This is a genomic window from Tateyamaria sp. syn59 (genome assembly GCF_007995245.1).
Lineage (GTDB): Bacteria > Pseudomonadota > Alphaproteobacteria > Rhodobacterales > Rhodobacteraceae > Tateyamaria.
On the sequence record NZ_VCBA01000011.1, the window covers coordinates 1 to 57,671 of the forward strand.

General features: G+C 57.3%; 54 protein-coding genes (1 of these 54 running past the window's edge). 34 read left to right on the forward strand and 20 right to left on the reverse strand.

Going from position 1 to position 57,671, the window contains the following annotated elements; genetic code table 11:
* The first annotated feature begins 2 nt into the window (after positions 1-2).
* The 4 genes from FD715_RS17740 (at position 3) to FD715_RS17760 (ending at position 5,539) form a co-directional block, all read left to right on the forward strand.
* The gene (locus FD715_RS17740) at positions 3-881 is read left to right on the forward strand and encodes a LysR family transcriptional regulator (RefSeq protein ID WP_147112983.1); all 879 of its coding nucleotides are present in this window, start codon (positions 3-5) and stop codon (positions 879-881) included.
* A 718-nt stretch (positions 882-1,599) separates the two neighbouring features.
* Positions 1,600-3,825, forward strand: coding sequence for a peptidase domain-containing ABC transporter (locus FD715_RS17750; protein WP_189799537.1), 2,226 nt, complete (start codon positions 1,600-1,602; stop codon positions 3,823-3,825).
* 8 nt (positions 3,826-3,833) lie between these two features.
* Positions 3,834-4,889 (forward strand): hypothetical protein, encoded by a 1,056-nt coding sequence (locus tag FD715_RS17755; protein WP_147112988.1) that lies wholly within the window; start codon positions 3,834-3,836, stop codon positions 4,887-4,889.
* A complete protein-coding gene (locus tag FD715_RS17760; RefSeq protein ID WP_147112990.1) occupies positions 4,886-5,539 on the forward strand; it encodes a hypothetical protein in 654 nt (217 codons plus the stop codon). The genes FD715_RS17755 and FD715_RS17760 overlap by 4 nt, the downstream gene beginning before the upstream one ends.
* On the opposite strand, the gene FD715_RS22570 is transcribed toward FD715_RS17760, so the two are convergent.
* From FD715_RS22570 to FD715_RS17800, 9 genes are all read right to left on the reverse strand, one after another.
* Positions 5,536-5,694 (reverse strand): hypothetical protein, encoded by a 159-nt coding sequence (locus FD715_RS22570; RefSeq protein ID WP_189799538.1) that lies wholly within the window; start codon positions 5,692-5,694, stop codon positions 5,536-5,538. The two genes, FD715_RS17760 and FD715_RS22570, sit on opposite strands and share 4 nt — an antisense overlap.
* The gene (locus FD715_RS17765) at positions 5,691-5,948 is read right to left on the reverse strand and encodes a hypothetical protein (protein WP_147112993.1); all 258 of its coding nucleotides are present in this window, start codon (positions 5,946-5,948) and stop codon (positions 5,691-5,693) included. The genes FD715_RS22570 and FD715_RS17765 overlap by 4 nt, the downstream gene beginning before the upstream one ends.
* 13 nt (positions 5,949-5,961) lie before the next feature.
* The gene (locus tag FD715_RS17770) at positions 5,962-7,182 is read right to left on the reverse strand and encodes a hypothetical protein (protein WP_147112995.1); all 1,221 of its coding nucleotides are present in this window, start codon (positions 7,180-7,182) and stop codon (positions 5,962-5,964) included.
* A gap of 13 nt (positions 7,183-7,195) precedes the next feature.
* Positions 7,196-8,275: a hypothetical protein gene (locus FD715_RS17775; RefSeq protein WP_147112997.1), complete on the reverse strand. Its 1,080-nt coding sequence runs from the start codon at positions 8,273-8,275 to the stop codon at positions 7,196-7,198.
* On the reverse strand, positions 8,272-9,360 hold the full coding sequence (locus FD715_RS17780; RefSeq protein WP_189799539.1) for an ATP-grasp domain-containing protein: 1,089 nt from the start codon (positions 9,358-9,360) through the stop codon (positions 8,272-8,274). The genes FD715_RS17775 and FD715_RS17780 overlap by 4 nt, the downstream gene beginning before the upstream one ends.
* 169 nt (positions 9,361-9,529) lie before the next feature.
* Positions 9,530-10,789, reverse strand: coding sequence for a GNAT family N-acetyltransferase (locus FD715_RS17785; protein ID WP_147113003.1), 1,260 nt, complete (start codon positions 10,787-10,789; stop codon positions 9,530-9,532).
* A gap of 3 nt (positions 10,790-10,792) precedes the next feature.
* On the reverse strand, positions 10,793-11,680 hold the full coding sequence (locus tag FD715_RS17790; protein WP_147113006.1) for a glycosyltransferase family 9 protein: 888 nt from the start codon (positions 11,678-11,680) through the stop codon (positions 10,793-10,795).
* Positions 11,673-12,839: an arginine 2,3-aminomutase gene (gene blsG / locus FD715_RS17795; RefSeq protein ID WP_223274962.1), complete on the reverse strand. Its 1,167-nt coding sequence runs from the start codon at positions 12,837-12,839 to the stop codon at positions 11,673-11,675. Before blsG ends, FD715_RS17790 begins: the two co-directional genes overlap by 8 nt.
* Before the next feature lie 195 nt (positions 12,840-13,034).
* Positions 13,035-13,436, reverse strand: coding sequence for a DUF6165 family protein (locus FD715_RS17800; RefSeq protein ID WP_147113010.1), 402 nt, complete (start codon positions 13,434-13,436; stop codon positions 13,035-13,037).
* Between the two features lie 30 nt (positions 13,437-13,466).
* Between FD715_RS17800 and FD715_RS17805 the strand changes: the two genes are divergently transcribed.
* The 5 genes from FD715_RS17805 to FD715_RS17825 are packed head-to-tail and all read left to right on the forward strand — an operon-like array spanning position 13,467 to position 19,325.
* Positions 13,467-14,855 (forward strand): hypothetical protein, encoded by a 1,389-nt coding sequence (locus tag FD715_RS17805; protein ID WP_147113015.1) that lies wholly within the window; start codon positions 13,467-13,469, stop codon positions 14,853-14,855.
* Positions 14,816-16,267, forward strand: coding sequence for a hypothetical protein (locus FD715_RS17810; protein WP_147113018.1), 1,452 nt, complete (start codon positions 14,816-14,818; stop codon positions 16,265-16,267). The genes FD715_RS17805 and FD715_RS17810 overlap by 40 nt, the downstream gene beginning before the upstream one ends.
* Complete coding sequence (locus tag FD715_RS17815; RefSeq protein WP_147113021.1) at positions 16,264-17,358, forward strand: nucleotidyltransferase domain-containing protein; 1,095 nt, start codon at positions 16,264-16,266, stop codon at positions 17,356-17,358. Before FD715_RS17810 ends, FD715_RS17815 begins: the two co-directional genes overlap by 4 nt.
* A gap of 10 nt (positions 17,359-17,368) precedes the next feature.
* Positions 17,369-18,451, forward strand: a complete 1,083-nt coding sequence (locus FD715_RS17820) for a hypothetical protein (RefSeq protein WP_147113023.1) — start codon at positions 17,369-17,371, stop codon at positions 18,449-18,451.
* Positions 18,438-19,325 (forward strand): GNAT family N-acetyltransferase, encoded by an 888-nt coding sequence (locus tag FD715_RS17825; RefSeq protein ID WP_189799541.1) that lies wholly within the window; start codon positions 18,438-18,440, stop codon positions 19,323-19,325. The genes FD715_RS17820 and FD715_RS17825 overlap by 14 nt, the downstream gene beginning before the upstream one ends.
* Here FD715_RS17825 and FD715_RS17830 read toward each other — a convergent pair.
* The 4 genes from FD715_RS17830 to FD715_RS17845 form a co-directional block, all read right to left on the reverse strand.
* Entirely contained in the window at positions 19,322-20,218 is an 897-nt protein-coding gene (locus FD715_RS17830; protein WP_147113029.1) for a phosphotransferase, read from the reverse strand. The two genes, FD715_RS17825 and FD715_RS17830, sit on opposite strands and share 4 nt — an antisense overlap.
* A gap of 6 nt (positions 20,219-20,224) precedes the next feature.
* Positions 20,225-20,782 (reverse strand): aspartyl/asparaginyl beta-hydroxylase domain-containing protein, encoded by a 558-nt coding sequence (locus tag FD715_RS17835; RefSeq protein ID WP_147113032.1) that lies wholly within the window; start codon positions 20,780-20,782, stop codon positions 20,225-20,227.
* 25 nt (positions 20,783-20,807) lie between these two features.
* Entirely contained in the window at positions 20,808-23,342 is a 2,535-nt protein-coding gene (gene leuS, locus FD715_RS17840) for a leucine--tRNA ligase (protein ID WP_147113037.1), read from the reverse strand.
* 302 nt (positions 23,343-23,644) lie between these two features.
* Positions 23,645-25,501 (reverse strand): sigma 54-interacting transcriptional regulator, encoded by a 1,857-nt coding sequence (locus tag FD715_RS17845; protein ID WP_147113041.1) that lies wholly within the window; start codon positions 25,499-25,501, stop codon positions 23,645-23,647.
* Between the two features lie 283 nt (positions 25,502-25,784).
* On the opposite strand from FD715_RS17845, the gene FD715_RS17850 reads away from it, so the two are divergent.
* The 5 genes from FD715_RS17850 (at position 25,785) to cynS (ending at position 30,188) form a co-directional block, all read left to right on the forward strand.
* Positions 25,785-27,212, forward strand: a complete 1,428-nt coding sequence (locus FD715_RS17850) for an ABC transporter substrate-binding protein (protein ID WP_147113044.1) — start codon at positions 25,785-25,787, stop codon at positions 27,210-27,212.
* Between the two features lie 63 nt (positions 27,213-27,275).
* A complete protein-coding gene (locus FD715_RS17855; RefSeq protein ID WP_223274964.1) occupies positions 27,276-28,277 on the forward strand; it encodes an ABC transporter permease in 1,002 nt (333 codons plus the stop codon).
* Positions 28,278-28,288: 11 nt separating this feature from the next.
* Positions 28,289-29,203 (forward strand): ABC transporter ATP-binding protein, encoded by a 915-nt coding sequence (locus tag FD715_RS17860; RefSeq protein ID WP_147113048.1) that lies wholly within the window; start codon positions 28,289-28,291, stop codon positions 29,201-29,203.
* Complete coding sequence (locus tag FD715_RS17865; protein ID WP_147113051.1) at positions 29,203-29,685, forward strand: nuclear transport factor 2 family protein; 483 nt, start codon at positions 29,203-29,205, stop codon at positions 29,683-29,685. The genes FD715_RS17860 and FD715_RS17865 overlap by 1 nt, the downstream gene beginning before the upstream one ends.
* Before the next feature lie 32 nt (positions 29,686-29,717).
* Positions 29,718-30,188, forward strand: a complete 471-nt coding sequence (gene cynS / locus FD715_RS17870) for a cyanase (protein WP_223274965.1) — start codon at positions 29,718-29,720, stop codon at positions 30,186-30,188.
* A 94-nt stretch (positions 30,189-30,282) separates the two neighbouring features.
* Here the strand turns inward: cynS and FD715_RS17875 are convergent, their stop codons facing one another.
* On the reverse strand, positions 30,283-30,663 hold the full coding sequence (locus FD715_RS17875) for a hypothetical protein (protein WP_147113055.1): 381 nt from the start codon (positions 30,661-30,663) through the stop codon (positions 30,283-30,285).
* Positions 30,664-30,864: 201 nt separating this feature from the next.
* Between FD715_RS17875 and FD715_RS17880 the strand changes: the two genes are divergently transcribed.
* Entirely contained in the window at positions 30,865-31,170 is a 306-nt protein-coding gene (locus tag FD715_RS17880) for a zf-TFIIB domain-containing protein (RefSeq protein WP_223274966.1), read from the forward strand.
* A gap of 106 nt (positions 31,171-31,276) precedes the next feature.
* On the opposite strand, the gene yidD is transcribed toward FD715_RS17880, so the two are convergent.
* From yidD to FD715_RS17895, 3 genes are all read right to left on the reverse strand, one after another.
* Positions 31,277-31,495, reverse strand: coding sequence for a membrane protein insertion efficiency factor YidD (gene yidD / locus FD715_RS17885; protein WP_147113062.1), 219 nt, complete (start codon positions 31,493-31,495; stop codon positions 31,277-31,279).
* A gap of 178 nt (positions 31,496-31,673) precedes the next feature.
* Positions 31,674-32,504 (reverse strand): GNAT family N-acetyltransferase, encoded by an 831-nt coding sequence (locus FD715_RS17890; protein WP_147113065.1) that lies wholly within the window; start codon positions 32,502-32,504, stop codon positions 31,674-31,676.
* Positions 32,501-33,247: a GntR family transcriptional regulator gene (locus FD715_RS17895; RefSeq protein ID WP_223274968.1), complete on the reverse strand. Its 747-nt coding sequence runs from the start codon at positions 33,245-33,247 to the stop codon at positions 32,501-32,503. The genes FD715_RS17890 and FD715_RS17895 overlap by 4 nt, the downstream gene beginning before the upstream one ends.
* 166 nt (positions 33,248-33,413) lie before the next feature.
* On the opposite strand from FD715_RS17895, the gene FD715_RS17900 reads away from it, so the two are divergent.
* The 5 genes from FD715_RS17900 to FD715_RS17920 all read left to right on the forward strand — a co-directional run bounded on the left by FD715_RS17900 (position 33,414) and on the right by FD715_RS17920 (position 38,099).
* Positions 33,414-34,397 carry an ABC transporter ATP-binding protein gene (locus FD715_RS17900; protein WP_147113068.1) on the forward strand — a complete coding sequence of 328 codons (984 nt, stop codon included), beginning with the start codon at positions 33,414-33,416 and terminating at the stop codon, positions 34,395-34,397.
* Positions 34,398-34,433: 36 nt separating this feature from the next.
* The gene (locus FD715_RS17905; protein WP_223274972.1) at positions 34,434-35,699 is read left to right on the forward strand and encodes a PotD/PotF family extracellular solute-binding protein; all 1,266 of its coding nucleotides are present in this window, start codon (positions 34,434-34,436) and stop codon (positions 35,697-35,699) included.
* Between the two features lie 65 nt (positions 35,700-35,764).
* On the forward strand, positions 35,765-36,616 hold the full coding sequence (locus tag FD715_RS17910) for an ABC transporter permease (RefSeq protein WP_223274969.1): 852 nt from the start codon (positions 35,765-35,767) through the stop codon (positions 36,614-36,616).
* A gap of 2 nt (positions 36,617-36,618) precedes the next feature.
* Positions 36,619-37,458 carry an ABC transporter permease gene (locus FD715_RS17915; RefSeq protein WP_147113077.1) on the forward strand — a complete coding sequence of 280 codons (840 nt, stop codon included), beginning with the start codon at positions 36,619-36,621 and terminating at the stop codon, positions 37,456-37,458.
* The gene (locus tag FD715_RS17920; RefSeq protein WP_147113080.1) at positions 37,458-38,099 is read left to right on the forward strand and encodes an aspartate/glutamate racemase family protein; all 642 of its coding nucleotides are present in this window, start codon (positions 37,458-37,460) and stop codon (positions 38,097-38,099) included. The genes FD715_RS17915 and FD715_RS17920 overlap by 1 nt, the downstream gene beginning before the upstream one ends.
* Before the next feature lie 426 nt (positions 38,100-38,525).
* Here the strand turns inward: FD715_RS17920 and FD715_RS17925 are convergent, their stop codons facing one another.
* The gene (locus tag FD715_RS17925; protein ID WP_147113082.1) at positions 38,526-39,434 is read right to left on the reverse strand and encodes a LysR family transcriptional regulator; all 909 of its coding nucleotides are present in this window, start codon (positions 39,432-39,434) and stop codon (positions 38,526-38,528) included.
* Positions 39,435-39,550: 116 nt separating this feature from the next.
* On the opposite strand from FD715_RS17925, the gene FD715_RS17930 reads away from it, so the two are divergent.
* The 10 genes from FD715_RS17930 (at position 39,551) to FD715_RS17975 (ending at position 50,294) form a co-directional block, all read left to right on the forward strand.
* The gene (locus FD715_RS17930; protein ID WP_147113085.1) at positions 39,551-40,612 is read left to right on the forward strand and encodes a dipeptidase; all 1,062 of its coding nucleotides are present in this window, start codon (positions 39,551-39,553) and stop codon (positions 40,610-40,612) included.
* A gap of 49 nt (positions 40,613-40,661) precedes the next feature.
* Positions 40,662-42,257 carry an ABC transporter substrate-binding protein gene (locus FD715_RS17935; protein WP_147113088.1) on the forward strand — a complete coding sequence of 532 codons (1,596 nt, stop codon included), beginning with the start codon at positions 40,662-40,664 and terminating at the stop codon, positions 42,255-42,257.
* Positions 42,258-43,316 (forward strand): ABC transporter permease, encoded by a 1,059-nt coding sequence (locus tag FD715_RS17940; protein WP_147113091.1) that lies wholly within the window; start codon positions 42,258-42,260, stop codon positions 43,314-43,316.
* Positions 43,316-44,224: a nickel transporter permease gene (nikC, locus tag FD715_RS17945; protein WP_147113094.1), complete on the forward strand. Its 909-nt coding sequence runs from the start codon at positions 43,316-43,318 to the stop codon at positions 44,222-44,224. Before FD715_RS17940 ends, nikC begins: the two co-directional genes overlap by 1 nt.
* Positions 44,224-45,081: an ABC transporter ATP-binding protein gene (locus FD715_RS17950; RefSeq protein WP_147113309.1), complete on the forward strand. Its 858-nt coding sequence runs from the start codon at positions 44,224-44,226 to the stop codon at positions 45,079-45,081. Before nikC ends, FD715_RS17950 begins: the two co-directional genes overlap by 1 nt.
* Positions 45,078-45,818 carry an ABC transporter ATP-binding protein gene (locus FD715_RS17955; RefSeq protein WP_147113098.1) on the forward strand — a complete coding sequence of 247 codons (741 nt, stop codon included), beginning with the start codon at positions 45,078-45,080 and terminating at the stop codon, positions 45,816-45,818. Before FD715_RS17950 ends, FD715_RS17955 begins: the two co-directional genes overlap by 4 nt.
* 24 nt (positions 45,819-45,842) lie before the next feature.
* Positions 45,843-47,435, forward strand: a complete 1,593-nt coding sequence (locus FD715_RS17960; RefSeq protein WP_147113101.1) for an ABC transporter substrate-binding protein — start codon at positions 45,843-45,845, stop codon at positions 47,433-47,435.
* A complete protein-coding gene (locus FD715_RS17965; protein WP_147113117.1) occupies positions 47,432-47,896 on the forward strand; it encodes a GAF domain-containing protein in 465 nt (154 codons plus the stop codon). The genes FD715_RS17960 and FD715_RS17965 overlap by 4 nt, the downstream gene beginning before the upstream one ends.
* A gap of 107 nt (positions 47,897-48,003) precedes the next feature.
* The gene (locus FD715_RS17970) at positions 48,004-49,122 is read left to right on the forward strand and encodes a CaiB/BaiF CoA-transferase family protein (protein ID WP_147113120.1); all 1,119 of its coding nucleotides are present in this window, start codon (positions 48,004-48,006) and stop codon (positions 49,120-49,122) included.
* A complete protein-coding gene (locus FD715_RS17975) occupies positions 49,119-50,294 on the forward strand; it encodes an FAD-dependent monooxygenase (RefSeq protein ID WP_147113123.1) in 1,176 nt (391 codons plus the stop codon). The genes FD715_RS17970 and FD715_RS17975 overlap by 4 nt, the downstream gene beginning before the upstream one ends.
* Here FD715_RS17975 and FD715_RS17980 read toward each other — a convergent pair.
* Entirely contained in the window at positions 50,291-51,298 is a 1,008-nt protein-coding gene (locus FD715_RS17980; RefSeq protein WP_147113126.1) for an AraC family transcriptional regulator, read from the reverse strand. The two genes, FD715_RS17975 and FD715_RS17980, sit on opposite strands and share 4 nt — an antisense overlap.
* Positions 51,299-51,376: 78 nt before the next feature.
* Entirely contained in the window at positions 51,377-53,329 is a 1,953-nt protein-coding gene (gene acs, locus FD715_RS17985; RefSeq protein WP_147113129.1) for an acetate--CoA ligase, read from the reverse strand.
* Positions 53,330-53,609: 280 nt separating this feature from the next.
* Between acs and FD715_RS17990 the strand changes: the two genes are divergently transcribed.
* The 4 genes from FD715_RS17990 to FD715_RS18005 form a co-directional block, all read left to right on the forward strand.
* Positions 53,610-54,626 (forward strand): C4-dicarboxylate TRAP transporter substrate-binding protein, encoded by a 1,017-nt coding sequence (locus FD715_RS17990; RefSeq protein WP_147113132.1) that lies wholly within the window; start codon positions 53,610-53,612, stop codon positions 54,624-54,626.
* Positions 54,627-54,691: 65 nt separating this feature from the next.
* Positions 54,692-55,321: a TRAP transporter small permease subunit gene (locus FD715_RS17995; RefSeq protein ID WP_147113135.1), complete on the forward strand. Its 630-nt coding sequence runs from the start codon at positions 54,692-54,694 to the stop codon at positions 55,319-55,321.
* A complete protein-coding gene (locus FD715_RS18000; RefSeq protein ID WP_147113139.1) occupies positions 55,321-56,718 on the forward strand; it encodes a TRAP transporter large permease in 1,398 nt (465 codons plus the stop codon). Before FD715_RS17995 ends, FD715_RS18000 begins: the two co-directional genes overlap by 1 nt.
* A gap of 19 nt (positions 56,719-56,737) precedes the next feature.
* Positions 56,738-57,671, forward strand: the 5' portion of a protein-coding gene (locus tag FD715_RS18005) for a Tm-1-like ATP-binding domain-containing protein (protein WP_147113142.1). Its footprint extends 302 nt past the window's final position; only the first 934 of its 1,236 coding nucleotides appear in the window; the start codon lies at positions 56,738-56,740; its stop codon lies off the right edge, out of view.

Genomic DNA, 57,671 nt, shown 5'->3' on the forward strand with positions numbered 1-57,671 from the left:
ACATAGCTGAGAAGGGCAGCCTCGTCGCTGCAGCCCGCGAAAACGGCATGTCCACGACCACCGTGTCGGAACGGTTAGCGGCACTCGAGGCACACTACGGCGTCGTGTTGTTTAATCGCACAACACGGTCCATCAGCTTAACCGAGGAAGGCCGCACGCTTCTGGACGGCGCCAAATCCGTTCTGAGCGAAGTTTCTGACCTCGACACGCGCATTCGCCACGGGGCCGAAACGCTCTCCGGGCCGATCCGCATCTCAGCTCCCGTTGATCTGGGGCGCTCCATCGTCTCGCAGGCTATATCGACGTTCACCGAAGAGAACCCAGCCGTTTCCATCGAACTGTCTTTATCCGACGGATACGTCGATCTGGTCGGTCGTGGATTCGATTTGGCTGTGCGCTTTGGCAACGTCACTGACTCGACTTTACGTGTGCGGAGTCTCGGAAGGTTCCAACGCCTTGTTTGTGCCGCTCCCAGCTACTTGGAAAGGCATGGAACTCCCGAATCCCCAAACGATCTCAGAGACCACAACTGCCTCGTCATGCGTTTCGGCGAGACCTTGGACAATGTCTGGCAGTTCCGCAGCGGTTCACAGCCACAAAGCGTAACAGTCCGTGGAAGCCGCGTTGTAAATGACGGGTGGCTCACTCGGTCATGGGCACTTGCCGGACACGGGATCGTTTTGAAATCAGAGTTGGATGTCGCGGAAGACATTCGCTCTGGAACCCTGGTGTCGCTACTTGAAGACTACTTACCTCCGCCAAATCCACTGCAAGTGATGTTCCCACCCGGGAGAGCACAGCCGCGGCGGGTGACCGCATTTGCCGAACATCTTTTTGCCAACGTGCCTAACCAGCGAGGTGAAACTAAAGTTTTCTTTTAGGTATCAAGTTGCGCCTCTAACGCGATACAACGCTAAGCTGCCGTTCGAATTGAAAACAGCAACGGCAGCTAAGCCCGCGTCTGGATGGTCGGACCGGGCAGCAGCGAAAGCTCCGTTTCGGATCGGGAGGAAGCGGCGTCTATCAATGACCGCTCTGGTGATACGCACTGCGCCGCAGCAACACGCGTGCTGCGCTAGCGAACGAATGCTGCGCCAGCAAAGCCCGAAAATCCAAGGTCGGCAAAGTCCCGCGACTTGCTCGCCCAACAGCCGAGAGGCAATGTCGGCTTCGGGCTGGAAGGAGCCGTCGGGTCACGGCGCAGCGGATGCTTGTGGAGAGCTCAAATTGACTGATGCTGTGCAGGTGAGAAATGTCCGATCGCGACCCTCAGAAGAACTTGATGGACAGTGTGTACATCATTGGCGCTCAGAGGCCTGGGATCCGGAGCCAAGTGCCCCCTAGCGGGCGGATCTGCGCACCGCTGCCGATCTTGAACCGGGCCAGCCCTGGGGCGTTGTCCGTATCCACGGTCCCCAGATCGAGCCGTATCACGCCTCTTGCGCGGAAGGCTTCGGCCGCTTTCTTCAAAAGTGCGTTAGCGCACTGAGCATGAGCGATAATCCGGTCATGCAGTTTTATACTCGGCTACATACCGCTCAACAGCACCGCACCGCACACCCTCGCTGTCCCGGTGGCAAGGCAATCTTCTAAAGTTTGTTGAGCGAGTATGCTGGTGGTCTTGCGGACTGCCTCTGTCCACTCCCGCAACTTAGACCGAGATTCAATGATCGCCTCCTTCGAAAGCCAGTCTTGAAAACAAGGGTTCAATTTCAACGGGGGACATCCGACTGCGGTGTGGCATGTCTTGTCATGACCGCACAAATCCTCGGCGTTGAATATGACCTCGACGAAATTCAGCATCGTTTTTTCATTCCACCCAATGGAACCTCGCTCCTACACTTGGTGACCATCGCAGAGGGTCTCGGACTGTCCTGCCGCGCTGTGAAGGTCGATCACCGATCCTTGGACAAGGTTGACTTGCCGGCAATTCTGCATTGGGGCATGAACCATTACGTCGTGCTAGAGCGTATCAGCCGCGGCGCCTATCACATCCTTGATCCCGCAAGTGGCCGTTTTGCGGTCAACAACTTGGAGTTGAAGGACAGGTACACCGGTGTCGCCGTCTCGGTATCTTTTGAGCGCGGCGCTGTGTCGCTCGATAGGATTGAAAGGCTGGGGATCATCGACGCCTTCAAGTTGGTGCCGAGCTGGAAACGTCGGCTTCTGGTGAGCGTCTGTGTGGGTGTTGTGCCGGCGTTGTCGGTCTTTGCATTCCCCATATTCCTGAGGATGGTCATGACCCACAGCGCTGTCGGGTTGAGCATGCAAGGCCTTATTTTGCTGACGGGGATTTTCATCGCTGTGTCGTTGGCGTTTTTCTCCTTTGGCATGATCCGGTCCTACTTGATTGACGACCTATCCACCCGGATCGACGCACAGCTGGCACGCATGCTGCCGCGCGCGACACATGATATCTCCTACGAGCATTTCCTGAAGGTCTCGCGCAGCGGGGTTTTGGATGTCTTTTCCGATTTGCGCCAATTCCGAACAAACCTCTCTGCCGGTGCAGTTCAGATTGTAAGCAACGCGTCTGCTCTGCTGCTGCTGCTTGTGGGAGCGTTTTTCCTGAAGGTCTGGTTTGGCCTTGTCCTGTTGTGCTTTGCCGCTGTACATTTTTGGATCTCGCACGTGTCCCGTCTGTCGCGCGAGGAAGAACGTGAGCGGCTGCGTCGGTCGGAAAGCCGAGAAGCTATGATATTGAACGAAAACTTCTCAAACTTTCAGACCTTGCGGCTGAACGCGGGTGAGACGCCGCGGTTGCGACTGTGGTGGGAACTCTATCGCGTCATCGGACAGCACCGTATTCACGCTGACCTGCGCCTATCGGTCGAAAAGGCAACAATCGAGTTTTTGCGGGCTTTGTTGCGTGCTGCAGTTGTCATCGGCGCGGCTGTCCTGGTGATGAGCGGCACGGTTTCAATGGATCTGATGTTTGTGCTGGTGCTCGTAGCGATGTTGTTTTCTGCTTTCGTCACAAGCGTGATCGAGGATCTGGAGAAGCTCACCCTTGCCCGCGAGGCCCTGGCGCGCGCGAGCCTGATCTTGTCGGCCGAGCGCGATCCTATGCATCCCGGCGTGGTGCGCGCGGATCAAGAGAACGATGATCCAGCAAGTGCGGCGCCTTTGATTTGGCCGTCCAGTCTAAACAAGACCGCTTTGCGGCTGTCTTCGTTGGCATACCGCTACGACCGAACATCCGACTATCTTTTTGAGGATCTCAGCGTTGAGGTGCGTCGCGGGGAAACTGTTTGCATTACGGGCTCGTCCGGAGTGGGCAAAACGACATTGCTGCGGCTGTGTGCGGGGCTGCAATTTCCAGAGAAAGGCCAGCTGTTCTGGTTTGGGCAGGATATGCGCCACATTCCGCGGCCGATGTTTGTCGAAACCGTTGGCTGCGTGTTGCAGGAAGACGGTACATTCTCCGGCACATTTGCTCAGAACATTGCGCTGTTTGACCCGGTGCTCGACGAGGCGCGCATGATCCAGGCGTGCGAAGATGCTGTCTTGACCGATCTTTTGGAACGCCTGCCAATGGGTCTGTTTACCCCGCTGCACAGCAGTTCATTCCTCTCGACGGGAGAGAAGCACCGCCTAATGCTGGCCCGTGCGCTTTACCGCAACCCGGAGGTGCTTATCCTTGATGAAATGACCGGGAACCTGGATGCCGAGGTGGAAGATGTGTTGTTTCGGCGCCTAGCACGGCGGGGTGCGACACTCATCCTCACATCGCATCGCGAGCGAACGATTGGGCGAGCGGATCGCGTGGTCTCGTTGAGCCGCCGCCCGGGTGGCACTGCGGTCACAGCGCGCGCAACGTCATGATCTACCCCGTGGCGCCGCAGTTGATGGCAGACCTCGGTTTGATGCGGTTCCTCGTGCCGATGGAAGATGTCGATGGCGATGGGCGGTCACTACTGGAAGGCCGTTCAATCCTGAACCGACCGGCCCCAGGCGACTATCGGCAGTGCCGCTACCCGGGCAGCCGTCGGATGCATGCAAAGCCCATGAACGTCAAAGCGCTTTCGATTTACGTGTCGCAGCGCGACAGCGTCGACCACTGGATCTCTAGTATGTTGGGTGCGCAGCACATCAACCTCAGCGCCCCGCAGCGTTTTCTTTTCGCCAGCCACGCGGCCTACCATACACCGAAGCTATGGCTCTATGGACCTGAGGTGGGGCCGGTGCCCCCCGTCGTCGCAACGGCCGCGAAAATCTGTCACGGGGTTTATGAGTTGGCGTTGCATTGCGTGCGCCGGCACAGCGTCGCAGGCTTCGACCAAATGGATGCCGACGCGATGATCCGCGATGCGGAAGCACATGACCGGTTGATCGGCCGCAATGAGGTCTGCGCCGGTCCACCTCCGATGATCCGCGAAACCCTGCGGCTCTTGCTTGGGGAGGTCCCAACCAAGTTTGCGGATGCGACGCCGGGGCCCGCGGATGTGGGGCGGGCGGTTTCCGTAATGCAGCTATATTGGCGGCTGGAGCGTCTCGCTATCCTGAATACACTTGTTGGTCTGTCCACAAAGCGGGCCACGCTCGGGCGCGTGGTCACCTTTCCGAACGCGATCCGTGTCATTCAGGCAGTCCAGAGAAATCAACCGCTGAGCACCAGTTTTGTGTCGGCCTATCAATGCGTCCCGCCAGCGGGCGCAGGCGATCTGGCGGCTGCAGACCGTCTGATGAAGCGGCATCGAGGTCTCTGGAGCCGGACGCCGGAAGAGATTGAGAACACGACTGCAAGTTCTTTGGAAAGCTTTTCAAAAGATATGGCCGATGTACTCGATATTTTACGTGAAACTGCGCGTGCATTTGGTGTGATTGAGCAGCGCGGACTTTGCTCGGCTCAACTGATCGAGTTCCTCTTTGGGAAGGTCAGGTCATGATCATTGCTCTGAACGGTACCGTGAGCTGCGGAAAGAGCTATTTGGCGCAAGCGCTAAGCGATGCTATGCCCGCGGAGTTTCGGGGCGAGCCACCGATGAGCGATTGGCCAAATGCGACACGGCTGCCCCAATCTCATCGCGATATTAAGGACCTGTTTCTGCGTTCCTGGCGTGTGAGCAATTTGCTTGAGGCGCAGGTTCTGTCCAAGCTCAAGGCAACAGTGATACTCGACAGTGTCTTCGATATACTTCACCACACGATCGTCACGCAAATTGAACCGGGCTTTTTCGGAAGCGGGCCTTATGCAAGTGTACTCGCAGACTGCGCTCGCCTGGACCATGAGCGTTTGCCGACCCCTGATGTTATCGTGAACGTAGTCGTATCTTGGGAAACCTGGCAAGACATGTGCAACGCGCGGGGTTTGGATGACTTTTACCCCGATGCGCATCTGGCTAAGTTTTTTGCGCTTCAGGATGTTTTTCACGACGCCGCATGTCTGCGGGGTGAAGAGCTTGATATCCCGGTTTTGTGCTTTGAAAACAGGATAGCGGGTTCTGAGGACCTTTCCGAATTGGCAAAAACGCTGACGGTGCCCGGACTACGTAAATCCGGGCACCGCGGTACAAGTCGTGTGAATGTGCAGCTTTAGACGGACCAACCGCCGCCGCCGCTGACGCTGGCGCTCATGCCGCGGCCACCGGACACCAGAAGCATCTCTTCCAGCGTCAGCTCGCGCACGTCCGCCTCGTCAAACTTTTCGACGAGATCCTTTTCGAGCTCGTTGCGTGCTTTTGCATCCTTCATCGGGGTCTCCTTTTGCTGTTGATGCCGTTATCGGCAGTGACAGTAAGATCCCGGTCGGCGTCATATTTCGCAACGAACTGGCAGCTGCGGCCTGCAGCTGTGCTTAAACCTGCACGTGTATCGGCGAAGCTTTGCTGATTCGTGTCCTGACCAATCGAAAACCGAATAAACGCACTGATTGTCGTTCCCATGCCGCGCAAACCGACAGGCATGCTTTGGCTGCAAAAACGGATGCTGGCAGCAGTAGATTGCATCGCTTCGAAGCGTTCAAAGATTAAGCCAGCTGCGGATGCCTCTGGATGTATGTATGTGGCCCCTGAAACCGTCGTTCACGTTGAGCGAAGCGGATGCAAAGCGCGTTGTGATTTCGTCCGGAGCAAGCAGAAGAACCCGGTACATGTTCGTTTCCGGATCGTGCTGTATATCAATGACATGCGTCGGCAGCACCCGGGTGCGACCGCCCTCCTGAAACGATATGCTGGCCTTTGCACCCACCGCAATGTGATTGGCCTTGTCGCGGTCGAGCGCCGTTTCGAGCACGGGATTTGCGCCCTCCGGCACCATGACGGCCAAAGCACCGCCCTCCAACACCAGGGTGTCCGCTTCTGGTATGAAACGGACAGTGGCATCGCGCGGCGCGCGCAGGGTGACGATGCTGTCCTGCGCCAGCTGTCGCATCTCCTCCGTCAACCCTTCAATCCGATCCCTGGTTTGCAGGACCTGCATGCGTATCCGGTGTATCTCACTTTGAAACTCGAGGCCGTCCTGAATGCGCGACGCGATGGACGATGACAGAGAAACCTGTTGGTCGAGTATATTCGCGCGTGCATTCAGCGCCTCTATCTCCGTTTCCATCATCGAGACCTCTGAGGTCATGCCACGGTTCGACAGCTCCGCTGATATCTCTGAGATTTCGTCAAAACGCTCGGCAATGGCGTTCTCGCGCGAAACGCGCTCTTCTTGCTGCTGAAACGCTGTCGTGATCTCGGCGCCAAAGTCGTCATGAATGGCACTGACGCCTGTGAGGCGTGTTTCCTGCTCGGCAAGTGCCTCACGGGCCAGATCAATCTTTCGCTGCAGCGCCGAGAGCCGGGTGGTGACCTCGTCTTCGTTGGTGAAGGCATCTGTCTTGCGGGCCATGACGAGTTGATCTCCGGTCCCGACAGCTTGACCAGGCTCGAACAGCCTTTGCTCGACAATCACATCGGTTTGCGTCGTCAGCCTTATCGGAAGCGGAGAGGTTGACAGCTTGAACGTCGCGGGAAGAGCCAATTGGACATAAAATACCATCGCAATGCTTGCTGCGGTGACAGCGATCAGGATAGCGGCAATGCATAGATAAAATCGACGTCGGGTTTGCCGGGATTTCAGTTCGCTTCGCAGGTCGCTGAGGAGGAAGTTGGTCGAGGCATAAGGATCATAGTCTTTGCTGAAGATGCGTCGCGCCTGCGCGGGCCGAGAGACATTGGCTTTGTTCATACGCCACATGTGCCGCCCACGATCAGGATACCTGTTCCTGTAGCCGAAGTAGACCGCTGCGCGCGAGGCTACCATAGGCCTGTTCCAACTGTGCCGTCGTGACTTCTGGCGGCAGCTTTATCTGTCCGTTAGAACCCCTGAGCTTGGGTTGGCATGCCAGGCAAGCTGCTAGCTCCGACAGTTCGAACTGTCGGTCGACAGTTTTGCAGAAGTACCGATCGTTGATCTGCAGGATGAAAAGAGGACTTGATCTATTGTGACTCGGGACCTGCAACCCTGATACAGCATCTCCGTTGGAGAGGCTGACCATCTCGCGCCTACCAAAGAGGATGTCCCATTGTACGACCTGGTGGCAGGACCAGATTTCATGCACCCAATCCGTCCACTCCGGGGTGCCAAGAGCCTCTGGGCGCAGCAGAAGATTGCGGTAAGTGGCATAGTACTTTTCGGCCAGTTCGCTCTTGCGCCGCAGACGTTTGGGAAGCCACTTCGCCTTGCGGTAGGTGTCGCCTTTCTGGATCAAAAGGCACTCTAGCTCGGATCTAAACAGGCTTTGCAGCAGCTCAGTGATCAGGGCCGGTTCGCCATCCTCTAAAGCGCCGAGATAATCGAGAAAGAGCGACAGGGACATGTCGCGTTGCCCATCGAACAAACGCTCTGCATAGGTTTGCCTGACTTCGTTGGTGATGAGCTCGTCGAATTGCTCGTTCCCATATAGGCGCTTTGAATTCATGACGCTCTCCAGACTGATGGACTCCTGCGAGTGAACTGACAGATCGATCTTCTCGAGGTGCCTGATCAGGCGGGACCATTCCGACTTGCGCATCAAAAGCGCTTTGATGTTGCGCGCGGCGTGGTTATAGCTCTGGCGAACCGATGGCGTATTCATCGGGTAGCTAACGTCGTCCAGCACAACCCATGCATCCAAATTCGATGTGGTATTTGATAGTTCTGCTGCCGTTGACCCGGTGATGGCGCTAATCACCAGGCTTTCCGCGAACGTCTCCCTTGCCCAGCTCTGCACCGTGTTCTCGGCACCGGTAGAAACGGCCGGACTTGGGCGCGTAACAGCCACGGATTTGTCGGAGCCCCCAGCTGTCATGCCGCGAGCTCCTCAACCGCGAGTTCAAAGGCCTCATGCACCTGCCGCATGCGTTGCGCTACTTCGCCAGGTGTCTCGCCTTCTATGAAAACCCAACCAGTACAGTTGAAAGATGAGGCTGGCAGGGGCTGCAGTACGTCACCCTGCTTGATCGGTAGGTGTACGCCGATGACGCCCTCCATCGCCATGAGGGCAGCTTCGGATGTGATGTGCCGAACGTAACCGGTACGATACGGCAATAGCAGATCGCCGACACAACTCTGACGGGTAAAGACTGGGGTCGGGCGCAGGCCAAGGTAAGTGTCCAGCGTTGCCCCTGCGATATCGAACCCCAATGCAAGGCCATGATTTCGCGCAATTTCACACCCGGGATAGCGCAGGGCCAGCTCTCCGAAAGTCAGCCGGCTGCCGTCCGAAGAGATAAAGACCTCCATATGCAGATATCCGTGCGGCAGCTCAAATGCGTCTACCACGCGCTGGACCATCTCGCGCAGATCAGCAAACGGGATATGGCTGTGGTCTTTCCCAACACTTATGTTTGCATTGAGCGAACCCTGCGCCGCATCGACGGGCCGCGAAGGCATCAGCGAGGGAAAGACATGCAGCACCTCGCCCTCGGCTATGAGCGCACATAGTTCATATTCCTCATCCTGGATGAAGGCCTCAACCATCATGTCAAAGGGGCCCGCAGCGATTGAAACACTCTCCAGATCGTTCGCGCTTTTGAGGACCGTTGTGGACAAGGTTCCCCAGCCGTTCACAGGTTTTAGAACGATGGGAAATCCATGCAGGTGTACGAAGTTGTGGAGGTCACGCAGGGTCTTAACATGTGCGAACGGTGCGGTGGCGAAGCCCGCGCGGTTCAGCCGCGCCTTCATCGTAGGTTTGTCGCGCAGCGCGCGCGCAACATCCGCAGGTAGCCCTCCGACGCCCACAGCATTCGCGAAAGCTTGCCAGAACTCCTGATCTGGCTCGGACATGCAACAGAAACTGTCGGGCTTGAGCCCTTTGGGCTTGCACCAGTCCTTGAACCGCGCTGCCTCGGCTCGAACACCTGCGGACAGGTCGATGGCAAAGACATCCATGTCGCGGGTTCGGTCCAGGTACTCGGGGTCGTGGATTTTGAGGTCCGGCCGTAGCAGGATGGGGCGTACATCTCTGCGAGTAAACAGTGCATCATTGAAAGAACACGGGCGATTTGATGTGCAGGGCCTGTCGTCGGGAAAAATGAGGTGTCGTTTCATCGTTGCAACCTCAAAAGCTGGTGTCTGTGAAAGGGGCCGGGGCGCCCATGAAACACGCGCTGAGCGCGCTCTCTGCGCCTGGTGTCTCGATCTTAATGCGCCCGCTTTGCACAAGATCCCAGGTTGAGAGGCCGCGTAGCACCAAGCTTGACAGCGTGCTGAGATCAAGCGCTGCGTCAGGGGCGTCGTCCGTGAGCTTTGCCGATGTTGTAGAGCCATCGGACATGATCTCAATCGTAAAGGGATCAAGGAATGCAACCGGGTCAACGACCGCAAGCCGCAGGGGTCTGTTTGTGCTTCCCAGAACGGCCTTCTGGAATAGGGCGACCGGATCTAGGATGCGAAGCCAGATGTGATCTTGAACGGACAGGGTTTCGAGTTTGCGACCGTTTTTTAACATCCATTTCAGTGCCGGGACGAGCGGTGCGTGTCCAATTCGGATACTTCCGACCAGGTCAACGCGAAAGAGAAACGACCAGAGTGTCGCCTCGCCTGCGATGTCAACGGCGGAGATATGTAAAAGCTCAAGTTCGCAATCGGGCATGCCCGCCGCTTCCCGCTGATGGACGCGGTAGATCGCAAACCCCTTCGGCGTGTCCTGACTGTCGCGTAACAGGCAATAAAAGGGGCGTGGCAAGCCGTTGCTGTCCGACAAAACATCCGGCGATTTGCCAGCCTCCAGACGTGCAATCAATCGGTGCCAGTATTTAGGGCCCCGTGCCACGCTGCCGGGTCGGTTTGAGCAGGCGCGGTGGAGATCGGCAAGCACAGCCTTGAGATTTTCGGCAGTTACCAAAGAAATCGCGCCGGTCGAGCCAATCTCTTCGCGAAAGTCCCGCGGATGTGGCGCGTGAACGCGGTGACTTGCGCTGAATGTTGCGACACCGGAACCGTACCGCTCCCAAAGCGGCCAGTCCGAAGATGTCCAAGCGCAGGTCGGATTTCCGCGATCAAGGGCATCCTGCATGGTCTGCATCAGCAGGGTATGAATGACCCCCATGCGCGTATGCGTCGGCAAAACTGCCGCCTGCCCAACGGCGGCAATAGGGATACGGACGTTCTCAGACAGCGAGAGTTCAAGCGCGCGCGACCCGAGTGTGCCAACAACGCGTCCTTTGTCATATGCAGCTAGAGCAAGGCTCATATCGAAGGCCTCAGCTTGCTCTTCGATGAACTCTGGCGAGGCTGACTTCCCGGCCGCGGCGAACACGGTATTGACGTAATCCGCTACCTCGTTTTGCGCCACCGCCCGGAATTCCAGGTTCGACATCGCTCAGGCGACCTCCGGAGCGAAACGCGCTAAAATGATGTTGGCCGCTTGCTCCACAGCGCATGCCTGCCATCGGGTCCCGTCCTTGACCTTCTTCGGGCGCATGCAGATCGAAAGGGCGTGCCAATCGGGATGCATGCGCAAAAGCGCCGACCGGTCTTCGTAGAGAACGAGGCTAGGCACGCGTTGAGATGCAGCGAAAAACGAGACGATGCCTTCGGGCGTGATCAGAAAATCCAGTGTAGAAAGGAAAGTGAGAGCCTCTGTGAGCCCTTGCTGCCCGATCAGATTGATCACGTTGTCGGGCAGGTCTCGCAGAAGAGCGGCCTCGTCCTCATCAAAAGACTCTTCGGTGCCCATAAGCACGATTGTGATGTCAGTGCATGCTGCAAGACATTGGCCCAGCCTAACGCACCAACCAACGTCCATGCGCCGTTGCGCTGCTTGCCGACTGCCACTGTTCATATTGATCCCGACGAGAAGACGACTTGGCCGCTCATCTTGCTTGGGCAGATTGAGTTGTGGGAACGGCTCGAATGTCAGAGTTGCGGGGTCATCCGGTTCATTCCCGCGCCCGGCGCCATCGTGAAAGATGTTGATATAGCGATCAGGCTGATTTTCCGCAAAGACACGCATTTCAGGTATCGTGTCGCGATGAACATAATCCGGATTGTAGTTGATCCCATTGAAAAGATTAGCAACTTCGCCAATCTTGGTGTCCATACCAGCGTGTCGGCAGATGCGGCGCAGACGCACCGGCGCAGCTTGCGCCAGGCGGCTTAGTTTGCACATTGCGATAAAGCCATCACCGATGGTGCCGCAGAAATAGAATTGCGTATCACGTTCCTGCTGCCCATCTGGGGCAGCGATGCTAAGGGCCGTTTCAGTCATGTTGCGGCAGCACTTCAGCCTGCAGGGCCACATCGTCGAGCGCATTGATGGTCATGGTCTGGCCAGTGTGACTGCGCAGGATGATTTTCCCGTCTTTCTGCGTAACGTAGCTTTTCTCCAGTGGGATTTTTCCCAGCTTCGTCGTCACGATGTAGCGCGGTATGGCATAGCCACTGATGTGGCCGGTAAGCGCCTCCATAATTGCATTGCCCCGCTCGATGTCCGTCATGAAATGGGACACACCTGAGACGTTGTCACAATGATAGAGATAGTAGGGCTTCACCCTGATCTCGAGCAGTCTGCAAAGCAGTGCGCGCATCGTCTCAACATCGTCATTGATCCCTTTCAGCAAAACCGTTTGGTTCTGAACCGGCACACCGGCGCGCAGCAAGCGATCGCATGCAGCAGCAGCTTCTGCTGTGATCTCGCTGGGATGGTTGAAGTGGGTGCTGAACCAAACCGGATGGTATCGCTCCAGCATTGCGCAAAAGTCGTCAGTGATCCGTTGCGGCAGCAAGACAGGATACCGCGACCCGATGCGGATGATTTCAACGTGTGGTATGTCGCGCAAGCGGGCGAGAATTTGTTCGATGCGGCGGTCGTTGTATGTCAGTGGGTCACCGCCGGTCAGCAACACATCACGGATTTCTGGGTGTGCTGCGATGTATTCAAAGTCAGCGTCGTAGCTGCTCCCTTCACCTTCGGCGAAGTAGGACTGCTGCTTTTCCGTTGTATGAAACTTTCGTGTGCAATGGCGACAGTAGACCGGGCAATTCTGTGTCACGAGCATGATGACGCGATCATGATACTTGTGCACAACACGATTGGTTTTTCGATATTGCATATCGCCGACTGGATCGACATCCGAATTGGCGTGCGTCATTAATTCTTGACGACTTGGGATGGCTTGAAGCCGAATTGGACAATTCGAATCATGCTTGTCCATAAGCGCTGCGTAATAGGGTGTTATTTGCCAGCGGAAACGATTTTCGGAATCTTTTATAACCTTTCGTTCATCTTCAGTGAGATCAACCCATTGCTCAAGTTCTTCGATTTTACGGATTGAATTGGAGAGTTGCCAGTGCCAATCAGACCATCTGTCTGATTCACAGATTTCGTTCCGACTCAATATGTTCATTTGGCCGCCATACACCTCCATCTTGGCTGATTTAATCGCATCCTTTTAGGTTAGCAAAGTAATGGAGCAGCGCAAGTTCTCGTCTAGGTGGTGGTGGCGTAATCTCGCGTCTGACCGGGCGAGAAATTGCCACTTGAGAAGTGGCGTGCCGGCGGCATTATCTTTCAAGCGCCTGTCTGAGGTGCGATATTTGTGCGTTTTTACTTCTTAAAATGTTCAACAATAAGACTTTTCTTCAATCAGCGGGGAGCCAAGTGCGAGGTTGATCTCTCGCTTGAGGCGGTAGCGTTCATCGTTCATCTGGTAGACGGATCGGGCTAATTTTATGAAGTCTGCCCCAAAGTCATGAGCGGCTTCATGTTCACGAATTCGATCTTCTATTTCCCACAAGTTTTCGTTGACGCTTTTGAGATCTCTTAAAAGAGAATCGATCAGTTTGATCTCCTCTTGCTGAAATATTTCATCTCTTGATCGGCGCAATGCCGCCAATTCATGGGCGGAATTATTCCGCTTTGAGGTTTCTTGGATGCGCTCCGACTTGATCTCAAGGATGGCTATCTTGTCAAATAGCTCCCCAAAGCTCACACTCACTTTTATGCTAGAGGGTAGATCAGACATGAAACTCCTGCCTATGTGTGATTGGCGTCCATGGTTCGCCAATTAAAGGTGCAAGAGACAGAATTGGCTGTCAATAAGGCTGTTAATAATGCTGTCAGTGTGGCGGGCGTTGATCGGTCGAAAGCCGCTGATGCGTTTCAACAGGTAAGCGATGTTTTATTTGGTCACGAACAGTCGATGGCCAAAAGGATTAGCCTCGTCCCGAGCGAAAATACGCTGTCGGCCGCCGCGCGTCTCGCTTACCTTTCCGATGGATATAGCCGGTATTACTTCAATGCTGAGGAAGTGGGCGGCCAATGGGGCTTTGAGGCGGGCGAAGCCTTGGGGAGCGTGCAAGATAGCATTCTGATACCTGCGCTCAAACGCGTGGGTGGCGCCAACTACGTCAATGTGGCAGCAGTCTCCGGTCTCACTTGCATGACGGCTGTATTCGCAGCTTTCGGTGGTGCACCGGGCGCGACCGTATTTTCGGTTCCGTTGCGCGCAGGCGGGCACCCTGACACCCGCTATGTCGGTCACAAGTTTAGCTATCGGATGGAGCGATTGCCGGTGTTGGACTACGCTACGGTCGATCACGAGAGGTTAGCTGATATGGTCAGCACGCTGCAACCTTCCATGATCTATGCCGACCAATCGACTGCGTTATTTGCGCTTGATATCGCTGCGCTGGTTCGCACGGTTCGGGCGTCTCAGAAGGTACCCTGTCATATCCATGTGGACAGCAGCCACCTCAACGGGCTGATTTGGGGGGGCGTTCTGCCAAACCCGCTTGACGAGGGGGCGGATAGCTACGGTGGTTCGACGCACAAGACATTTGCGGGGCCGCACAAGGCTGTTGTCCTGATGCGAGAGAAGCAGGTGGCCAAACGACTTCTCGATGCGACAATGAACATCATCAGCCACCCGCACACGGCTTCAACCCTGGCGCTGACCTTGGCGCTGATCGAGTTCGAACATTGCGGCGGGCCGCAGTATGCACAGCAGGTCTGTTCAAATGCCAAGACGCTGGCGCGCGCTTTGCACCGGGCCGGGTTGCCCGTTCAGGGCGATGATCGTGACTATACGGAGACACATCAGGTTTGGGTCGGCGCAATTGACAGCTATACCCACTTCGAGGCGTCCGCGCTCCTGTTCAAAGCGGGCATCGTGCTCAACCCCTATGCCTTGGTGCCCAGTTTGCGGGCGCCGGGTCTGAGGATGGGTGTCAATGAAGCCACCAAACTTGGCCTTGTTGAGAGCGATATGGAAGAGCTTGCAAGCATTGTGGCGGATGTTTTGCTACGCGATATGGATCCCGATAACGCAGCGAGGCAAGTCGCCGGGCTGAAGGCGCGCCGGTCAGAGCGCTGCGTTTTGCCGCCCGCGATGGTGCACGAAGCTTGGCGCAGGATGCTTGCATTACAGGGAATAGAGGCGTGACGCAGCGTGCTCTTATCAACCGCACGATCCAGCGGATCGAGAGCGCTTTCGAACATATGGCATTCGACTTCTTTTCTGGCGTGCAGAACTTCGGAAATGGAGACGTATGGGGTGGCTACGGTGACATTACAACCAACCTGCACCAGACCTTTGCGTTCAAAGCACGCCACCCGGACGCACGAGTCCGTTTGATCGTCGTCGACTATGCGCGTGACAGGATGCAAGAATTGCGCAAGGCGCATGGCCAGGTTTCAAATACTGCTGATATCGTTTCGGCATTGGTGCCGGGCCTGGATCCTGACAAAAAAGACATAGACCAAATGGTCCATGGAGTTGCGTTTCAATTCCCGTCGCAGTCTCTGTTGCCCGCACCTAAGTCCGTCGGACGCAAGCTAGCTGACTTGCGTGCACGGAATTTTGGCCTTGTCTTCTCAGACAACCAAGGGCGGCTGGCCAAGACCGTTGCGCTGGGTGGCGGTCTGAGTTTTGTGATCGACGAACCTGGACGCGATAGAGAGCTGACGAGAAGGCACAAGACCGACACAGTGTCCGGTCAGCACTGCTTGAATGCGGGTGCCTTCAACCTGGGACTTTACGTGCGCCCGGATGTGTGTACCCGGCCAAGCGGTATTGATGATGCGCTGGCGCGTGACGTGCGTGGGCAATCAGGCGGGCGATCAATTTGCTTTGTCTATCCTGGCCGAGAAAGCCAGTTGGATGTCTACTTTGATGTGGCCCAGCAGGTGGCAAAGCGGATGGGCCGTGACGTTGCAATTCTGACAATCGGTCGGGGTGCGGTTGAGCGTGCGGAACGGTGGCCTCAGGCGGTTCACGTCGCTCTACCGAAGGTGCCGCTACGCAGCATACAAACCCTTGTTTGGTTGAGCGATCTGCCACCGATTGTCACGGGTTGCATGACCCTCTGCAACGCTCTTGATACCGCACAGCGAGGCCGCGGATATGTTTATTCTCGACCAAGCTGGAAGCAGTATGCCGCGCGCGACATGTGCGACTATTTTGCTGGCTTCTGGCCAGATGTTACGAACCCGTCAGAACACAGGCAGGATATGAAGCGTCTGCGGCTTTGTAACTTTGCTGCGCAGAGTGATCTCAGAGAGCAAGACGCTATTCCAGAACTCGCCGATGCCATGTGTGACAGTGCATACCAGCAACGGTTTGCCCAAGCGGTGACGCGGTCGGCATGTGATCTTTCCCTAATCAAGAATGTCGAGGTGCTGATGAAATGGTTGGAACTGGCACCTCTATTGGAACTTGGTGACCGTTGGACTGGTGCGCGTGAAGAAGAGCTCTTTGCGATGGTGCGCCAGGCCGCAGATTTCCCCGAATTTGCAGATAACGTGCTGTCGCATGTTGGAATAAGTGCGCCGTCAGCCACAGAGCCAAGTCTATGACGACCGTAGGCACGCAGACCTGCACAGATGGTTCGGCGTCCAGTTTTCCGGCCGAAGAGCCATATGCGCAATTTGGTCAGGCAATCGTCACGGCGGCGAAGGAGCGCTACGGCGAGGCTCTGCGGGCTATTGCATTGACTGGTTCACACGCCTGGGGCTTCGCGACGGATCGTTCTGATGTCGATCTGATCGCGCTGCTTGATGGTGCTGCGGTGCCCGCGGATCGGATCGGACGCTATGACGTCATCGTTTCGCAGGGGCGCCACGCCGAAATCCTTATCGTTGATCAGGATTACACCGCCAAGCTGTCTGCGACGCTGAACGCCACGCGCAGGCTGGACGGTTCTTTCGATCAACTCGAATTGGTAGAGAAAATGCGCACTGCCATCGTTCTATATGGGCAGCAGTCATGGCACGCTTGTACAAGCCAGTTTGACTATGCCCGACTTGCACGGCTGCACTATGCCTATCATATGGCGTCGGCCGCCAGTTTTTTCGATGACTGCGTCGGCGCGTTTGATGCCCACCCTCTGACAGCGATCAGCGCGGCACGGCTTTGCCTCTATCATCAGATGGAGGCGCTGCTTTGTCAGCGTGGCGATACCAACGGGCGTCGCAAGTGGATTTTCCGGCGACTTGAAGGTCACGACGTGCGGTCTGAGCTGGCCGAAGGATTTCTACGCTATCAGTTCCGCATGGAAGCCGTCACCGAAGACGAGATGAGGGCTTGGGCCGGGGGCATGCTCCGCTTTTCCCAGGCCCTTGGTCGCGAGGTGCTCGCGGAAGGAAGCTGTTGGCCTCCGGTGCAGCATGGACCCGATGAGGGTCAGCCGTTCATCACGCCAGACGCAGTTTTCCTCAGCCATCTCGGCAAGGTGATTCTGGTGAAAACTGCCGATCGCTCCTTTCAGCTCGACTTGCCGAGCATGGCATTGCTGGCTCTATGTCATGAGCCCCGGTCAGAGGCGGCCCTTCTCGCCCAGGTTTCTGCTTTGCATCCTGACACTGATATTGTCTCGCGGCTGTTTCATCTGCGCGCGATAGGTCTGCTGCGAGAAGCCGAAACAGTCAAAGCACATCGCGAGCCATAGGAGAGAGGTTTTGCAGCAGCCCTCCACTGCACCCACTGGCAGTATCACCCATCCAAAGGGATCAGATGGTGCAAAGGCCTGTGTTGACCGGGCGCGTTTTGCCGCCATCGGGCGGCAGCTTTTGGTCAACGACTTCGGAATTTCTGCCGACCGAGTTAGGAACGTGACGTTCGCCCTGTTCTTTCCAGAGGCCGCCGTATCCCGCAAGTTTGGCACGGCGCTTGAATACTTGGCATCACATGGCTTTCATCCAATCTATGGCGGGTCCATCGACATCTGTTTCGATACGGTTGCAACCATCCGCAGCCATGATGAACAGGCGCCAAAAGAACTCCCGCCGCTGCTGGTGCGGGTCATGCGCATGATCTTTGAACAGGGCGTGTCGCCGATGGTGATCATGCTCGAAAAACCAGGATGCAAAGACGCCTGTGCCTCAAGCCTGCTCAGCCGGAGCAAGGGGTCCGTGTTCAAGGGAGACCGCCGTCAAGATCATCTGCGCACCGTTCTGGGTAGCAAATGCGCAGCGTTCAAATTCCTTCATGCTCCCGATCATTCCGATGCGCTCATGTGGGAATTGGGTATCCTTCACTTGGCTCATCCTGACCTGCACAATCTGATGCGGCGCTATGACAGTCGAGATGACGCGCTGCACCATATCGCCGAGACACTCACGACCCAGCCATTCAACCCTCTGACTCTGTCCCAGTCCGTCACCCGCACACGTGATGTCTTAAAACAAACGGAGCCAGGGACGCACGCGCTTGGCCAAGAACTGGACCGGCTGATTGCGGTCGGGCAGGGCGATTGGAGTGAGCTCATTGTCGGCCTCGAAGCTCTTGGTGGAAGTGTTCAGGTCGACCCTTGGGATGTAATCACGCTCGCCGCGCATTTTACGCAAGTCGATTGGAGTCGCGATTTATCTGAGCTGAAACATCAATACCGGGCAATGGCTGCACACGATCAGACCCAAGCACTTCGCCTGATCTATGACACGCTGCGCGACCGGGGGTTCCGGGGCGACTGGCCTCTTTTTTTAAACAGCTGTGCGGCGCTCGATGCACAAGAACAGAGCGGTGCGTGTGATCAAACCTGATGTGACGGCTTTGACGCGCTCTCAGTTGGACCGGCTGCGCTGTTTCCTGGTGTCTCACGATGTTATTGCAGCGCTTCCATTCCTAAAACATCTGGATCGGATCGCATCGTCATCTGCGTCACCAGTCGACTGGTTTGTGTTGAACTCACCCTCTGACCTTAAAGGTGTCATGGCGCGTCTACACCATGGGCATGTCGCCATACATACACTAGCGCCTGCCGCCGCTGAACAAATAATGGAGCAAGCGAGTTGGGCCACGTTCACCTCGCCAGCTAAGGGGCTGATCGGGGCTGCACCAGTTATCGACGCCTGCCTTGCAACATCCATGCTGCGCGACCAGTCCATAGCACGACATGAACGCGAGCAGGCGTTTGCAATATCGCTCCAAGCGCATTGCGAGCGCGCTGGTTCCGGCGCGTTGTTGCGTGAAGCGTGCCTGGGAGATGTCCGTGGGCTTTGTTCCAACACACTCACGACATGGCTGAGCGATTTTGCGCATGAGACCGGTCATACCGGGCCGGATCCGGCTTTAAACGCAAATGTCGGGGAAATGGCAAAGGTACTTGTCGCTAGCAAGGATACTTTTGTTTTGTGGCACCGCGAACAGCCCGTCTCCATGTGCCGCTTTTGCGATTTCCGCCACGGTTTGGCACATGTCGGAGGCGTCTGGACACCGCCAGAGCATCGCGGTCGCGGGCATGCTACAACCCTTCTTAGGCAGGCTTTGCAGGTGGCGTATCAACGCGGCGCAAGGCAGGCGTGCTTGCGTACCGGTTCTGCAGAAGCAGCGCGTCTATACCAAAGAATCGGCTTTGAGCGGGTCGACGACTTTTGCGTGGTGACCTGGCGCCATCCCTATGCACCGATAAACTAGACGTTCTGTGTATCCGCCACGTCCAGCACGCGGCGCAAACCGTTCCACGTACAAGGAGGCGCATCGTCGTCAGCATTGAATGCCGCAAAGACTGCCCGCTGACCCAGAACAATCGGAAAGCATGTCGCAAGAAGCGCGCGATCTAAGCGTGCGCAAGTTTCGTTGTCGTGGGTCATTGCGGCCTGCGCCAAAACGGCTTTCGGCTCCAGCGGTGTGGCGCTGCGCAAGAGATGATCTGCGCATAGCCCAGCTAAGTCCCACTCTCGCGGAGCCCGGATCGCATTGGTGAAGTCAATGAGCCACGGCGTGTCGTCACTGGAGCGCCAAACGATATTGGAACTGCCATAGTCGTTGTGACACAGGTGATGCGTGTCATAGGGCCGCCATGGTTGTCCTTTCGCAAAGAGTTTGGTCAAACGTTTTAGCAAATCCTGTGGTACTGAGCCTAAACGCTCCAGGCACATTTTTGCATCTTGCCACAGCCAGTCATCTGATCGTGGCGTGCGAAAGTCAGCCGAGGCGATATGGATAGTGGCCATCAGTTTGACCACGCGCGGAAAGACCTCCGTTCCGTCAAGGGTTGGGCGGACCGGTCCCTCAATCCAGTCGTAAACCGTTGCGAGTGTTCCGTCCTGCTGCTTGATGAAACGCGAGCCGTCGCGGGTTGTCCGGTACCGCGGCACAGGAAGCTTCGACGTGTAAAGATGCGACACAAAGGCCAACTCGGTTGATAGCTCACCAATGTCCGCGTCCGCCGGGTAGATCTTGATTGCGCTATCCACTACGGAGCCAACGGCCCGGATCACTTGGCAGCGTGTTGGCGACTGCTGCTCATGTAAATCCACGCGTCCAAGGTTAAAAACCCGCAGGACTTCATCAAAGTCTTCGCGCATCTCCCGCTATGCGGCTTGCGCCATCGCGGCATCTAGATGCTGCCTGACCCAGTCATTGACCACGCAGTCTATCACCAAATGAACACGCGCAGCGTCACCATCGTTTCTGAGGCTGTGAGGGCGGAGCGTATCGACGTACCAAACCTCGCCTGGGCTTAACCTCAGACGCTCACCATCAACGATGAATTCCACTTTGTCGTTGGTAATGATGGGAACGTGCAAGCGTATCTGGTCGGGTGTGTTTTCCGCCGCTTCATCCGTGTGCTCACCGATGGCGGCGCCAGGATGTAGAACCAATAGGCGCACTCTAAAGAGATCACATTGGAAGCTATCCATGACCTCTTTGAAGTACAGGGTGTCCGAAACAACAGGCGTGTCCTGATAACTCACGCCACTGAACTCCATGGTTGTCGGATCGCCATCGTGAGAACGCAGTGCAATCCCGGACCAGTTCTTTCCTTTGCGTTCGATGACCGGCTGCCAAAGCGTATCTGAGACCCGGTTGAGGCTGTCCAACAGTTGGGTTTCAGAGAAATTCAGATTGAAACGTGCGGCGGCTGGCATGTCGTAGAAAAATCCTCAAATCATGTCATCCTTTGACGACAAAGTTGACGAGTTTATCTCTGATAGGAATTTCCCGTAAAACGGTAACTTGGTCAAGCAAGGCCGCCACCTTCTCGTCAGATTTGACGACGTTCAGCAGATCTTCGCCAGCAAGGTTTGGTGCGGCCATAACCCGGGCGCGAATTTTCCCGTTAATTTGAATGGGATACTCCTTCAGCTCCGCATCAGCGGCATCCAGCGCATCCTCGGCGACGCTGGGCCAGGGCGCATAAGCGATGCTTGTCTCGTGTCCCAGTGCGCCCCAAAGCTCTTCGGCCATGTGTGGCGCAAAGGGGGCTAGAACCAGGATGAACTGTTCGATCACGAACCGTGGACGCCGGGACATTGGTGTCAGGGTGTTGGTCATTTCCATCAGACGCGCAACGCAGGTGTTAAAGCGCAGTTCTTCAATGTCCGACGTGACCGCCGCGATCATTTTCTGAAGCTGACCGTTAAGAGCCGCATCGGGTGCCTCGTCTGTCAGGCGTGCCATGTCGACATTGTCGTCATCGTCATGGACAAGACGCCAGACACGATTGAGAAAGCGCCTCACACCCGCGATGCTGGCCGTGTCCCATGGCTTGGTCGCTTCGAGTGGCCCCATGAACATGGCATAGAGCCGAACGCTGTCAGCTCCGAATTCGCGCACGACGTCGTCTGGATTGACGACGTTGAACCGCGACTTGGACATCTTTTCGATCTTCTGAACCAGTTCCTTGCCGTCGGCATAGAACTTGCCGCTGCTTTCTTCCACTTTTTCGGGCTCATAAAAGCGTCCTTGCGCGTCGCGATAGGAATGCGCCAGGATCATTCCTTGGTTGAACAGCTTCTGGAATGGCTCGGCTGTGGAAACCAGCCCGAGATCATACAGCACCTTGTGCCAGAACCGTGCGTAAAGCAGGTGCAGCACCGCGTGCTCGGCCCCACCCACATAGAGATCAACTGGCATCCAATAGCGTTCTTTTTCTGTGTCTACGAATGCTAGATCGTTGTTTGGATCGATAAACCGCAGATAGTACCAGCATGATCCGGCCCATTGTGGCATGGTATTCAGATCCCTGCGGCCGGGCTTCCCGGTTGTCGGGTCAGTTGTCTGAACCCAATCGGTGGCCCTCGCAAGTGGCGGTGCGCCGTCGGGGCCTGGTCCGTATTCCTCCAGCTTGGGCGGCAGCAGAGGCAGGTCCTGATCTGGAACCGTGGAATAAGAGCCATCCTCACCGTGTATGATCGGGATCGGCTCGCCCCAGTATCTCTGGCGCGAAAAGAGCCAATCGCGCAGGCGGTAGGTGACCTTTGCCTGCCCTGCTTTTTCGGTTTCAAGCCATTCGATGACCTGCGCCTTGGCTGCATCGACGTCCAGGCCGTCGAGAAAACTGGAATTCACGAGTGTGCCATCGCCTGTCCAGGCCTCTGCCTGAACGTCGTGGCCTTCTTCTGGCGTGACGACCTCGATAATGGGCAGCTCGAACTTGCGGGCGAACTCGTGGTCGCGCGTATCGTGGGCCGGGACGGCCATGACAGCGCCGGTGCCGTAGTCCATCGTGACATAGTCCGCGACCCAGATAGGGGTCTTTGCCCCGTTCACGGGGTTGATGGCGTACGCGCCTGTGAATGCCCCGGTCTTGTCGCGGTTCAACTCACTTCGTTCGAAGGACGATAGCTTGGCCGTCTCGCTTACATAGGTCTGAACCGCTTCGCGCTGTTCGGGCCGAGTGATCGCATCAACAAGCGGATGTTCCGGCGCGAGAACGCAATATGTGGCGCCAAAGAGCGTATCGGGGCGAGTGGTGAACACCTTCACCTGCGCATCGCTGCCCTCGATTGCAAAGCTGATCTCGGCCCCGTGAGACTGTCCGATCCAGTTCCGCTGCATCGCCTTGATGCCGTCGGGCCAGTCGAGATCATCCAGATCATCCAGCAGCTTTTCGGCGTAGGCGGTTATCTTGAGCATCCACTGACGCATCAGGCGGCGCTCGACCGGATCGCCGGTTTCGATGTATTTGCCGTCCTTAACCTCTTCGTTGGAAAGAACGGTGCTTTGCGCCGGGCACCAGTTCACAGCGACCTCGGCTTGGTAGGCAAGATTGTTTTCAACCAGTTTGAGGAAGATCCACTGGGTCCATCTCACGAAGTCCGGAGATGTAGTTGCCAGTTCGCGTGACCAGTCATATGAAAAGCCAAGCCGCTGGATCTGCGCGCGGAAGGTGTCAGTGTTTTCCTTTGTTGTGATTGCTGGGTGAATCCCGGTCCGCATCGCATAGCGCTCAGCTGGCAGCCCAAAGCTGTCCCACCCCATGGGATGCAGCACGTTGAACCCTTTCATCCGCTTGTAGCGGCTTACGATATCCGTAGCTGTGTACCCTAGTGGGTGCCCCACATGGAGACCAGCACCCGAAGGATAGGGAAACATATCCAGCACATAGTATTTCTGCTTGGTCTGATCGACCTCGGCACGAAATATGTCGTTTCTGGCCCAGAAGTCCTGCCATTTGGGTTCGATCTGTTCCGGTGCGTAGGGCATCCGTTGGTCTCCGGGTTGTTCTGTCTGAAGCCCAATACTGCCTGCTTGGTGCGAGTTCAACTGCGGCCCTGCACAGGCAGCACAGACCTTTGAGGGCACTGTTGAATTATCAAACCGAGACCAGAAAGTGTGAGAGATCTTGCTGCTACGCATCCGTTTTGTGAAGTTGTGTCGCGAAAGCGGTATCGTTGCGAAGCCGCTGTCCGCTGTCCGCTGACCGGTTCAGATGCGGCAGGCGTAGCACGCATAACAGCCCTTCGCCGCAAATGCGAAATCAGGCGACGGTCAGATCCACAAGATGCCTAAAGCCATTCGTTCTTCTTGATGGCGAAGGCTTTAATTCGCGAATAGACCGTTGTGGGGCGCATCTCCAACAATGCGGCTGCGCCCTGCGAACCCGACACCTTTCCGTTCGTGGCTTTCAAGGCCGAAACGAGATTGGCGCGTACCGAGAACTGAAGTTCCGCTTCGGTTCTAATCTGATCTACGTTCAAGGCAGGATCTGCGGTCACGCCCAAGGGCTCGACGTGTAGCTTTCTGCCTTTCGAAATGATCACGGCGCGCTCAATAACGTTCCGCATTTCCCTGACATTCCCTGGCCAAGCGTAGCTTTGTAGCTGCTGCATTGTGCGTTCAGTAATCGCGAGCAAAGGTCTATTGAGCTTCTTACATGCCAGTTTGAGCAAGTGGGTTGCGAGCAATGGCACATCGTCCGGGCGTTTTCTGAGAGGTGTGCAGGCAATTGGAAACACGTTGAGGTGCATGTACAGCGCTTCCCGCAGTTTCGTCTCAGCGGACGCGCGGCCTTGCGAGACAGTTGTCGCTGCGATCACGCGGATGTCCAGGGCCCTCTCGCGTGTATCCCCGAGCCGGGTAACCGATTTGCTTTGCAGTGCATGTAGTAGTTTGCCCTGAATGTCGGGTGGTAACTCCTCGACCTCGTCCAGAAACAAGGTACCGCCATGTGCAAGCTCAAGCTTACCGGGTTTGTCCTGTCTTGCCGCATGAGGTCCGCCGCGCACCTGGCCAAACAGCTCGGCTTCCACAGCTTCTGGAATGACCGAACTGCAATTGAAATGGATCAAAGGCCGCTTGCGTCGCGAACTGCCTTGGTGGATCTCGCTCGCGATCAGAGATTTGCCGGTTCCGGGTTCACCCGAGATCAAAACGGTCGCCTCCGTTTCAGCGACCAAGTCAATGCGCGCCAAGATTTGTTCTGTGGCTGCCGAGGCACCTATGATCGCGTGATGCGCGCGTTCCGAGTTGATCTCTGCCTGCAGATACTCGTTTTCCTGCTCTAACCGATCTCGCAGATCAGCGACCTCCTGCATCGCATTCTTGAGCTTGATCTCGCTTTCTTTGCGTTCCGTGATGTCGCGGAAAATGACAACTGCTCCGGCCAGGATTTGGTGGTCGTAAATGGGGGTGGAGATGTATTCGACGCGCAGCGGTTTTCCGTCTTTGCGCCAGAACACTTCATCTTCGATACGATTGACCTGCTCATAGCGAAAGGACTTGTAGATCGGGCAGTCATAGTGGGGGTAAAACTCACCTGACAAGTGATGGTGATGGATGATCGAATGGATGTCCTTGCCAATCAGATCTTCACTGGTCCAACCCAACATTTCTTGCGCGGCACGGTTGACGAAGGTGGTTTTCCCTTCCGCGTTTAGGCCATATATGCCCTCTCCAGCGGCGTTCAGTATCAGCTGGTTGCGTCGCTCCAGTTCAGAAAAGAAGGCGTCAGCGCGGCGCCATTCGTCAATGCCAGCGCTTTGCAGTTCCGCAATTTCTGTCTGACGCGCGCGCCGGTCCATAGCATCCAGATCAATGATCATCAGGAGGATATGACCGGGGGCGTCCTCCAATTTGTGGCCGCGCAATTCGCACCGCAGCGCCGCTCCGCTGCTGCGGCGAAACGTGATTTGGCGCGTCCACGCCTCTCTTCGTGTGTCAACTTCATCGACGAACACCAGGAATTTCGCAATCTGGGTGTCCACAACTGTGCGAAACAAGGGCAAGCAATCACGCTCAAAGCCCAAGGTCTCGCAAGCGTGGTCATTGGCCTCTTGGATTGTGTCGGTGCGCGTGCACAGAACGAGTGCTGCTTCGGGCAAAGCTGCGACGCGGGAATCGGGTGGAGCGATCGTCTTTGACATCCCGGGTAGGTTAATCAGCGATTATCGATACGGGTAACGATATTTCGTAAATTATGAAATATCGTAATCTGTATTTACACGAATTCGCGGCTTATACACTGTAAACATTATATGTTTTCAAAGCGCACGAATTTTGGGCGGGTGCTTTTTTCTGCCCGCAAACCCTTTCATCGTTGACGCAGTTTGGTGGTTCGGTCCTGGTACTTTCGTGTCGGATCAATACCACAGCTTAGCTTTGGCACTCTCCCGTCAAAGCCGATTGCAACAAATACGAGGGTGATTGATGACGCACTTCAAAGATCCGTTTAACCCGAACATCGACGTTTGGAATGAATGCGGCGAGGCCTCTGGTGAGCCTGCAAATCCGTATGTCGGCCTACCTGCTGAAGATGCAGAGATCCTGCGCAAACGCGCCAAACAAGCGCTGAACCCTGAGGTCGGCATGACGCGAGCCTTGGAGAGTTCGGTCATGCAAGGGTTGTTCAAAACCGACCTGTCCCGTCGCGCCTTTTTGCGCAGCGCTGGTGTGACTGGCGCTCTGGCCGCGGTGGCCACCGTTTTCCCGCTGTCGTCACTGCAACTGATGGCGGAGGAAGCGATCAAGAACCTCGAAAAGACCAAGCTGACGCTGGGTTTTGTCCCCATCACATGCGCAACGCCTATCATCGGCGGGCATGCCCTTGGCTTTTATGAACGATACGGCCTTGACGTGGACATTGTGAAAACAGCCGGTTGGGCTGTATCGCGCGACAAATGTCTAAACGGCGAATATGATGGCTCGCACCTTCTGTTCCCGATGCCGATGGCGATGTCGTTGGGCATAGGCTCAACCGCGCAGCCTTGGAAGGTGGTGTCCAACGTGAACACCAACGGCCAGGCCATCGTGCTGGCCAACAAGCACATCGACAACCAGGATCCGAAAAACTGGAAGGGCTTCAAGTTTGCGGTGCCGTTTGAATACTCGATGCACAATCTGCTGTTGCGGAACTACGTGGCAGACGCAGGTCTTGACCCCGACCGCGACATTCAAATTCGCGTGGTGCCGCCGCCAGAAATGGTTGCCAACCTGCGCTCAGAGAATGTGGACGGATATCTTGCGCCGGATCCGTTCTGCCAGCGCGCGGTCTATGACCAGGTTGGCTTTATCCACAAGCTGACATTGGATCTGTGGAAGCAACACCCGTGCTGTGTGTTTGGCTTGTCTGAGAAGTTTATCACAGAAAACCCCAACACCACGATGGCGCTCACAACCTCGATCTTGGAGGCCACCGCCGCGGCGGAAACTGCGGACGGCAGGGTGGCATTTGCAGAATCCATGGCTCCGGCAAACTACCTCAACCAGCCCGTGGAAATTCTCAAGCAGATCCTCACTGGCGTGTTCCCAGATGGTCAGGGTAACATCAAGGCGGTGCCTGATCGGATTTCTTTCATGCCATTGCCGACGCAAACCATGGGCACATGGGTTCTGTCGCAACTGCGGCGCTGGAATTACATCGACAGCGATACGAACTACGCGACGCTGGCCGAGGACTTGGTTCTGACAACCACCACGCGCGAGACGATGCGCCAAATGATGAATGCAGACGTCAACCTGACGTTCTCGGACGCGGAGCAAGATGTTTTTGCCCCGGTGGAAATCCAAGGCCAAACATTCGCGCCAGAGGCTGCACAAGAGTTCATCGATGGCCAGCCCTTCAGCCGCACGATCTAAGACACAATACGGAACGGGGCGGCCTGCCGCCCCGTTTTTGGCACCCCTTTCCAGAGGCTTGGTATGATCCGAAATTTCGACGCCCGCAGCGCATTGCTGTCCGTACTCATCTTGATTTCGGGCCTTGCGATCTGGCATTTCGCGACGCACGTCCCTGAAACCGGGCCGGTCGGGGTTGTCTTGTCTGCAGAGCAAACGGACACCCTGCTTGGAAACAACATGGCCGCGGAGGATATCGAGTTCTACGCTAGCCAGGGCGTTGCGTTTCCTCAGCTTGAGCAGATTGCTGCGCTCAATCTTTCTCGGGAAACGATCGAAATGGCTGGAGGCATTCGCGCGCTTGGCATCAGCGTGCCAGATGCAAACTCTGCGCCTGCGCCAGGCTCGCTCTTTCCATCTCCGGCTAAGATTGGCGTCGAACTTTGGGCAACGATCACCGACCCATTCTATGTCGCGGGTACCAACGATATGGGGTTCGGTATCCAGATCGGGTACTCGCTGCTGCGCGTCATCATTGGATACACCCTGGCCGCAGCGGTAGCGATCCCGTTGGGCTTTTTGATCGGCATGTCGCCATTGGCCTATAAGGCGCTGGACCCGTATATTCAGGTTCTCAAGCCCATCTCACCACTCGCCTGGATGCCCATCGCTCTGTTCACGATCGGGGACAGCGAACTATCGTCAATCTTTGTGATCTTCATCTGTTCACTTTGGCCAATGCTCAGCAATACAGCGTTCGGCGTCGCCAGCGTTCGCTCTGATTGGGTCAACGTGGCCCGCACGCATGAATTGGGGACGCTCCGCACCGCGCTCACCGTGATCTTGCCCGCTGCGGCGCCCACGATTGTCACCGGCATGCGGATTTCCATAGGGATTGCATGGCTGGTCATCGTTGCTGCGGAGATGCTCGTTGGGGGCACGGGCATCGGCTACGTGGTCTGGAATGAATGGAATGGTTTGCGGCTCGACCGAATGATCGTTGCCATCCTGTTGATCGGCGTGATGGGCATGCTGCTTGACGCTGCCTTTGCCCGCCTGCAGCGCGCCGTGTCTTACGTAGAATAAGGAGAAGCGAGATGGCCAAACCATTTCTGTCAATCGAGCGGCTAACACAGCAATTCCCAGACGGTGCAGGCGGAACGCTCACCGTTTTTGAAAACGCGAGCTTTGGTGTCGAGAAAGGCGAATTCGTCTGCATCCTCGGCCATTCCGGATGTGGCAAGTCGACGATCATGAACATTCTTGCCGGGCTGGCGGAGCCGACATCTGGCGTGGTCAAGATGGATGGCATGCATGTGTCGGGTCCATCGCTGGACCGTGGTGTGGTGTTCCAGAACTATTCGCTTCTGCCATGGCTTTCCGCTTTGAAGAACGTGACATTCGGGGTTAGCGCCCGCCACAAGGGTTGGTCCAAGGCAAAAGTCGAAGAGCATGCGCGCGCCTATCTGGCCATGGTCGGGCTAGAGGGGGATGTGGTGCATCGCAAACCCTCGCAGCTGTCCGGTGGGATGCGCCAACGCGTCTCCATCGCACGCGCGTTCGCCAACCAACCGAAACTGCTGTTGCTGGATGAGCCCTTTGGTGCGCTCGACGCTCTGACGCGTGGGACAATCCAGGACGAACTGATCAAAGTTTGGAGCCAAACTGAGCAAACTGTTTTCATGATCACCCACGACATTGACGAAGCGATCCTGCTCGCTGATCGTATATTGCTCATGACCAACGGTCCTTTGGCGCGCGTGGCCGAGTCCGTCGACATCACCATCCCGCGCCCCCGCAATCGAACCGAGATTGTCGAGCATCCAAACTACTATGCCATCCGCAATCATCTGGTTCAGTTTCTTGGCCAGCGCTCCAAAGATCTGGCTGGTCACGGCTCGGACGGACAGGACCAACGGCCCGAGACTGTGCATATCGACAAAGCGGCCCACGCGGAGGCCGATGTGGACATCGAACCTGAAGGTGCGCACTTACGGGCGGTGAACGACTGATGGCTGCACTGGATTTGACCCCAAGAGCGCCCGTGCCGCCGTTTTCCTACGAAGACGCGGTCAAAAAAGTGCGCATGGCTGAAGATGCATGGAACACGCGCGACCCAGCCAAGGTTGCACAGGCCTATACGCCTGATACCCGCTGGCGCAATCGGTCAGAGTTTCTAAACGGCCGCGACGAGGTCGAGGCGTTTCTCACGCGCAAATGGGCCGCCGAGACCGGCTACCGCCTGATCAAGGAAATCTGGGCGCATTCAGAAAACCGGATCGCAGTGCGTTTTTGTTACGAATGGCATGACGAGACCGGCCAATGGTTCCGCGCCCATGGCAACGAAAACTGGGAATTCAGCGAAACGGGTCACATGGCTGTGCGCCACGCATCCATCAACGACGTGCCAATCGCTGAGACGGACCGCAAATTTCACTGGCCGCAAGGGGTGCGGCCTTCCGATCATCCCGGGCTCAGCGAACTCGGCTTGTAAAACACAACTCGTCCTTGAGGAGGGACAAAAACATGAAAGACACATTTGAGGTGCCCAGCATGATGACCAAAGAAGACGTGACCATGATGATCCTGTCCGCCAAAAAACAGGCGGGCCTAACATGGGAAGGCATCGCAGAGAAAATCGACATGTCTCCGGTTTGGACGCATTCGGCCTGTATGGGCATGAACGGGTTTCCAAAAGAGAAGGCCGAGGCCCTGGTGACCGCCTTGTCCCTGCCGCAAGAAGCTGTCAGCGTTCTGGAAGAACCGCCTACAAAGGTGTGGGAACAGTCGGTTCCAACAGACCCTTGCATCTATCGCTTCTACGAGATTGTCGGCGTCTATGGCCCAACGCTCAAAGCCCTGATCGAAGAAAAGTTCGGCACGGGCATCATGTCTGCCATCGACTTTGACATGTCGGTGACGAAAATCCCCTATGAAAAAGGGGATCGTGTAAAGGTTGAGATGACTGGTAAGTTCTTGGCCTACAATTCTTGGTAGTAGAGTTGGTTTGAGGCGGGATCGCTAAAGGCCGCACTTTGGCTTTGAAATTGCGTGTGCAAAACAGGCAAGTGATGGATCCTCGGTGAAACCGTCATTTTTTGAAGTGCGCCGAAACGTGAACTCTGCGCTTGTTGCCGCTATCTGAGAAACTCGCCATCAAAAGCGTCTCGCGTCGTCGGCAGGCTAGTGGTGAGCATTTCAAACTCGCCACTGACGCCACCCGGAACAGCACAGCGCGACCCGGTTTCGAGGTCTCCTTTGTGCGCCATGCCGGGTTCGCGAAATGAACCTGAGTGCCGATCAGGCCAAGTAGAACACGCAAGGGTTTGAAGTCTACCACTGTCTCGATGTCGGCGCGCGAAAGATCGCCCAAAGTGGCAATCCTATCGTCCCGGATGCAGGTATCCGTTTCGCCAACATCGTCTTGGTTGGCCACGATTCCGTTTCGAAAGATCACATCGCGCTTTGCCACGTAAATCAACCTCTTGCCGGTTCTTTTGGACTACCGTGCCGGTCTGCAATCTGTCTGCAGTACTCTAAGGGAAAGCAGCGCAACGGAAGCTCGAACGCGCCTTGTCGAACCTTGCAATTTAGCGAAGACACTCCACCTAAATTTGAACGCAATGAGCAGTCTGTGAGTGCTGCGCAAAAGAGGATTGAAAACATGCCCCTGATGAGCTCTCCGATTGACGGCTCTCCGATGAGAGAAATCGAACGCTACGGCGTCAAGATCGACATCTGTCCGACCTCGGGCGGCATCTGGCTGGATAAAGGCGAGCTTGAGAAGATCATCATGATGATCCGCGAAGAGGGTCTTCGAGAAGGCGGTGGCCATGAGGCTCGGGCGTCGGATGCGTATCACGATGATGCCTATCACGAAGAGGACGCCTACCCCACACGTCGTAAGTCGCATGGACAACGCCCGCGCCGCCGGAAGCGGGAGAGCATTTTCGAAAACATCATGGACATCTTTGAGTGACCGGTTTGGTATGGTCACCAGACATGTACGATAGCGACGCAGGATTGCGCCAAGCATCGCACGTTATTGCAGTTTCTCGCGGGATTTGATCATGGATCAGCGAGGATCATTTTGATTTCGAATGTGTCACTGGTGGCATGGGGCCAAATCCTGAGCCAGCCCACAGGTCGCAGCGCTCCAGTCGATTGAGCGTCAGCCAAAGGCCACAAACGGGACCATGAGTTGCGAGGGCTTCGATGGCATAGACAAAGGGGCTTGGCTGAAAGCGGCATGAGTGACCAGGCCAAGGTGACAGGATCAACCGATGACCACCGCGAACTCGCACTCTTCAATATGGCAATCACTGCGCGCTTAGTGCACGTCGCTGCGATAGCGAAACCTCGAGATCTATGGATGGGAGAGGTGCAGCACAAAGTCGACACTACCTAAAGTATAATCAACCTCTGTTTCACAACAGAAGACACCGGTGCGAAGTGAAGGCTCTCTGTTCAAACATCCCTTCGTCAACCCAATTCCAGGCTAGAGACTGCAAAACAGGTGTGCTTAGGCGCATCGAAACCCCCTCGATACATGCGCGCAGTTTTAAAGCTGGGTTGCCATCCGAGGGTCCGGCAAAGTTCCTGAAGTTCGATTGACGTATCGGGGACATCCATACTGATTGGCCCGGCGAAACCTGCAGACGCGTGCACAACCAGTTTCCGAGCAACAGCCGCGTTTTCGGCGACTAGGGGGCCGATTTTCGCGCCGGTCTGGCAAGCGCGTATCGTGCAAAAGCCAACCACAGCACCTTGATCTCGCATAACGAACGTCGTTCTATTTGACGTGCCTGTTAGCCAAGGATGCAGGTATTCAGGTTTCGAAACACCCGACGCCGCCGCTTCCATTTGGACCAAGGCCGTTATGTCCGCCGGATCAAAGGTCTCAATGACCGGCTGCGGCTGCCCGCTGATCTGTCCGGTAAACCGCGTTGTTCCACCGGCATAGGTAAAGCCGGAGGCGCGATAGTTGTCTTGCTGCGCTTCGACACCATCAAGGCCTATGGTTCTGCTGCGCGCGTGTCGCAAGGCGTGCGCCCAAAGCCCGAGCCCAATTCCACGCCCGCGAAAGTCTGGACGCACAATGTACAGCCCCAAAAAGGCGAAATCGGGCGTATGGTTCACGACCGAGATGGACGCAATCGGTTCGGCATTCTGGTCGACAGCGACGAAGAAACCCTGCGGATCAGCAGCATAAAACGCTTCTGCATCGTCCACACCTGGGTTCCAACCTTCGTCAGCGGCCCATGACAGAGCGACCGACACTTCGCTTAAAGATGCAGTCCGATAGTCAATCATTTCTTGAGCGCATCTCTAAGGGAAACAGGTCCGGTTGGGCTGTCGCGCAGATCTAACTGCATCAAGAGATCCAGAAGATGCCCCTTCATGATCTCTTCGGCATTGTCTGCATCCCCGTCACGCAACGCGTTTACGAGGCTACTGTGCGATGAGCTGTCACACAGCGCATTTCGGCGACGCCAATAAAGCGCAATCACCAGCGCCGAACGGGCCACGAGTTGCTTTAGAAGGGTTTCGATCAAATGGTGGTCGGCAATTCGAGCGATCTGGACATGGAAATCGCCCGACAGTTTGAGGGCCGGTCCAACTTCTTCTCGATCAATGGCGTCCTGTTCTGCTTTCATATGTGCTTCGAGGAAGGCAATGTCGTGAGGTGTTGCGCGCAAAGCGGCGGCGCGGGCCATAGCCGGTTCGATCAAAGACCGAGTTTCAAACACCTCGCGCGCCTCTTTCAGCGATGGCTTGGCAACAAACGCGCCTTTGTTGCGCAGGATCGTGACCAATCCCTTGTGTTCTAACGAGTGCAGCGCCTGGCGGACAATTGTGCGGCTTACCTGAAAGATATCGCAAACCTCATCCTCGCGGAGTTTTGCGCCGGGTTGCAGCCGGTGTTCGTGAATGGCCTCCGTCAATTGGGCAGCGATTTCGGCTGCCGTTGCAGGTTTTGCTTTTAGAATGACCGACACATGGCACCTCCTGCCGTGACGCTGCCCTGTGCTCGGGTTGCACGCAATGCTGCGCACGATGCTGCGTCAGATCGTATACAATATCCGCTCAATTTTTATACAGCATCGGTCTGCCCTGACAAAGTTTAGGCGTTCCGCTCGCGTTGTTGCGCTCGAAAATCCGATTCACCTTGGTGCGGCCGCACGAGATGTCGCAGCGTCAGGGCACACATGCGGGGATGCGATGCGCCAAAAACTGGACCTTGAACTCGTCAGCCTGACAAAACGGTATGGCGGGACGATTGCGGTTGATGCGATCAGCTATCATTTCTACGCGGGCACCTATGCGTGTCTTCTCGGTCCGTCCGGTTGCGGAAAATCATCCACGCTGCGGATGATCGCGGGGCATGAAACGGTCTCGGACGGGGCGGTCACGCTGGGTGGCCGCGACATTTCGCAATTGCCGCCCGCCAAGCGTGGGACGGCGATGATGTTTCAGAACTATGCGCTGTTTCCGCATCTTACGGTGCGCGACAACGTTGCTTTCAGTCTTAGAATGCAAGGCGTCGATCCGGCGACGCGTCATGCGCGAGCCGGTGAGATGCTCGAGCTTGTGGATATGACATCCCTCGCAGACCGGCTCCCGGCGCAATTGTCCGGCGGTCAACAGCAGCGTGCGGCTTTGGCGCGGGCTCTGATCACAAAACCGGATGTTCTTTTGCTGGACGAACCTTTGTCCGCGCTCGATCCGTTTTTGCGCATCCGCATGCGCGCTGAGTTGAAGAAGCTGCAGCGCGAACTGGGGATCACCTTTGTGCACGTCACGCACGGCCAGGACGAAGCATTGGCACTGGCTGATGAGATCGTGGTGATGAACGACGCCAGGATTGAACAGGCAGGCCGCACACGCGCGGTCTTTGAGGCACCCAAAACCGCCTTTGTTGCCCGTTTTCTGGGGTCTCACAACGTTGTCTCAATACCAGAGGGGTTGGTTGCGGTGCGCTCGGATGCGCTTGAGATCACGTCGGTCGATGGGGCCAAGTTGCCGGGCACAATCACCAATATTGAATATCAAGGCACGCATGTCGCGCTGACCGCCGCTGTCCCCGGCGCGCAAGAGGTCACGGCGCTTCTGTCTGACAAGGATTTCTTCGGCAACCCGAGGGAGTTGGGCGAGGCCATTGGCCTCGACTGGGAGGCTGAGGCTGCACATGCCCTGGCTGGATAACGACGTATTCAACAGAGAGGACAAATAATGACGACGATCTCAAAAGTACGCTATTCGCGTCGGTCCATGCTGAAGGCAGGTGGCGCGGCGGTGGCGGCCGCCGCGCTTCCGGCTCCAATGGTATGGGGACAAGAGACAAAAAACATCACCTTGCGCCAGTTTGGCACCGGGGTGTCGAACCTCAATGAAGTGGCTGAAAAGGTCAAGGAGGACTTGGGCTTTACCTTGGAAATGACAGCGCTCGATTCCGACAGTGTGACGCAGCGCGCGGCCACGCAGCCCGACAGTTTCGACATTGCCGATATCGAGTATTGGATCTGCAAGAAGGTCTGGCCCACGGGCAACCTGCAGGCCATGGATACCTCAAAGATTGCCAACTACGACAAGATCGTCGGCATTTTCCGTGACGGCAAATTAACCCCGGAAAGCGTGATCGCGCAGGGCACGGCACCGCACACGGTCGGATTTACAACCGGTGCTGACGGGACCACGTTCGTGGACGAGGAATCCGGGTGGATGACCCTCATTCCGACCATCTACAACGCCGACACTCTGGGCATCCGCCCCGATCTGATTGGCCGTCCGATCAACAACTGGTCCGAGCTTTTGAACCCGGAGTTCAAGGGCAAGGCGTCGATCCTCGACATCTCGTCCATTGGGATCATGGACATGGCGATGGTGGTCGAGTCGATGGGCGAATACACCTATCCCGACAAGGGCAACATGACCAAGGAAGAGATCGACCTGACGCTCGGCATCTTTACCGAGGCCAAGAAGAATGGTCAGTTCCGCGCCTTCTGGAAGTCCTTCGACGAAAGCGTGAACCTGATGGCCTCTGGCGAGGTGGTCATCCAGTCGATGTGGTCGCCCGCCATCACAGCTGTGCGGTCGCAAGGCATTCCATGCGTGTATCAGCCGCTCGAAGAAGGCTATCGCTCGTGGGGCGGCGGCATTGGTCTATCCGCTTCGCTGTCGGGCATGGAACTGGATGCGGCCTACGAATACATCAACTGGTATCTCAGCGGATGGGTCGGCGGCTTCCTGATGCGCCAAGGCTATTACTCTGCTGTGCCGGAGACATCCAAGAACTTTATGTCCGAAGACGAATGGGGCTTCTGGTTCGAAGGCAAAGAAGCCGCAGGCGACATCACCAACCCGTTCGGCGATGTGATGGAAAAAGCGGGCGCCGTGCGCGACGGCGGATCTTTCTACGATCGCATGGGCGCTGTGGCCTGCTGGAACGCCGTCATGGACGAGAACCAGTACATGGTCCGCAAATGGAACGAGTTCATCGCGGCCTAAGCGATGCCAGCCGGAGGGTTTTGGCCCTCCGGCACCACTTCAAGACAAAACCATTCGGGGTAAGCGTGCGGAACACTTCGGTCATTGGCTGGCTTTTGGCGTCACCCTTGTCGCTGGTATTGCTCGTTTTCCTTGTCGCTCCGATCACCATGATCGTCGTCGTCAGCTTTTGGGGCGCGACTGAATGGTCGATCTATCCGGCCTTCCAGTTTGACAATTACGCGTTCCTTTTGACCTCGGACGTGACCTATCGGGTCTTTCTGAACACCTTAAAATATGCCGCGATTACATGGGTCTGCACGTTGTTGATTGGCTTTACGGTTGCCTACTACTTGGCGTTCCATATCCGAAGTCTGACTTGGCAGATCGCGCTGTTCCTCCTCTGCACAATCCCGTTTCTGACCTCAAACATCATTCGCATGATCTCTTGGATTCCCTTTCTGGGGCGAAACGGGATTGCCAATTCCACACTGATCTCCATGGGGGTGATCGACGAGCCTTTGGAATGGCTGCTGTTCAGCGACTTCAGCGTCGTGCTCGCTTTTGTCCATCTTTACACGCTGTTCATGGTGGTGCCGATCTTCAACACGATGATGCGGATCGACAAATCGCTGATTGAGGCTGCGGCTGATGCGGGTGCCACAGGCTGGCAAACGCTATGGCACGTCATTGTTCCGCTGACCAAACCGGGCATCATGATCGGCACGATCTTTGTGGTTGCGCTGGTCATGGGAGATTTCATCACCGTGCGGTTCATGTCGGGCAGCCAGTCCGCCAACATGGGGCGGCTGATCCAGAACGACATTGCACTGCTGCAATATCCCTCTGCCTCTGCAACCGCCGTGATCCTGTTGATCACCGTCCTCCTGCTGATCGGAACGCTTTTGCGCTTCGTAGACATTCGCAAGGAGTTGTGACGATGGAGCCGCGCCCAAAGTCCTTTTACGTCCTCAGCGCCTTCTTTGTGCTGTTTCTGGTCTTTCTGTATGGCCCCACGCTGACCATCGGCATCCTGTCGTTCCAGGGCCCGGGCGGCGGTTTGACGTTCCCGATGCGGGGTGTGTCCCTGCATTGGTTCCGTGATCTGTTCGAACAACAAGCTGTTGGCGATATCTGGGGCTCTTTTCGACGGTCATTTGTTCTGGGGCTTATGGTGATGGTGACCACTGTCGTGGTCTCGGTCATGGGCGGTCTGGCCTTTCGCAAGCGTTTCGCAGGGGCGACGGTGCTGTTTTACCTGATCATCACGTCGCTGGTGATCCCATCAATTCTGATCTCGCTCGGCGTCGGGCTGATCTGGTCGCAATCCGGTCTGCCGGTGCATTGGTCCAGTTCTGGCTTTGGCGCGCAACTGACCTGGACGCTTCCGTTTGGTCTGCTGATTATGTTTGCGGTCTTCAACCGGTTTGATCGGTCCTACGAAGAAGCCGCCCGCGATCTCGGAGCCAGCCCTTGGCAAGTCATCCGTCACGTGGTCTTGCCCATCATCGCCCCTTCGCTGATTGGCGTCGCGCTCTTTGGTTTCACGCTCAGTTACGACGAATTCGCACGGACATTGCTGACTTCTGGCAGCCACAACACATTACCGCTCGAAGTTTTCGGAATGACCACAAACGTGACCACTCCGGTTTTGTTCGCCTTGGGCACACTCACCACTGTTTTTTCACTGCTGGTGATAGGGATTTTCCTACTGGTGGTCTGGTTCATGAACCGCCGCCGGACCCGTCATGGGTCTGACGCCGGGCAAGGCTTGGTCTGATGGCCGTGGTCATCATCAACCCAAACAGCACAGCCTCAATGACCGCGGCGATGTTGGCGCAAGCCCGTCGGTCGGCGCCCGAGATCGACTTCGAAGGTTGGACCTCGGACAAAGGCCCGCCTGCCATTCAGGGCCCGACGGATGGCGAAGCTGCGACGTCGCCGCTTTTGGATCTTGTCGACAAGGCATCACAGTCTGGCGCGGATGGAATTGTCATAGGCTGCTTTGATGACACCGCCCTCACTGAGGCGGTCGCGCGCGCAAGTTGTCCGGTCATCGGGATCGGCCAAGCCGCTTATCACTACGCCGCGCTCAGAAACTGGCGCTTTAGCATTGTCACTACGCTTTCCGTGTCCGTTCCGGTGCTTGAGGCGAACATCCAGCGCATTGGCCTGAGCCAATACCTGTCCAAGGTCCGCGCCTCGGACGTGCCGGTTTTGGAACTGGATGCAAACCCGGACAAGGCGGGAGAGATCATCACATCCGAAGCGCTGCACGCCCAAACCCACGATGATATCTCCGCCGTTGTTCTGGGGTGTGCAGGGATGGTCGAGGTTCTTCACCAAGTCGAAACAGCACTTTCGGTGAAAACCATCGATCCGGTTAGCTGCGCCGCACGGTGTTGGAAGTGGCTCGTCTAGTGCGTCAATCCAATGGATTAAGTCCGGCCTTCCGTTGCCATTCACGCATCTAGCAACACTGGATCACATGAGCGCGCGGCAGATCTCAGGGACATCGCACCAAAGCGCAAATGGTGAGCCGGTCTGGCTATCGCTCCTATCGAGCCTCCAAAATCGTTCTAAGATGGCCTGCCGTGACGGATTACATTGTGGTATCACTCGGTGGTGGCTTATCGAATGGGACCGAGTTTCCTTCGATTCCCTATACGAAGACGATGCCGTTTTGAAACGCGATTGCCGCTCGGAATTGCAGACGCGATCTCTGACGAACAGCTCCTACTACACTGAAGATCTTTTTTGGATCTTTCTGCAGGTCCGTTACGGATGAAGCTCAAACGGGTGGTATTTTGTAGAGTGACCTTAGGCGCGTTGATGTTTTCCGTAAGGTCAGGTCGGTTCGGTTAATTGCATTCTTACCGTGTGCAGCCGCAGATGCCGGATGAACGCCCGCGCGATGGCCGGAGTGGGCTTATGGTCGGATGTGACGAAGTAAGTCCTATACTCGATAGGCGATTCAAACCTCTTGAACACAACCTCATCCGATCGGTACTGCACGACGGGGAAGGGATTGATCACGGTGACGCCGAGACCGGTTTGCGCAAGGTCCACCGCTGCAAAAGATGTTGAGGCTTCGGCAACGATCCGTGGCACGCTTCGGCTGTTTGTCAGAACTTTTTCCAATTGCGCGCGCCGTGAGTGCCGTCGGCTCAGCGCGATCAGGGGCTGGTTGTGCAGATGTTTGGGATGAACAATTTCGAGTTGCGCCAGCTCGTGGTCCTTGGGCATCGCGCACGCGGCTTCGGATCGCCGATACGGCGTCAGCTTTACACCTTCGCGCGTCAAATCAACGCCCGTTATGCCCAAATCGGATCGGTCTTCCTGCACGCGCCTGATCACATCCTCGGACGCATTGACTTCGAGGCTGACAAAGAAGTGCGGGTTTGCATGCAAAAAGGTTGCAATGTGACCAACCAGAAATCGATGGGCATATGTCGGTGGTGCCGTCAGGCGCAGGGCTTCCTGGGTGGGCTCTATAGGGCCGTCGATGCGGTCCAGCGCTTCAAACAGTGGGTCCAGCCTGCGGTTCAATTGGGTTGCTTCGAATGTCGGGCGCAAACGCCCACCATCCCGCTCAAACAGGATCCGACCGAGCCGCGCCTCAAGTGACGAGATGGACCGGCTGATTGCCGACTGAGAGAGACCAAGCCGCAGGGCTGCTTTCGACGTCGTGCCGCTTTCCATAAGCGCGCGCAGCGCCTCGTATTCCGGTAAACTGTGCCAGGTTCGCCCCGCCATCAAAGCCCCTGCAATAATGTCATCGCTCTATGAAGTATTATCATATACATAAATGTATCCGATGAGAATTTATGTCGTAAGCTTGCCCGGCTGCTATCCATGCCGAGACGACACCCATGGGGTCCCCAACCCAACCAGCCATTTTCGACGGTCATAACGATGTCCTGCTGAAGCTGTTCAGGGCCGGTCAGGCATCAGTTACTTATCATTTTATGAACGGGGGTGACGGCGCCATCACCTTGTCCTCCGCCAAGGAGGGAGGCTTCGGCGGAGGATTTTTCGCCGTGTTCGTGCCCTCGCCGATGGATGCGGACGAAAAGTTCGAGGAGATGACCAAGGACGCTTACGATTTGCCATTGCCTGACCCAATCGCTTGGGAGGATGCGTTTCCGGTCGTGATGTCACAGGCGGCAATCCTGTTCGAACTGCAAGAACTGGGCGCCTTAAAAGTCTGTCGCACGGTCGCCGAACTTCGAGACTGCCTGTCCGCTGGAACAATCGCGGCGATCTTTCACATCGAAGGCGCGGAAGCGATTGATCCGGATCTAAACACGCTTGATGTTTTGTACCAGGCTGGGCTGCGCTCTCTTGGACCGGTCTGGAGCCGCCCAACGATCTTCGGCCACGGTGTCCCGTTCCGCTACCCGAGCACGCCGGACATAGGCCACGGGTTGACGGATCATGGTTTGCGATTGGTCAAAAGGTGCAACGACCTGGGCATTATGGTCGATCTATCCCATCTGAACGAAGCGGGCTTTTGGGATGTGGCCCGGCATTCGAGCAAACCGCTCGTCGCGACTCATTCAAACGTACATGCCCTCTGTCCGCATGCGCGCAACCTGACCGACAGACAGCTTTCCGCAATTGCGGAAAGTGGTGGTATGGTGGGATTGAACTTCGCCGTAGCGTTCCTGCGCACAGACGGAAAAATGCTGCCTGACGTCCCGCTCGAGCAGATGATCCGCCACTTGGACCATCTGATTGAAACAGTGGGCGAGGACTGTGTCGGCTTCGGATCAGACTACGACGGCGCGATTGTGCCCGAAGCGCTTACATCCAGTGCCGGATTGCCGAAATTGCGGGCAACCATGCGTCGACACGGCTACGACGACGCATTGATGACCAAACTCTGCCATGGGAACTGGCTTAGAGTGCTTGAGGAAACCTGGGGAGCATAACCCGGGCGCAATAACCACAAAAGATTATGACAACAGAGGAACAGATCACATGAACACATTTGCACGATTGCTTTCGGGGGCCGCGATTGGACTTGCGGTGAGCGTGACGTCTTTCGCTGCCGTGGCTGAAACACCGGCAAACATGCTGGTCATCGCACACCGGATAGACGACATCACAACAATTGATCCGGCCGAAAGCTTTGAATTTGCAGGGTCCGATATCAGCCGCAACGTCTATGGCCGACTGGTGAGCCTCGATCCAAATGATCTTGCCGCCGGATACAAGCCCGACCTCGCCACCAGCTGGGAGGTGTCGGAAGACGGCAAGACCATCACATTTACCATGCGCGAGGGTGTGACGTTCCATTCCGGCAACCCGGTGACCGCAGAGGACGCAGCATTTTCATTGCAACGTGCGGTCATCCTGAACAAGACGCCCGCATTTATTCTGACCCAGTTCGGCTTTACCGCAGAAAACGCGACCGAGACGATCCGCGCCGAAGGCAACAAGCTGATGATCACGACGGACAAGCGCTATGCGACGTCTTTTGTGCTGAACTGCCTGACGGCGACCATCGGCGCCATCGTGGACAAGGAAACCGTCATGGCCAACGAGGTCGATGGCGATATGGGCAACGAGTGGCTCAAGACCAACTCGGCCGGGTCCGGCCCGTACAAGCTGGACAGCTGGAAGCCCAATGAAAGCGTCACGATGTCGTCGAACCCCGACTACTACGGTGGTGCACCGGCCATGGAGCGTGTGATTGTGCGCCATGTCCTTGAAAGCGCGTCGCAGCGGCTGCTTCTGGAGCGTGGCGATATTGATATCGCCCGCAACCTGAACCCCGAAGATATCGCGGGTGCAGCGCAAGCAGACGGTGTGACGATCGAAGATGAGCTTAAAGGCCGTCTGATGTATATCGCTTTGAACCAAAAGCATCCCGAGCTTTCGAAGCCTGAGGTGCGGCAGGCGTTCAAGTACCTGATCGATTATGAGGGCATGCGCGACAGCTTCCTCAAAGGCCAGTATACCATCCACCAGAACTTCCTGCCGGCGACCTATCTGGGTGCGTCCGAGGAAAATCCGTTCTCGTACAACATTGAAAAGGCGAAGGAGTTGCTTGCCGCTGCAGGCGTGGAGGATCTGGAGATCGAAATCGGCGTGCGCGAGGCACAGGAGCGGATCGAGATCGGTCAGAGTTTCCAGAATGCAGCAGCGCAAGCCGGGATCACTGTGAACATAACGGTTGGTACCGCCAAGCAGATTCTGGCGCGGTACAGGGCGCGTGAGCTTGATGTTTACCTCGGCGCCTGGGGGCCGGACTACCCAGATCCGCAGACCAATGCGGGCACGTTTGCCTACAACCCCGACAACTCGGACGAGGCCAACGCCACCGGCCTGCTCGCATGGCGCAACAGCTGGGACACCGGTGGGCTGACGGAAAAGGTGGATGCGGCGGTGGTCGAGAATGACCGCGATATGCGCATTCAGATGTATAAGGACATTCAGGCCGAGTTTCGTGAAACATCGCCCTTCGTCATCATGTTTCAGCAGATCGAACAGTCTGCCCTGCGTGACAACGTGACCAACTGGTCCACGGGCCAGGCCGTGACCTCCGCCGCCTATTGGCAGGTCACCAAGTAAATGGCCCTCGCCGAGGACAGTGGGAAGGGGCGCGTTCGTGCGTCCCTTCCTCCATGGATCAAAACGACCATCTTAACCATCGGCTCGATCGCGATGACGATGCTGGGCCTTTTGTTCGTGACGTTCATCATCGGTCGCGTGATGCCGATTGATCCGGTTCTCGCCATCGTGGGTGAGCGGGCGTCGCAGTCCACCTATGATGCTGTGTTTCTCGAACTGGGGCTCGACAAGCCGCTGATCGTGCAATTCGGATACTACATCTGGGATGTGCTGCACTTGGATTTCGGTACGTCTCTTTTGAACGCAAGACCCGTATCCGAGGACATCGCCCGCGTCTTCCCCGCTACGCTTGAGCTTGCCACCTTGGGTATCATCATCGGGATCGTGATCGGTGTGCCATTGGGCGTCGTTGCTGCCGCGCGCAAGGGATCATGGATTGATCAGGTTGCCCGCGTACTGGCCCTTGTTGGCTATTCGATGCCCATCTTCTGGTTGGGCCTGATGGGCCTTCTCATCTTCTACGGTATTCTTGGCTGGGTGGGCGGCCCCGGACGTGTGGGGATCTTTTACGTTGACGTCGTCCCAAGCGTGACGGGTCTGATCCTTGTTGACGCAGCTTTGGACGGCAACTGGGACGTCTTCAAGAACGCCTTCAGCCACATCATCCTGCCCGCGTCCCTGCTGGGATATTTCTCGCTCGCGTATATCAGCCGCATGACCCGCTCGTTCATGCTGGAGCAGTTGAGCGCCGAGTACATCACAACCGCGCGGGTCAAGGGCATGTCCGAGTGGGACGTGATCTGGAAACACGCGTTCAAGAACACTCGCGTGCAGCTGATCACGGTCATCGCGCTAAGCTATGCCAACCTGCTCGAAGGATCGGTGCTGACCGAAATCATTTTTTCTTGGCCGGGTATCGGCAGTTACATCACCACGGCACTGCTGAGCGCTGACATGAACGCGGTTCTTGGTGGCACCGTCGTCGTCGGGCTGATTTTCATCCTGCTCAATATCCTGTCTGACCTGCTTTACAGGGTCTTTGATCCGAGGGCGAAGTGATGGCGGACATGACCCTTCGGCAGTGGCTGCTGACCGACACGCCCACATCGCGTCGCCATGCAAAGCTGTCGGCGCTGTATCAGGGCTGGCTTGCGTTTCGGTCGAACACGATGGCGATGATCGGCCTTGGGATCCTGCTGTTGCTTGTGTTCATCGCCGCAGCCGCACCACTTTTGGCGCCGCATGATCCATTCGTGCAGAACCTTGGCAACCGGCTGGCGCCCTTGGGGTCAGAAGGGCATCTTCTGGGGACGGACAGTTTGGGCCGCGATATCCTGTCTCGCCTGATCTACGGTGCGCGTATCACGCTTTACATCGTGGCGCTTGTGGCGCTCATCGCACCGGTGGTGGGTCTTTTGGTCGGTACGGTCTCTGGCTATGTCGGCGGTTGGGTTGATATCGTCCTGATGCGGATCACCGATATCTTCCTTGCCTTTCCGCGCCTTGTGCTGGCTTTGGCCTTCGTTGCTGCACTGGGCGCCGGGATTGAAAACGCGGTCATCGCCATTTCACTCACCGCTTGGCCACCCTATGCTCGGATTGCGCGGGCGGAAACGCTGACGATCCGGTCGTCTGACTATATTGCGGCGATCAAGCTGCAGGGGGCAGGTGGCCTGCGGATCATCACGAAACACATTTGGCCACTTTGCATTTCATCCCTGATCGTGCGCGTGACGCTGGATATGGCTGGGATCATTCTGGCTGCTGCGGGTCTTGGGTTTCTCGGCCTTGGCGCCCAACCGCCGAGCCCGGAATGGGGTGCCATGATCTCGGAAGGGCGGCGCTTCATCCTTGACCATTGGTGGGTTGCAACGATGCCGGGGCTGGCAATCTTTACCGTGTCTCTGGCCTTTAACCTGTTGGGTGATGGCCTGCGCGACGTGCTTGATCCGAAGGCAGGCGAATGATGGATCCCCTTTTGGATATCGAAAACCTTTGGGTGCGTTTCCCGACCCGTCAGGGTGTCTTTGATGCCGTGCGCGGCGTGTCTTTTACGCTTGGGCGCGAACGGCTTGGCATCGTGGGCGAAAGCGGATCGGGCAAGTCAATGACCGGGCGGGCCATCCTGCGTCTTATCCGTCCGCCGGGTCGTGTCGAGGCTGAACATATCAAGCTGGACGGCGTGGACCTGTTGCAAAAGTCCGAAAAGGAGATGCGCGACGTCCGGGGTGAGCGCATTTCAATGGTCATGCAGGATCCGAAGTTCTCGCTGAACCCGGTGATGACTATCGGCGACCAGATCATCGAAGCTTACCGGCTGCACAACAATGCATCGAAATCCGAGGCACGGTCAAAGGCGCTCGAGATGCTCGGGGCCGTGTCGATCCGCGATCCTGAACGGGTCATGCGCGCCTATCCGCACGAGATGTCAGGCGGTATGGGACAGCGCATCATGATCGCAATGATGCTGATCCCAAACCCGCAGATTCTGATCGCGGACGAGCCGACCTCGGCGCTTGACGTGTCTGTCCAGCGGCAAGTGCTCGATATCATGGATAGGCTGGTCAAGGAGCGTGGCATGGGTCTGATCTTTATCAGCCATGACCTCAACCTTGTTGCCGATTTCTGCGACCGGGTTCTGATTATGTATGCAGGCCGGATTGTCGAGGTGTGTGATGCGGACAAGCTGCATGATGCACAGCACCCCTATACACGCGGACTGTTGAACTCGTTGCCGCGGCTCGACACGCCGCGCGACCGTCTGGATGTGCTCGAACGCGATCCTGCCTGGTCGGATGCGTCAAGTGTGAGTGGGCGTATATGAGCATGTTGAACATCGAAGGTCTGAACGTCTGGTTCGGCCGCGACAGGGACCGTGTTGACGCGGTCAAAGGCGCATCTTTTGATGTGGGGACCGGAGAAAGCTTTGGCCTCGTCGGAGAAAGCGGGTCAGGGAAGTCGACGATCCTGCGGGCGATCACCGGCCTCGCGCCAACATGGTCGGGTCGGATCACCGTGGATGGCCGTGCCGTCGAAAAGGCGCGCCCGCGTGCCTTTTACAAGCAGGTTCAGATGGTGTTTCAGGACCCTTATGCATCGCTTCACCCGCGCCATTCCGTCGATGCCGTTCTGGCCGAGACGCTGAAACTGCATGGGTTCACAGATATCGACGCACGTGTCGCAAAGCTGCTGGACGATGTGGGTCTGGGACAAAAGTTCCGCTTTCGCTATCCGCACCAGCTGTCAGGCGGGCAGCGACAGCGCGTGGCCATCGCCCGCGCGCTCGCGCCGGAGCCGCAACTCCTGTTGCTGGACGAGCCGACGTCTGCACTGGATGTTTCCGTGCAGGCGGAAATCCTCAACCTGCTCGCCGATCTGCGGCAGGGACACGGTCTGACCTTTCTGATGGTCTCGCATGACTTAAGTGTGGTGGGTCACATGTGCGACCGTCTCGCGGTGATGAAGGACGGCGAGATTGTCGAGGTTATGGACGTCGCAGCCCTGCGCGCCATGAAAGCGACCCATCCTTATTCGCAGCACTTGCTTCAGGCGTCGGTCTGACGCGCAACTCAACAGGGGGAATTCATGTATCATTGCAGAAATCGTCTTTTCGCGGGCGTCACCGCCGGAGTTCTGGCTGTCATGCCGCTTTATGCTCAGACACCGGACAACATGCTGGTTGTCGCGCAGAACATCGACGACATCGTAACCATTGATCCAGCGTCTGCCTACGAATTCAGTTCGGGTGAGTATGTCGCCAACACCTATGACACTCTGGTGCGTTACGACGCGATGGACACGACTGTGCTGGCGCCTGCCTTGGCGACTGACTGGCAGATCGACGCGGAAAACAAGACGGTCACCTTCACCTTGCGCGACGACGTGACGTTTCACTCTGGTAACCCGCTGAGGGGTGAAGATGTCGTTGGCTCTTGGAAGCGGGTGGTGTCCCTCGACAAGGCGCCCGCGTTCATCCTGACACAGCTCGGCTGGACTCCTGACAACATCGAAGAAATGGTCACCGCCGAGGGCAATACCGTAACCGTGCGATATGAGGGCGATTTCGCGCCATCTTTTGTCCTGAACGTGCTTGCCGCGCGCCCAGCATCGGTCGTGGACATGGAAATCGTGATGGCCAACGAAGTCGACGGCGATTTGGGTCACGCATGGATAAACCGGAATTCGGCCGGCACCGGGCCGTTCAGCCTTGGCAGTTACCGTCCTGCAGACATTCTGACGCTTGATGCAAACCCGGACTACTATCAGGGCGGCCCTGCGATGGACCGCGTTGTGATCCAGCACAATCCCGAAGGGGCCACGCAGCGCCTGCAGCTGGAAGCGGGTGATATTGATATCGCCAAGAACCTTGATCCGGGCCAAGTTGCCGGGCTGGAGGGGATCGACGGTGTGCGGGTCGAAACGTATCCGCAGGCCGCCGTGCACTGGGTGTCTTTCAACCAGAAAACCGAAAGCCTGACAGATCCGGCCGTTTGGGAAGCTGCGCGCTACCTGGTGGACTATGAGGGTATGGCCGACGGTATGCTCAAGGGCCAGATGAAGGTGCACCAGGCGTTCTGGCCGGACGGTTTTCCCGGTGCTCTGACCGACACGCCGTTTGGCTTCGATCCAGAAAAGGCGAAGCAGATACTCGCGGACGCCGGGGTGGAGACTCCCATCAACGTGACGATGGATGTCATTTCCGCCCCAACCTTCGTCGAGATGGCACAGGCCCTGCAAGCGTCCTTTGCCCAGGGTGGGATTAACCTTGAGATCGTGCCGGGCACTGGGGCGCAGGTCATCACAAAGTACCGCGCCCGCACGCATGAGGCGATGATGCTGTACTGGGGCCCGGACTTCATGGATCCGCATTCAAACGCCAAAGCGTTTGCGTTCAATGCCGACAATTCGGATGACAAATATGCGTCAACCACAACCTGGCGGAACGCGTGGATGCCGCCCGCAGAGTTGAACGAGAAAACCATGGCCGCGCTGGCCGAGCAAGACGCTGATACGCGACTGGAGATGTATCTTGAACTGCAGCGCGCAACTCAAGCTGAAGCCCCGTTTGTCATCATGTTCCAAGCGATCAAGCAGGTCGCGATGCGCAACAATGTCCAGGGGTTCGTGAACGGCGCCACCTCGGATTACGTGTTCTATCGTCTGGTTGAAAAGGAATGATCGACGGATCGTCCTTCGATGATTTCTTTGCCGATTTGCACAGAGATGTCGGGGGACGATTGTTTACGATCACGGTTCTTGATCCAGAGGCGGGTCTTGCAACGCGTGTTTATACGTCGGACGCAGAGGCGTATCCGGCCTCCGGAACCAAACCGATGTCGCAGGGCGCATGGACAGACAAGGTCATCGGTCGCGGCGAAACGTTTGTCGCGAATACAGTGGCAGAGTTTGCAGTATTTTTCGGGGATCATGCCCTGATCGAAAGCCTTGGGTGTCAATCCGCGCTGAACATTCCCGTTTCGCACGGCGATCAGGTGATCGGGACGGTGAACGTGCTGGATCAGGAACACCACTTCACGCCGGACCGCGTCGTGCACTGCCAAGCCATCATTGCCGAACGGCATGATGAACTGGTCGCCGCCCTGCGCAGCTTCGCTCCTGAGGCTCGGCAGGTGCGTTAGCGCGTCGCGGGGTCAACATAGGGCCGCCGTCCCTCTGGTGGTTTCAGTCTTGGCGTGGTGATGTGCCAGCATGAAAAACACATGTCTGCACCGCAAGGATGGCTGCCATGCCCGGACCGCTTGACGGGTTGAAGGTGGTCGAAATGGCCGGTCTCGGTCCTGTGCCCCTTGCGGGGCAATTGCTCTGCGACTTGGGTGCGGACGTCACTGTTATCGACCGGGCGTCGGCACCGCTGAATCTACACGATGTCAATCGACGGGGCAAACGGTCCATTGCCCTGAACCTCAAGTCGGGCGCAGGCGTTGCGGTCGTCCGTGATCTGATCGGTCGGGCCGACATTTTGATCGAAGGCTTTCGGCCCGGTGTCATGGAACGACTGGGATTGGCGCCATCCGACCTGCCTGACGCACTGATTTATGGCCGGATGACAGGCTGGGGGCAGGAGGGGCCGTTGGCCCATACTGCTGGTCACGATCTGACATATCTGGCGCAAACCGGTGTCTTGAGTTTGCTGGCAACCGCTGACGCGCCGCCAAAGCCGCCGCTCAACCTTATCGCCGACTACGGCGGCGGCAGCATGTTCCTGATCTTCGGTATTCTGTCTGCTGTGATTGCGCGCGGACGCACTGGCAAGGGGCAGGTTGTAGATGCGGCGATGATAGATGGTGTCCCTGCGATGATGGGTCTTTTGCACGGCTTCATGGCAAGCGGGTTTTGGTCGAATGAGCCCGGTACAAACTGGCTGGACGGTGGAGCGCCGTTCTATCGCTGTTACCGGTGCGCTGACGGGGCAGACATCGCCGTTGCAGCGCTTGAGCCTCAGTTTTATGCCGCGTTACTTGATGGTTTGGGCTTGGACGCGGCGGGACTGCCTGATCAGAACGACCGCCGGCAATGGATGACAATGGCGCGAATGTTCGAAGATTTTTTTGCCAGCCGTACAAGAGATGAATGGGTCGAAAAATTTGCCGGCACCGATGCTTGCGTTGCGCCGGTCTTGTCGATGGCGGAGGCGCAACGTGATCCCCATCTCGCCACGCGTGGCACCTATGTTGCGCCGGACGGTGTCGTACAGGCGGCGCCTGCGCCCCGTTTCAGCCAGTCTAGCCCGCGTAAACCTACGCCGCCAACGGCGCCCGGGGCGGATGCGCACGCGCTGCTGGTCGAACTTGGCTACGACGATGTGCGCATTGATGACCTTCGGCGTCAGGGGCACCTGACATGAAGGCGCTGATTGTCGGTGGCGGTATTGGCGGTCTGTCTGCTGCAATTGCACTGCATCTGCGCGGCTGGACAGTCCGGGTTTTTGAACAGGCGCCTGCATTGGCCGAAGTTGGCGCTGGGTTGCAGATATCTCCCAACGGCTGGCGGGTCCTCGACGCTCTGGGTGTGGCTGACCATCTTGCACCGGCGGTGTTTGAACCCGACGCGATTGAGATGCGACTGGGTCTCACTGGCCGTCAGGTGTTTCGCCTGCCGATGAAGGGATACGCGGTCACGAGGTGGGGGGCACCTTACCTTCATATTCACCGCGCGGACTTGGTCGATGCGTTGACCGTACGCCTAGTGGCGCTCGCGCCTGGGGCGGTTCAGACCGGGCGCTCCGTTTCTGGCTATGCCCCGTCGGGTATGGTGCAATTTGACGATGGCGAAACGGAGGAGGCCGACCTCGTCGTGGGTGCCGATGGGCTGCATTCGGCGATCCGCCGCCAGATGCTTGGCCCTCAATCGCCTCGCTATACCGGCAACGTGGCGTGGCGTGCGGTCGTGCCGCTTTCTGATCTGGACAACCCACCGCCACCCACCGCTTGCGTCTGGGCGGGTAACAAGCGCCACGCGGTCACCACGCGGTTGCGCGCGGGCACGATGGCCAATTTCGTCGGTATGATCGAACAGGACGAGCCTGCACCCGAAGGTTGGCGCATCGAGGGCAACCGTGACGACGCGCTCGCCGCATTTTCCGGCTGGGATCCCGCGATTGTCGGGCTCATTGAACGCGCCCCGGTCTTGAACCGTTGGGCGCTCTTTGACCGCGCGCCATTGCCGCGCTGGAATGATGGCCGGGTTGCACTGTTGGGCGATGCCGCCCACCCGATGCTGCCGTCAATGGCGCAAGGCGCCGTTCAAGCCCTCGAAGATGCCTGGACCCTCGCGGCGACGCTGGATGGCACGAACGATATCGAAGCCGCATTAGGGCGCTACTACGACCAGCGCATCGACCGCACCGCACGCATTCAGGCGGGATCGGCGGCGAATGCGCGGATGTTCCACAAAGCGTCGGTTGTAGGGCGTTTTGGGTTCTATGGACCTATGGCGCTGGGCGCGCGTCTGTTTCCCAACCTCATTCACGCGCGACAGGACTGGGTGTACCGCCATGATGTCACGGCATTGGCCTAGCCGCTCCTACTGTCCCTTACCGCTTGCGGCGTTTGACCGGTCCACGCGTTGAATGCCCTGTAAAACGAGTTTGGGTCGCGATAGGCGAGCAGGTAACTGATCTCTGCCACGTTCAGATCGGTGGATGTCAGGTATTCCCGCGCCAGATCGGCGCGCGTGCTATCCAGAACGGCCTGAAACCGCGTGCCTTCATCCCTCAAATGGCGTTGCAGACTGCGCGTGCTCAGGCGCATCCGTCTTGCGGCCGCCTCGATCGTGGCCTCGCCAGCCGGTAGCATTTCGGCAAGTGTCGCGCGCAGCCGGGCCGACATCACCTGCTCATCCGTCTGCAGGCGCATTTGTCGTTTGAAACTGGGTTCCAATTGCGCCCACTGCGCGGAGTCTGCAGACAAAAGCCTACGCTCGGCATCCTCGGATGACAGCACCAGCTTTGCCGGACCGCCGATCTGGATCTGGACCCCGAGATAGTCTTCGAGTGCATCGTGGCATGGCAGGCGTTCTGGCAGAGAAGCATCAAAGGGCACCATGTGGTCTCCGGTGCATGCGCGAATGGCTTCGGTGAGAAACACCAATTCGGTTGCACCAAATGACGATGGGAGCGGAAGACTTGGCTGATTTGAGGTCTTAGTGATCTCAAGCGCCTGTGCCTCCGTTCGCTTCAGGCCCAGATACAGCGGACCCGTCAGTGGCTTGAACAGCGAAAGCCTTTCAAGTCCCACAGCGACATTAGGGCTGCAGGTGAAAGCAAAAAAGGCGGGGTTGAACGGCCCCCTTGCATACGCTTGTCCAAGGACAAGTGGCGTGTCGCTGCGATCTGCCTCTGCCATGATCGCGTTCCATCCGGCAAAGTAGTCCGCCGCGTTTACTCCGCGCCCCTCGTTCTGCAGGAAGTCAGTGGGAAACCGCATCCGCCGCATCACCGCTGTCGGATCAACATGCAGCAGGCCGCATAGCTGTTCAGTCGTCCTGCCGATTTTGTAGTACGTGTCGTGCGCCGGTGCCATGCGCGCACTGTGACGTGCGCGCACCTGTAACGCCAGCGCCTTGGCGCGATCTGCAGGTCTGTTGGCGCGCTTTGCGCGTTAGCCCTTGTTCATCCGATTTTCGATCAGGTCGTCGACAACAGATGGATCAGCAAGCGTGGACGTATCACCAAGGGCGCCAAAATCATCCTCGGCGATCTTGCGCAGGATGCGGCGCATGATCTTACCGGACCGGGTCTTGGGCAGGCCGGGGGCCCACTGGATCAGATCGGGTGACGCGATGGGGCCAATCTCGGTCCGGACCCAGGTGCGCAGTTCCTTGCGCAACTCTTCGTTGGGCTCTTCGCCGTTCATCAGGGTCACATAGCAATAGATGCCCTGGCCTTTGATGTCGTGCGGGTAGCCGACCACTGCGGCCTCGGCCACCTTGGAGTGAGCGACAAGTGCACTCTCGACCTCCGCCGTTCCCATGCGGTGGCCCGATACGTTGATGACGTCATCGACGCGACCTGTGATCCAGTAATCGCCGTCGGCGTCCCTGCGGCAGCCATCGCCGGTAAAGTAGTATCCCTTGTAGTCGGAGAAATAGGTTTTCTCGAACCGCTCATGATCGCCCCAAACGGTGCGCATCTGGCCGGGCCAGCTGTCGGCAATGACAAGCACGCCCTCGACCCCGTTGCCCTCTATGACATCGCCCGAGGCAGGCTCTAGCACGAGAGGTTTGATCCCGAAAAACGGCTTCATCGCAGCGCCCGGCTTGGTCGCATGTGCGCCGGGCAGGGGGGTCATCAGGTGCCCGCCGGTTTCGGTCTGCCACCAGGTGTCGACGATGGGGCAGCGCCCGCCGCCGACGACGTCGTTGTACCAGTTCCATGCCTCTGGGTTGATCGGCTCGCCGACGGTACCCAGTACCTTAATGCTGCTCAGATCGCAGCCGGTGACTGGGTCGTTGCCATGCGCCATGAGCGCGCGGATCGCCGTCGGGGCGGTGTAGAACTGCGCCACCTTGTGCTTTTCGCAAACCTGCCAAAACCGCGACGCGTCCGGGTAGGTCGGTACGCCCTCGAACATCAGGGTCGTGGCCCCATTCGCAAGGGGGCCGTAGACGATATAGCTGTGCCCGGTGACCCACCCCACGTCGGCGGTGCACCAGTAGATGTCACCGTCCTTGTAATCGAACGTGATCTCGTGGGTAAGTGAGGCGTAAACGAGGTAGCCGCCGGTTGTGTGAACGACGCCCTTGGGTTGGCCCGTTGAGCCCGATGTATACAGGATGAACAGCGGATCTTCGGCCCCCATCTCCTCGGCCGGGCAGTCGTCGGACGCTTTTGCCGCCTCTTCATGGAGCCAGAAATCGAGACCGTTGCGCCAAGCGATCTGCTGGCCCGTCCGTTTGACAACCAGACATTTGGTGTCGTCGATCACGTTGATCAGCGCCTGGTTCACGTTGTCCTTCAGGTTCGTGACACGGCCCCCGCGCGGTGCGCCGTCTGCGGTGATCACGACCTTGGCGTCGCAACCCGACACACGGGCCGCCAGCGCATCGGGCGAGAAGCCGGCAAACACGATGGAGTGGATGGCCCCAATCCGTGCGCAGGCCAGCATTGCATAGGCGGCTTCGGGGATCATGGGCAGGTAGATGACAACCCGGTCGCCCTTGCCCACGCCCAGGTCCTTGAGCACGTTGGCCATCTTGCACGTCTCGGCATGCAACTCACGATACGTGATGTGCTTGGCCTCATCCTCCGGGCTGTCAGGTTCCCAGATGATCGCAGTCTGATCGCCACGGGTTGCAAGGTGCCTGTCGATACAGTTGGCCGAGACGTTCAAAGTCCCGTCGCCATACCAGTTGATCGCCACGTTGCCGAAGTCATAGCTGACGTCTTTGACGGTGCTGAAGGGTTTCATCCAGTCGATGCGTTTACCGTGTTCGCCCCAGAAGCCCTCGGGATCGGCGATGGATGCGGCATACATCTCTTCGTATTTGGCGGCGTCTACATGGGCATTTGCGGCCAATTCTGGTTGTGGCGCGTAAGTCTTTGTATCCGACATGGTTCCTCCCGGTCGTGTGTTCCTGTGATCGGAGCCGCACAAACCGCGCACCCCGCCAAACGCGTGGCGGGTCTCCTCCCTCTTGTTTGTGATAATACGCAACACGGCGCAGAAGGAAATAAATGAGACGTTGGTTGTAGATGCGGTCTTGATCTGAGGTCTTTCTCGCCCCCGCGCATAACAGCGGCACTTTGTCTGCGCGCCTCTTGGCAGCGCCGCATCGCCACGTTAGCCTCCCCATCAAGCGGGCCGATACGCCCCGCATCAAGGGAGAGATATCATGAACAAGATCGCAGTCGGCGGCATCGCCGCCGCCATTTCCTGCACATTCGCGCTCGAAGCAGCCGCGACAGAGTGGAATGTGTCCGTTTGGGGCAAACGTCGCGCCTTCACGGAACACATCGAAAAGCTGGCCGAACTGGTTTCGGAAAAGACAGGCGGCGAATTCACCATGAACATCAGCTATGGTGGCCTGTCGAAAAACCGCGAGAACCTGGATGGCATTTCCATCGGTGCCTTCGAGATGGCACAATTCTGCGCCGGGTATCACCGCGACAAGAACCGCGTGATTACCGTGCTGGAGCTGCCTTTCCTGGGTGTTGAGAACCTGGAACAGGAAGTCGCTGTCGCCTCGGCCGTGTACCAGCACCCGGCTGCGGTTGAGGAAATGGAGCAGTGGAATGCACGGCTGCTCATGACGTCGCCCATGCCGCAATACAACATCGTGGGCACGGGTGAGCCAAAAACGACACTGGCCGATTTCGAAGGGATGCGCGTACGCGCGACCGGTGGCCTCGGCAAGGCGTTTGAGAGCGTAGGCGGTGTGCCAACGTCCGTCACCGCGACCGAGGCGTATCAGGCCATGGAATCCGGTGTGGTCGACACCGTTGCCTTTGCACAGCATGCGCACTTGTCCTTCGGCACGATCAACCAGGCGGATTGGTGGACAGCAAACCTGAACCCCGGCACAGTGAATTGTCCTGTTGTTGTCAACATCGACGCCTATGACAGCCTGTCGGATGACCACAAGGCTGCGCTGGAAAGCTCGATCCCCGAGGCCATTGATCACTACCTGGCCAACTACGCCGAACTGCTCGAGCGCTGGGACAGCGTGCTGGAAGAGAAGGGCGTTCAAAAGGTCGAGATTGCGCCCGAAGTGATCGAAGAGTTCCGCGCGGTTGCAGCAGATCCAGCGCGTGACGCCTGGATCGCTGATATGGAAGCGCAGGGCTTGCCCGGTCAGGAACTTTACGATCTCGTTGTGGAGACCCTCGCCGACGCCAAGGGCGGCAGCTAAGTAAGTTGCCCGGCACGTCGTGAGGCCTGCCGGGCAAAACAAACAACCTCATCAAGGGGGCGGGCATGGCAGGTGCATCTACAGTGCTGGAGGATTCCAGCCTTCTTAGTCGTTTGGACAGGGCCCTGCTGCCCGTCGAACGCGTGATGGCTCTGCTCAGCGGTCTGGCCGCCTTTTCCCTTATGTTTCTCGCGGCTTACTCCGTGTCCGCGCGCGAGTTCTTTGAAAAGCCGTTGTTGGGATATGTGGATTACATCGAAGCGTTGATGCCGCTGATTGCCATCATGGGTGTGTCCTATGTTCAGCGCGGTGGCAGCCATATTCGGATGGACATCATCATTGGGGCCATGCGCGGCCGTTTGTTGTGGCTTGTGGAATTGTTCATGGTGCTGCTGATCCTTGTCCTGATGATTGCGCTCATCTGGGGATCATGGGCGCATTTTGACCGTTCCTTTGATTGCGCGCGGCCACTTTGTAGCCGGGACAGTTCCATCGACATCTCGATGCCGCTCTGGCCGTCAAAGCTGCTGGTCCCTATCGCCTTTGCGGTGTTGTGCGCGCGGCTCGTCTTGCAGTCCGTGGGCTACGCGCGGGCGTTTTGGCTGAACCTCGATCGCCCCGTCGCCGTGCCACTGATCCAGAGCGTGGCGGCACAAGCCAAGGCCGAGGCTGAGGCGTTGGAAGGGGCGGACTGATGGACCCGATCACAATCGGCCTGTGGACGACAGGGGGCATGCTCTGCCTTGTTTTTCTGGGGATGCGCGTTGCTTTTGCGGCAGGGCTTGCGGGTTTTGTCGGGCTTGTCTGGTTGCGCTGGAACGGGTTCGACTATGCGCCCGAACGGTTGGGCAAGGCTGTTGAAATCAGTGTGAAGATCGCGGGGCAGGTGCCGCATTCCAAAGTTTCGGCACACGCCCTATCCCTGATCCCGACCTTCATCTTGATCGGGTACCTTGCCTATTACGCCAAGCTGACGACCGCGCTGTTCGACGCGGCCAAGAAGTGGATCGCATGGGTGCCGGGCGGTCTGGCCGTATCAACCGTGTTTTCGACGGCCGGTTTTGCCGCAGTATCCGGCGCGTCCGTCGCCACGGCGGCCGTGTTCGCGCGTATCGCCATCCCCGAGATGCTCAAGATCGGGTATAACAAGCAATTTGCCGCGGGCGTCGTGGCCGCAGGCGGAACGCTTGCGTCGCTGATCCCGCCGTCGGCGATCCTTGTTATCTATGCCATCATCGTCGAACAGGATGTCGGCAAACTGCTGCTGGCGGGCTTTATCCCCGGTGCGTTCTCCGCCTTTGTTTACGCCGTTCTGATCATCGGCATCGCCGTCATCTTCAAGACTGTCGGCCCGCCGGTCGGCGGTTTTACCTGGCGCGAACGCCTCGTGGCTCTGCCGCCCGCGTTGCCCATCGTGGCCGTGGTCGTGATCATCATCTTTTTTGTTTACAACCCGTTCGGCGATGCCTGGGGCACACCAACCGAAGGCGGTGCAGTGGGCGCGTTCATCGTATTTCTCATGGCGCTCTATCGCGGCATGCGCCTGTCTGAGCTGAAGGACGCGCTGATCGAAACCGCTAAGCTGACCGTGATGATCTTCACCATCATCTGGGGCGTGTTGATCTATGTCCGGTTCCTCGGCTTCGCCGACCTGCCGGGCGCTTTCAGTGATTGGATCACCTCTCTGACTGTCTCGCCGATGCTGATCTTGATTTGCATCCTGCTGGCCTATGCCGTGCTTGGCATGTTCATGGACGCCATCGGTATGCTGCTGTTGACGCTTCCGGTGGTTTATCCGGCGGTCATGGCCCTCAACGGCGGCGAATTCGTGAGCGCAGAGGACAGCGCCTTTGGGATGTCCGGCCCCATGTGCGCAATCTGGTTTGGAATCCTGGTCGTCAAGATGGCGGAGTTCTGTCTGATCACACCTCCAATCGGGCTCAACTGTTTTGTCGTGGCGGGCGTACGCGATGACCTGAATGTTCAGGACGTGTTCAAAGGCGTCACCCCGTTCTTCATCGCAGACGCGATCACCATCGCGCTTCTTGTAGCATTCCCGGCCATCGTGCTTTGGTTGCCGTCATTGGCGTGAGCGACGGACGGAGGCCGCGATGCCCGACAAGACGATCCTGGTGGTCGGCACCTATGACACCAAGAACGACGAACTGAATTACATGGTCGAGCGCATCCGCGCGCAAGGCGGCGGCGCGCTGACAATGGACATCTCCGTTCTCGGCGATCCGGTGCAGCCGACGGATATCTCGAAACACGATGTGGCAGAGGCAGCGGGCAGCTCGATCCAAGCCGCCATTGACAGTGACGACGAAAACACCGCGATGCAGATCATGGCGCGGGGCGCCAGTGCCCTGGCGCAACGGCTTTTGAACGAACGGCGCTTTGACGGCATTGTCATTCTGGGCGGCACGATGGGAACTGATGCGGCGCTCGACATCTGCCAGGCATTGCCGCTGGGTGTGCCCAAATACGTTGTTTCAACCGTTTCCTTTTCGCCGCTGATCGAGCCGCAGCGCCTGTCTGCTGACATCCAGATGATCCTCTGGGCGGGCGGTCTGTATGGTCTCAACGCGGTCTGCAAGGCGTCCTTGTCCCAGGCCGCAGGCGCTGTGCTGGGCGCCGCTCGGGCGGTTGAGCCACCAAATCTGACAAAACCTCTGGTCGGAATGACGTCGCTGGGGTCCTCCTGCCTGACCTATATGAAGGCCCTGAAGCCTGCGCTGGAAGAGCGCGGTTTTGAGGTTGCGATCTTTCACGCGACCGGCATGGGCGGGATGGCCTTTGAAAGCATCGCGCGCGATGGCGGGTTTGTCTGCGTGATGGACTTTGCGCTGTCCGAACTCGGCAATCTTCTTGCCGGGTCTGTTGTCAATGCAGGTACGGATCGGATGCTGAACGCAGGGCGGGCGGGTATTCCGCAGATCGTGGCGCCGGGATGCCTCGACCTAATCGACTTCGCGGGTTGGCAGGATATACCCGACCGGTTCCAGGACCGCCCTTTTCATGCCCATAACCGGCTCGTGAAATGCT

Coding starts and splice junctions, on each gene's coding strand:
- FD715_RS17990 (WP_147113132.1), top strand. CDS start 53,610: ATGAACAAGATCGCAGTCGGCGGCATCGCCGCCGCCATTTCCTGCACA.
- FD715_RS17775 (WP_147112997.1), bottom strand. CDS start 8,275: ATGACAGCTGGGGGCTCCGACAAATCCGTGGCTGTTACGCGCCCAAGT.
- FD715_RS17970 (WP_147113120.1), top strand. CDS start 48,004: ATGCCCGGACCGCTTGACGGGTTGAAGGTGGTCGAAATGGCCGGTCTC.
- leuS (WP_147113037.1), bottom strand. CDS start 23,342: ATGCCCTACGCACCGGAACAGATCGAACCCAAATGGCAGGACTTCTGG.
- FD715_RS17965 (WP_147113117.1), top strand. CDS start 47,432: ATGATCGACGGATCGTCCTTCGATGATTTCTTTGCCGATTTGCACAGA.
- FD715_RS22570 (WP_189799538.1), bottom strand. CDS start 5,694: ATGAAGGATGCAAAAGCACGCAACGAGCTCGAAAAGGATCTCGTCGAA.
- FD715_RS17860 (WP_147113048.1), top strand. CDS start 28,289: ATGGCCAAACCATTTCTGTCAATCGAGCGGCTAACACAGCAATTCCCA.
- cynS (WP_223274965.1), top strand. CDS start 29,718: ATGAAAGACACATTTGAGGTGCCCAGCATGATGACCAAAGAAGACGTG.
- FD715_RS17890 (WP_147113065.1), bottom strand. CDS start 32,504: ATGATTGACTATCGGACTGCATCTTTAAGCGAAGTGTCGGTCGCTCTG.
- FD715_RS17995 (WP_147113135.1), top strand. CDS start 54,692: ATGGCAGGTGCATCTACAGTGCTGGAGGATTCCAGCCTTCTTAGTCGT.
- FD715_RS17805 (WP_147113015.1), top strand. CDS start 13,467: ATGGTTCGCCAATTAAAGGTGCAAGAGACAGAATTGGCTGTCAATAAG.
- FD715_RS17980 (WP_147113126.1), bottom strand. CDS start 51,298: ATGGCACCGGCGCACGACACGTACTACAAAATCGGCAGGACGACTGAA.
- FD715_RS17785 (WP_147113003.1), bottom strand. CDS start 10,789: ATGTCGAACCTGGAATTCCGGGCGGTGGCGCAAAACGAGGTAGCGGAT.
- FD715_RS17865 (WP_147113051.1), top strand. CDS start 29,203: ATGGCTGCACTGGATTTGACCCCAAGAGCGCCCGTGCCGCCGTTTTCC.
- FD715_RS17920 (WP_147113080.1), top strand. CDS start 37,458: ATGGCCGTGGTCATCATCAACCCAAACAGCACAGCCTCAATGACCGCG.
- FD715_RS17940 (WP_147113091.1), top strand. CDS start 42,258: ATGGCCCTCGCCGAGGACAGTGGGAAGGGGCGCGTTCGTGCGTCCCTT.
- FD715_RS17930 (WP_147113085.1), top strand. CDS start 39,551: ATGGGGTCCCCAACCCAACCAGCCATTTTCGACGGTCATAACGATGTC.
- FD715_RS17855 (WP_223274964.1), top strand. CDS start 27,276: ATGATCCGAAATTTCGACGCCCGCAGCGCATTGCTGTCCGTACTCATC.
- acs (WP_147113129.1), bottom strand. CDS start 53,329: ATGTCGGATACAAAGACTTACGCGCCACAACCAGAATTGGCCGCAAAT.
- FD715_RS18000 (WP_147113139.1), top strand. CDS start 55,321: ATGGACCCGATCACAATCGGCCTGTGGACGACAGGGGGCATGCTCTGC.
- nikC (WP_147113094.1), top strand. CDS start 43,316: ATGGCGGACATGACCCTTCGGCAGTGGCTGCTGACCGACACGCCCACA.
- FD715_RS17770 (WP_147112995.1), bottom strand. CDS start 7,182: ATGTGGCGTATGAACAAAGCCAATGTCTCTCGGCCCGCGCAGGCGCGA.
- FD715_RS17835 (WP_147113032.1), bottom strand. CDS start 20,782: ATGCCAGCCGCCGCACGTTTCAATCTGAATTTCTCTGAAACCCAACTG.
- blsG (WP_223274962.1), bottom strand. CDS start 12,839: ATGGAGGTGTATGGCGGCCAAATGAACATATTGAGTCGGAACGAAATC.
- FD715_RS17915 (WP_147113077.1), top strand. CDS start 36,619: ATGGAGCCGCGCCCAAAGTCCTTTTACGTCCTCAGCGCCTTCTTTGTG.
- FD715_RS17925 (WP_147113082.1), bottom strand. CDS start 39,434: ATGGCGGGGCGAACCTGGCACAGTTTACCGGAATACGAGGCGCTGCGC.
- FD715_RS17960 (WP_147113101.1), top strand. CDS start 45,843: ATGTATCATTGCAGAAATCGTCTTTTCGCGGGCGTCACCGCCGGAGTT.
- FD715_RS17975 (WP_147113123.1), top strand. CDS start 49,119: ATGAAGGCGCTGATTGTCGGTGGCGGTATTGGCGGTCTGTCTGCTGCA.
- FD715_RS17850 (WP_147113044.1), top strand. CDS start 25,785: ATGACGCACTTCAAAGATCCGTTTAACCCGAACATCGACGTTTGGAAT.
- FD715_RS17760 (WP_147112990.1), top strand. CDS start 4,886: ATGATCATTGCTCTGAACGGTACCGTGAGCTGCGGAAAGAGCTATTTG.
- FD715_RS17950 (WP_147113309.1), top strand. CDS start 44,224: ATGGATCCCCTTTTGGATATCGAAAACCTTTGGGTGCGTTTCCCGACC.
- FD715_RS17955 (WP_147113098.1), top strand. CDS start 45,078: ATGAGCATGTTGAACATCGAAGGTCTGAACGTCTGGTTCGGCCGCGAC.
- FD715_RS17815 (WP_147113021.1), top strand. CDS start 16,264: ATGACGACCGTAGGCACGCAGACCTGCACAGATGGTTCGGCGTCCAGT.
- FD715_RS17765 (WP_147112993.1), bottom strand. CDS start 5,948: ATGCAATCTACTGCTGCCAGCATCCGTTTTTGCAGCCAAAGCATGCCT.
- FD715_RS17800 (WP_147113010.1), bottom strand. CDS start 13,436: ATGTCTGATCTACCCTCTAGCATAAAAGTGAGTGTGAGCTTTGGGGAG.
- FD715_RS17935 (WP_147113088.1), top strand. CDS start 40,662: ATGAACACATTTGCACGATTGCTTTCGGGGGCCGCGATTGGACTTGCG.
- FD715_RS17830 (WP_147113029.1), bottom strand. CDS start 20,218: ATGCGCGAAGACTTTGATGAAGTCCTGCGGGTTTTTAACCTTGGACGC.
- FD715_RS17780 (WP_189799539.1), bottom strand. CDS start 9,360: ATGGATGTCTTTGCCATCGACCTGTCCGCAGGTGTTCGAGCCGAGGCA.
- FD715_RS17900 (WP_147113068.1), top strand. CDS start 33,414: ATGCGCCAAAAACTGGACCTTGAACTCGTCAGCCTGACAAAACGGTAT.
- FD715_RS17790 (WP_147113006.1), bottom strand. CDS start 11,680: ATGACTGAAACGGCCCTTAGCATCGCTGCCCCAGATGGGCAGCAGGAA.
- FD715_RS17845 (WP_147113041.1), bottom strand. CDS start 25,501: ATGTCAAAGACGATCGCTCCACCCGATTCCCGCGTCGCAGCTTTGCCC.
- FD715_RS17880 (WP_223274966.1), top strand. CDS start 30,865: ATGAGCTCTCCGATTGACGGCTCTCCGATGAGAGAAATCGAACGCTAC.